Genomic DNA, 57,671 nt, shown 5'->3' with positions numbered 1-57,671 from the left:
CGCATGTGTGTGGCGATTCCCGCGATCCCTTACCGCCGGCTGATCGCACGCCAACCGAACCAGCCCCTTGCGGCTGCGGCCTGATCGTGATGTTTGAACGGTGGGGGTTACTTGATGCGGATCAACTTAATGGGTAGGGGTTAGTATGAACTGTGTCGGCGTTGCTGCAGACGGAAGGGTTCAGGCTACAGCATAATCACGGTCTTTTCGTTTCCCTCGCGTCTTGTCCTTGATCTTCTGTCTTGATCTCTTGTCCGGTCTGTTTCACCTCCCCTAAACCTGATTACTTTTCCTAAGCCCGTCTAAATTATCTCAAACCTATCCGCTTCTCTACCAAATATTCCCTTTTCCCGAGCTTGCCTGTTTCTCTGCTACCTGATCAAACGGGATAATCGTGCAAAGCGCCCGGACAGTAAGTGTTGATCTGCCTCCCACCCCAAGAAAAGAATACTTTAATTCGTTAGGCAGTTGAGTTAGGTCGGGCTGATGGTCTATAACAATGAAACACCACCTCTGTCTGATCGTAGAAGCTCGTCACTCTCGCTTTACCAAACGAAGCAGGATAGCTAGTTCAGAAACGTGATAAAACAAGAAAATTTTGACGGTATTTTATGATTAGCCCATTCTATTCAAGAAGGCATTGGATTACGTAGTATAGAAAATAAGGAGTACAAAGCAGTGAATGAATTTTATAAGGAGTTAACATATGTAAATAAAATTTTTTATGAACCAAATCACTTAACTATAAGTGCTATTCGAGAAGAAGCTCAAAATTCAGATTATGGGGCTGGTATGTTTCAACTAAATTCAAAATCGGTTAGATTTAGAGTCGCAAAAATAACACCTAACAAGATAGGGCAGTTTGTTGCTTTTTGGGAAAAAGATGGAGATCATAAAAACCAAGCCTTTTCATATGAAAAGGCTACTGATTTATTGGTTATCAATACTTTTACTAGTAATAATAAATTTGGACAATTCGTTTTTCCAAAAGAAGTTCTTGTAAAACAAAATATCCTTAAAACAGCCACTACAAAAGGAAAAATGGCTATTAGAGTATACCCTAGATGGGAAAATCCCACTAGCAAACAAGCTATCGAAACACAAAAATGGCAGTTAGCATATTTTGTTGAGGTGAACAAAACAAATAGTTTTCCAGTACAAGAACTATTAAAGCTATATTCTAACTAAAATTGGAAAGTCCAACGTTTAAATTTAACAGAGCCTTCTACTATAATCGATCGTTACCTGTTTATCGGCGTCTAAGGGTGATAGGATATATAGTTGAGACAGAAAACGAGAAAAAGGAGTGGCAAAAGTATGGCAGACGTCAAAACGAACGCCTTGCGATTGCTCGATAAATCCAAAACGCCATACAAAGTTTACGCGTACGACCCGGAAGACGGACAGATTCACGGGACCGCAGTCGCGGACAAAATCGGCAAGCCGCCGGAGAAGGTCTATAAAACGCTGGTCGCCCATCAAGGGACGGCGATTTTTGTGTTCATCGTCCCGGTCGCCGCGGAGCTCGATTTAAAAAAGGCGGCCAAAGCCGCCGGGGTCAAAAAAGTGGAGATGCTGCCGCTAAAGGACCTGCAGCAGCGGACCGGTTACGTGCGCGGAGGCTGCTCGCCGGTAGGGATGAAGAAGCTGTATCCCACCTTCCTGGACAGCTCGGCCGAAAGCCTGGATACCATGCTGGTCAGCGCCGGCAAAATCGGGCTGCAGATGGAACTGGATCCGCATTCGCTGGCCGAGCAGGTGAACGGTAGGTTTGTTCCGCTGGTCCGGGAGGAGGAAGAGGTTAGCTGACATTTTCCTGCGCTTGTCCTTGTTAAAATGTCTTGACGCCGAAAGAAGCGGCCGATAGAGATAGACGTTCTTATCATTTTCTTGCGGTGGGGGAAAAATAACGGCATAAATTACTTCTATTTCTCTCAAATGAACGGGCATTGCCGAATTAACGCCATTTTTTGCTCTTATTTTTTTCGGTCCAAGTCCACCGCGTTGAAAAGCTGAATGGGTTAGAATGAGGATGCTACCTTATTTCCATATGGGATGCAAGAGCATTCGACCATTTTTGGGCCGCCGCACAATGCAGGAGAGGAGTTCGTGTGGTAAGTTTATTGCAAGTAATAGAATGGGTCCAACCCGCGAATGGAGGTTACGGAGATGAACGCAGGCGAAAATATTAGCCGCCGGGACCAAACCGGCTTGATCCGGGAGACAGCCATCGGACACGTTAGGCTGGCCGACGGTACGGAAGTGGCCGCCCTCGGCCAGGGCACATGGCGCATCGGCGACAATCCCCGGCGCAGGCAGGAGGAAATCGCCGCGCTGCAAGCAGGCGTAGAGCTGGGCATGAATCTCATCGACACGGCGGAGATGTACGGGGAAGGCCGCGCCGAATCGCTCGTCGGCGAAGCGCTTAAGGGGAAACGCGACAGTGTGTTTCTCGTGTCCAAGGTATATCCGCACAATGCGGGCCGGACCAGGATTTTTCGCAGCTGCGAGGAAAGCTTGAAACGGCTCGGCACCGACAGGCTCGACCTGTACCTGCTGCATTGGCGGGGCCGCGTGCCGCTGGAGGAAACCGTGGAATGCATGGAGCGACTGGTCGAGCAGGGGAAAATCATCCGCTGGGGCGTTTCCAATTTCGATACGGCGGATATGCGGGAGCTGGCGGCCCTTGCGGACGGCAGCCGCTGCGCCGTCAATCAGGTGCTGTACCACCTCGGCTCGCGCGGCATCGAATACGATCTGCTGCCTTGGCAGCGGGATTGCGGCATGCCGATCATGGCCTATTCGCCGCTGGCCCAGGCGGGCGAGCTGCGCACGGGGCTGACGGAGCATCCCGCCGTGGTGCGGGCGGCCGAAGCGCACGGAGCGTCGCCGCTGCAGATTCTGCTCGCCTGGAGCATCCGCGGCGGAAACGTCATCGCCATCCCCAAAGCTTCTACCGTGCGCCATGTGACGGAGAACGCGCAGGCCGCCCGGATCACCTTAAGCAACGAGGAAATCGCCGCGCTCGATGAAGCTTTTCCGCCGCCGGACCGGAAGGTCCCGCTGGATATTATTTAATGAAAACCGTCGGACGGACCAAAACCGCTCTGGCGGTTTTTTTTGAGATATAAAATTCAGATGCGGGTGAAGAGGGGGAAATCCCAAGAAGTGCAAATGTGCATGCGAATTTCGTCGAGGTTCCTCGAAATAGGCGGCTCAACCGCAAAAATGCATTTCATTTCCGGTCAAAAGTTTCTTTTTTCAGAACGTGGGAGGATAAACGTTAAGCGGGCGCGGATTGCAAATTGCAGATATCGAATTATTGTGCGGAAGTCCAAATTTTTGTTGGTCAAAACCGCAAAACTTTGGGTTGGGCGCCAATGTGAAAAAGAGTACAAAGGAGTATAGTGAAGTCATGCGGAAGAGTAAGGAGGCTGTTCAGATGAATGATTTACGCAATGATGCTCCTTTGTATATTAAGGTTCATGAAAAAGATAATGTGGCGATCATTGTGAATGCGGGAGGTTTGCCCGAGGGCACCGTATTTCCTTGCGGCCTTAGGTTAACGGAGTATATCCCCCAAGGGCATAAGGTTGCCTTGGCGGATGTGGCCCAGGGAGAAGCCGTCGTTCGTTACGGTGAAATTATCGGCTGCGCGGTGCGCCCTATCCCGCGAGGCAGTTGGGTGAGCGAGTCGTTCATCGAACTTCCGACGCCGCCGTTGCTCCGCGAGCTGCCGCTCGCCACCAAAGTGCCGCCGCTCCAGCCGCCGCTTGAAGGCTTTACGTTCGAGGGATACCTCAATCCGGACGGTAGCGTCGGCACTAAAAATATCCTCGGGATCACGACGAGCGTACAGTGCGTGTCGGGGGTGCTCGATTATGCGGTAAAGCGGATTAAGGAAGAACTGCTGCCCCAATATCCGCAGGTAGACGATGTGGTGGCGATCCATCATACGTATGGCTGCGGCGTGGCGATCCAGGCCTCTGATGCGGAAATTCCGATCCGCACCCTTCGGAACATCGCGGCTCATCCGAATTTCGGCGGCGAGCTGTTGGTTGTCGGCTTAGGCTGTGAGAAGCTGCAGCCGGATCGTCTCATACCGGATAAAGACAGCGCTTCCAAAATAGTTTCGCTCCAGGATTATCAAGGTTTTATTCCTATGGTTCAAGCGATTATGGAGATGGCGGAAGCACGGTTGGAGAGATTGAACCGCCGCAAGCGCGTCACTTGTCCTGCTTCCGGTTTGACGGTCGGCCTGCAATGCGGCGGAAGCGACGCCTTCTCCGGCATCACGGCGAATCCGGCCGTCGGTTATGCCGCCGATCTGCTGGTGCGCGCCGGGGCGACGGTGTTGTTCTCCGAAGTCACCGAGGTTCGCGACGCCGTTCATCTGCTTACGCCGCGGGCCGTAAACGAGGAGGTCGGGCGGGCGCTGATCCGTGAGATGGAGTGGTACGACGCCTACTTGCAGCGCGGTCAGGCCGACCGGAGCGCCAATCCGACGCCTGGAAACAAAAAAGGGGGCCTGGCGAACATTGTGGAAAAATCGCTGGGTTCGATCGTCAAATCCGGCGGCAGCCCGATCACGGCGGTTCTGGCGCCCGGTGAAAAGGCGGCGCAAAAAGGGCTGATTTTTGCCGCGACGCCGGCCAGCGATTTTGTGTGCGGGACGCTTCAACTAGCTTCCGGCATCAATGTGCAAGTGTTTACGACCGGCCGGGGTACTCCTTACGGGTTGGCGATGGCGCCTGTAATTAAAGTGGCGAGCCGCGACTCATTGGCCGAGCAATGGCCTGACCTGATCGATATCAATGCGGGGCGGATCGCCGGCGGCGAGGCCACGATCGAAGACGTCGGCTGGGAGATTTTCAGATTCATTTTGGACGTGGCCAGCGGGCGCAAGCAAACTTGGGCCGAGCACTGGGGGCTGCATAACGCAATCAGCCTGTTCAATCCTGCGCCCGTTACATGAACAGCCGTCTTTATTCACCTGAACAGGGCCGACTATCCGGGATAGGCGGCCTATTTTTTGCCGGCGAGGCATTGTGCCAAAGCCCAATTTTACCGGGAAAAAGCGAAAAAACTTTGTGAGTGCGGACCAATGTGAAAAACAGTACAAGAGTGTATAGTGAAGTCATGCGGATAAAACAAGGCGGTCCGGGCAGCGCCGGGATTCCCGGCAAAGTACGGCAAGTGCGGACCGAGCCAAGTTGCCAATCCGAAGCTACATAGCGTTTGTCCCGTGTGTTCGCGGCAAAAATGAAAGCGCCATCAGCTTAGGCTTTTTATTTTTGCCGCGGGGATTTTGGTTGCAGGCAAAGAGAGACGGTAGGAGTGATGGAATGAAAATTTTGATTGCGCCCGACTCGTATAAAGGCAGTCTCAGCTCTAAGGCGGTGGCGGACTGTATGGAACAGGGCGTACTGGAAGTGCTGCCCGAAGCGGTAATCCGTAAAATTCCGATTGCCGACGGCGGCGAAGGCACGGTGGAAGCGATCCTCAGCGCCGTCGGCGGCGAATGCCGAAAACTGGAGGTGGTCGGCCCGCAGGGCGAGCCCGTGATCGCCGAGTACGGCATCTTCGACGAGGGGCATGCCGCCGTCATTGAAATGGCGTCCGCATCGGGGCTGACGCTGGTTCCGGCGGAGCGGAGAAATCCGCTGACGGCCACGACCTACGGCACCGGACAGCTCATCAAGGCCGCGCTGGACGCCGGCTGCCGGCAGCTGATCATCGGCATCGGGGGCAGCGCCACCAATGACGGCGGCGTCGGCATGGCCCAGGCGCTGGGCGTGCGCTTTCTGGACGCGGCGGGCGCGGAAATCGGCTTCGGCGGCGGCGAACTGCAGCGGATCGCTTCGATCGATACGACGGGGCTTCATCCCGGCGTTGCCGGCTGCGAAATTACGATCGCCAGCGATGTGACCAATCCGCTTTGCGGGGAGCAGGGAGCCGCGCGCGTCTTTGGCCCGCAAAAAGGCGCCACGCCGGAGATGGTCGCCAGGCTTGACGCCGGCCTGCGGCATCTGGCCGGGATCATCCGCGAGCAGCTTGGCGTCGATATCGCCGGCGTCGCCGGCGCCGGGGCGGCGGGCGGTCTCGGAGCGGGACTGATCGCCTTCCTGGACGCGGGCATGGCCCGGGGAATCGACATTGTAATGGAAGCCGCGCGATTTGCGGAGGAGGTCCGCGATGCCGATCTCGTCCTGACGGGCGAAGGGCATACCGACGTTCAGACGGCGTTCGGCAAAACGCCCGCCGGCGTGGCCAAATTGGCCAAGCTGCACAACAAGCCGGTGATTTGCGTCTCGGGCGGAATTGACGCGGAAGCCCGCGGCATGTACGACAGCGGCATTGACGTGGTAGTAGGAGCCACCCAGGCTCCGATGACGCTTGCCCAGGCCATCGCTCAGGCGCCGGCCAATATCCGCCACGCCGTTTCCTCCGTTTTGCGCGCCATGCTTATTCCGCAGCGGTACGGCTCCGGAAACCGGGGAGAGGCAGCGCGCGCTTCGGGGGAGCTCTGATCACTTGAAAGGAGAATCGAGATGTTGAATCAAACAGCCAAACAAGAGAATCCGGTACTGCAGGGTACGCCCGTCATTACCGGAATGCGGGTGGTTCCGGTCGCCGGCCGGGACAGCATGCTGCTGAATTTAAGCGGCGCGCACGGCCCCTATTTTACCCGCAACATCGTCATCCTGGAAGACAGCTCCGGCCATACCGGGGCCGGCGAGGTGCCGGGCGGGGAGAGCATCCGCCGGACGTTGGAGGATGCGCGCGCGCTGGTGATCGGGCAGTCTATCGGCACGTATAACCAGATACTGGCCCGGATGCGGACGGCGTTTGCGGACCGGGACGCCGCCGGGCGCGGGCAGCAAACCTTTGACCTGCGCGTCGCCATTCACGCCGTTACCGCCGTGGAAGCCGCCCTGCTCGATCTGCTTGGCCAGTACCTGGGCGTTCCGGTCGCCGCGTTGCTCGGCGAAGGCCAGCAGCGCAAGCGGGTGAATGTGCTTGGGTATCTGTTTTATGTGGGAGACCGCATCAAAACGGATCTGCCCTACGCCTCCGAGCCGGACAGCGAGGTGGCCTGGTACCGTCTGCGCCATGAAGAAGCGATGACGCCGCAAGCGATCGTGGCGCTGGCCGAAGCCGCTTACACCAAATACGGCTTTGCAGACTTTAAGCTCAAGGGCGGCGTGCTGCGCGGCGAGGAGGAAATCGAGGCCGTCACCGCGCTGGCGGAGCGGTTCCCGGATGCGCGCATTACGCTTGATCCGAACGGCGGCTGGCTGCTGAAGGACGCCGTGCGCCTATGCCGCGATCTGCACGATGTGCTCGCCTACGCCGAGGACCCGTGCGGCGCGGAAGGGGAATATTCCGGCCGCGAAATTATGGCTGAATTCCGCAGACAGACCGGCCTGCCGACGGCCACGAACATGATCGCCACGGATTGGCGGCAGATGGCCCACACGATCTCGCTGCAGTCGGTGGACATCCCGCTGGCCGATCCGCATTTCTGGACGATGCAGGGCTCGGTGCGGGTGGCGCAAATGTGCCGCGAATGGGGGCTCACCTGGGGCTCGCACTCCAATAACCATTTCGACATCTCACTGGCGATGTTCACGCATGTGGCCGCGGCGGCTCCGGGCGAAATTACGGCGATCGACACGCATTGGATTTGGCAGGAGGGCGCCGAGCGTCTTACCAAGGAACCGTTCCAAATCGCCGGCGGCATGATCGAACTGCCGGAGAAGCCGGGGCTTGGCGTGGAGATCGATATGGAGCGGATCGAGCAGGCCCACAACCTGTACAACAGCATGGGCTTGAACGCGCGGGACGATTCCGCGGCGATGCAGTACCTTGTACCGGGCTGGAAATTCGACAACAAGCGTCCTTGTCTGGTGCGATGATTGTAAAAATAGCTGACTGATAGGAAAGTTGATTGATAGGAAGGCTGACTATGAAGCTTGACTATAAAACGGGAGGAGAAACAAAGATGAAGACAATCGGATTTATCGGACTGGGCATCATGGGTAAGCCGATGAGCCTCAACCTGATCAAGGCGGGCTACAGCCTGGTGGTGATGGACCGCAACCCGGAGGCGGTGAAGGAACTGCAAGCGGCCGGAGCGAAGGCGGCCGCTTCTCCCAAAGAAGCGGCCGGGCAGGTGGATGCCGTTATCACCATGCTGCCGAATTCTCCGCACGTTAAAGAAGTCGTGCTTGGCGAAAACGGCGTCATCGAAGGGATTAAAGCGGGGGCCGTGGTCATCGACATGAGTTCCATCGCGCCGCTGGTCAGCCGCGAAGTGGGGGCGGTGCTGGCTGAGCGGGGCATTCCGTTCCTGGACGCCCCGGTCAGCGGCGGCCAGCCGAAGGCGATCGACGGCACCTTGTCCGTCATGGTCGGCGGCGACAAAAAAGTATTCGAGCAAAGCTATGACTTGCTCAAGGCGATGGCCGGTTCGGTCGTGCATACCGGCGACGTCGGCTCCGGCAACATCACCAAGCTGTCCAACCAGGTGATCGTCGCCCTCAACATCGCCGCTATGTCCGAAGCGTTTGTGCTGGCAAGCAAGGCCGGCGTGGAGCCCGAGCAGGTATTTCAGGCGATCCGCGGCGGCCTGGCGGGAAGCACGGTGATGGAGGCGAAAGCGCCGCTGGTGATGGACCGCAAGTTTGACCCGGGCTTCCGCATTGACCTGCATATCAAGGATTTGACCAACGCGCTGGACACTTCCCATGAAATCGGGGTGCCGCTGCCGCTGACGGCCTCCGTGCTGGAAATGATGCATGCGCTCAAAGCCGACGGCCTCGGGACCGCCGATCACGGGGCGCTGATCCGCCATTATGAGAAAATGGCCCATACCGAAGTCAAACGATAATTAGTGAGGTGAGCGAATAAATGGATACGAGCTTTATCCGCGGGGTGATTCCCCCGATTGTCACGCCGGTCGACGGCGAAGAGCGGCTTGATGAGCAGGGGCTGCGCCGTATTGTGGATCATGTGATCGAAGGAGGCGTACACGGCATTTTGGCGCTGGGCAGCAACGGCGAGTTTTTCGGGCTGGACCCGGGGGATCAACAGCGAGTAGTGGCGGTTACTGCCGAGCAAAGCGCGGGGCGCGTTCCCGTCTATGCGGGAATCGCGGCGATCTCTACGCGGGAGGGCATGAAGCAGGCCCGCAAATACGGAGAGCTTGGCGCGCGGGCGATCTCGATCCTGCCGCCGATGTTTATTACGCCGACACAGGATGAACTGTTTGACCATTTTAAGAAAATCGCGGAATCAACCTCATTGCCTGTACTGTTGTACAACAATCCGGACAAAGTCGGCAACAACATTACACCCGCTCTGCTGGAGCGGCTGGCCGAAATTCCGAATATCGTGGGGATCAAGGACAGCAGCGGCGATCAGACGCTAACCGCCGAATTCATCCGCCGCACCAGAGCCAAGGGATTTAAGGTGCTGGCGGGAAGGGACATCATGATTTTAAGCACGCTCGTCTACGGGGGCGCCGGCTGCGTGGCGTCAACCGCCAACGTGGTGCCGCGGCTGGTCGTGGAAATTTACGACAAGTTCATGGCGGGCGACATCCAGGGGGCCCTGGAGGCGCAGTACAGGCTGGCTCCGCTGCGGATGGCCTGGAACCTCGGAAGCTTCCCGGTGGCGACGAAGGATGCGGTCAATTTGATCGGACTCCAGGCGGGCAAGCCGATTTTGCCCAATACCTCTTGCTCGGAGGAGAATCAAGGCAAGCTCAGGGCGATTCTGGAAGGGCTTGGGGTTATTCGGTCAAGTCAAGACCAATGAAAAATCGAACATTTAGGTATGGAACCTGTAAATGATGATGAATCATGCAGGGAGCCGGGCCAGCTATTGTAACAACAATAGTTGGCCTGTCCTATTTTTGCGCCTGGAGGGGATTCGAATGAAAATAACGACCGAGCTGGCCTTGCCTATCGTCGTCCAATTGATGTCCGTCATGGAGTTCAATATCAACATTATGGACGACCAAGGGGTTATCGTCGCCAGCGGAGAAACGGAGCGGATCGGCAGTCTGCATGAAGGCGCGCTGCAGGTGCTCGGCTCCAGAAAACAGGTGCTGATCGGCGAAGCGGAATGCCTGAGTCTGCCGGGCTCCAAGCCCGGAGTCAACCTGCCGATTGAGTTTCAGGAGAACATTGTCGGCGTTGTCGGGATCACCGGTAATCCCGACGAGGTGTACCGATTCGGAAAGATCATCAAGATGAACGTGGAGGCGCTCCTGCAGCAGATCCATATGAACAAGCAGCTGCACTTCCGTAAAATGGTGCTGGAAAGCTTTATTATGGAGCTGATCAGCCCGTATGAATTCTCCGAAAAGAAGCTGCGGATGACGGCCCGTACGCTGCAACTCGACGTCAACGCCGAACGCAGCGTGATGGTCGTGGAGATCGAAGAGATGAAATGGCCGGAAGAGACGATAAACGGGGAGATGCTGCAGAAAACAGGTGAGCGCAAGGAGCAGTTCTTGAACGATTTGAAGGCGATGGTCAGTGTGCAGGCGCTGTACGCCTATGTGGAGGACGGTGCTTTTTTTATCGCCATTCCCGTAAGCGATTTCCTCCAGCCCCTGGTCGGCAAAATTGAAGCTTGTCTGCGCCGGCGGGGCTACCGCTACTGTATCGGTGTCGGACGCCCGCGCAGCGGTCTTGCGGGGTACAAGCAATCGTACGGCGAAGCTCGCCGCTGCATACGCTTAAGCCGAAAATTCGGACGGCAGCCGCAGAGCGCCAGCTTTATCGATGATTGGGGAATCGTTCCTTATCTTGAGATGGTGCCGCCGGAAGCGCGAACGGAATTTTTGCAAAAATACGGGTTGTTCCCCCAAACGCTTAACGAGGAGTACAAGCTGACGCTGCGCACGTTTCTGGACTGCGACCTGAATGTGAAGCAAACCGCGGGCTTGCTGCATGTGCATAGAAACACCCTGTTTTACCGTCTGGATAAAATATCCCAGCTGCTGCAGCTGGATTACCGCAAATTCAACGATCTCGTCAAAATGAAGCTGCTGCTTACTTTCGAACGGCTGCAGGAGTAACGAAAGAGCCTCAGGCCCGCTCGCGGCTGTTTCGGCCTGAGCGGCGACGCAAGCCCTTGTTCCGCAGCACAATTTTCCCGCTGAAATGCGCCGCCGATTTTGGATGGGCAAACAATGTGAACCAAGGAACATGCTGCTATATTTTAACTATACCGGAGAGCGGGATGACCTTGTTGGAGCGGCCCTGATAAGACTTATTTCGTAAAGAGGTTTGCGCAACACAGCAATTTTTCGAGAAAAGTAACAACCAGAGGAAGCTATCAATTGCGCATTGTTCAGGCGTCTTGTTGAAAGCGCTTACTGAAATGTTTCGATGATGGCATAAGGAGGAGATACGTTTGTGTTCAGAAACCGGAAAGTGTTTACATGCTTAACCCGGATTAACTCACTTAACCACAAAATGGACGATTGGAGGAATAGACGATGCCGTTGTTAATCGTTGCGCTAGGGGTGGCGCTATTGCTTGTGCTGATGGTGGGCTTTAAGCTCGAAGGCTTCATTTCGCTCGTGCTTGTCGCGATTGTGGTGGGGTTGCTGAACGGCCTGACGTTGTCGGACGTGGTGAATTCGGTGGAAGAGGGGATCGGCGGGCAGCTTGGCCATCTGGCGCTGATTATCGGCTTTGGCGCGATGCTCGGCAAGCTGATGGCCGACTGCGGCGCCGCGCAGCGGATCGCCATGACGCTGACCGCCAAATTCGGCGAAAAAAGATTGCAATGGGCGATTCTGATTACCGCTTTTGTGCTTGGCGTTACCCTGTTTTTTGAAATCGGCTTCATCCTGCTGATTCCGATTGTCTTTACGATTGTTTCGCGGATGAAGGTAAATCTGTTATATATCGGCCTGCCGATGGCGGTGGCTTTGTCCACAACGCACAGCTTTCTGCCGCCCCACCCCGGGCCGGCGGCCGTGGCCAGCGTGTTTGGCGCCAGCATGGGCAAGACGCTGCTGCTTGGGCTGGTCATCGCCATTCCTTCGGCGATCATTGCGGGGATATTTTTCTCGAAAACGAAATTGATCCGCGGCATGAATCCCGCGATTCCGGAGGGACTGTACAACACCAAGGAGTTTACGGAGGAGGAAATGCCGAGCTTTGGCGTCAGCCTGTTCACCGCGCTCGTGCCGATCGCGCTCATGGCGGTGCTGGCCGTTGCCGAAATGGCGATGCCGCAGGATTCCGGCGCCTTTAAAATCATCGCTTTCTTTGGGGAATCGGGGATTGCGCTGTTGATCTCGGTGCTGATCGCCATCTATACGTTCGGCATTGCCCGCGGCCGCAAAATGAAGGAGATTATGGGCAGCGTCGGCGCCTCGCTGAAATCGATCGCCACCATTATGTTTGTCATCGGCGGCGGGGGCGCCTTCAAGCAGGTGCTGGTGGACAGCGGAGTTGCCGATTATATCAAGGATATGATGACCGGCCTTAACATTTCGCCCCTGATTCTTGCCTGGATTATCGCCGCCGTGCTGCGGCTGGCCCTGGGGTCGGCCACGGTTACCGTGATGACGGCTTCCGGCATCGTGCTGCCGCTGCTGGGCATGAGCGGGGCAAGTCCGGAGCTGATGGTGCTGGCTACGACCTCGGGCAGCGTGATTTTTTCCCATGTCAACGATCCGGGCTTCTGGATGTACAAGGAATACTTTAACCTGTCGCTGCTGGATGCGATCAAATCAAGGTCCGTTTATACGACCATACTGGCGGTTTGCGGATTGCTGGGGGTATTGGCCCTGAACGCGGTGATGCCATAAGCGCCGGCCGCGGGGCGATCGGCTTTTTCGGTCTGATGACTCTGCGGATCGCCCCTAAGTTCCCTTTTGTTCCCCGGCTTCCGTCAGTTCGATCAGCCGGTCCACATAGTGGATGCCGCGCATGCGCATGCGGTTAACCCCATTCGGGTACTGCAGCGAATTTCTGGTCATCCGCCGCCTGTTCCAGATTGTTGTGATCGAGCTCCCGGATCACTTCCTTGATGAAGTCCAGCGACCACACCGCTGTGCGCAGCGTCCCGATGATAAGAATCCGGCGGATCTGCGCCGGGCTGAATGACCGGTATCCATTGTCCGGGTTGCGCGACACTTCAATGAATACGGCCAACCGCCTGTCTTCAAAATAGCGGCACTTTATGTGCTTATGATCCGGAGACCGGGCATGTTAGCTATATTAGCGGCATTTTATGTACTTATTTTCCTTTGAATGGTCCGTAACGGGGCATTTCCTTGTGGTGTGAGGAAAATAACGGCATAAATGGTCTCTATTTCTCTCAAATGAGCAGATATCGCCGGAATAGCGCACTTTTTTGCCTTTATTTTTTTTTGGGGGGGGAGGTTCTGTGGGCAGGTTCCCTCGGCACTTTACCAATGAGCTCCGCCGGCTGATCGGCGGGCTCTTGCTTTAACGATCCGCGGCGCATTCTTGCCTAAGGGCCTTCGTTCGGTCCAAGTGATATCGGCTTGCAGGCTGAACGGGTTAGGATGAAGATGTAAAGCTGCCTGTTGGGCCATCTTCATTTCGGCAATTCTTCCGCGCTAATGATGATTCCTGCCCGGTCCAGCACTTTCAGCCGGTATTTGCGTCCGATTTCCAGGTTTACCTCTTTACTGGCGAAATCGAATATTTCACCGTCCGTCGTTTTCGCTTGATCGCTGCCCCGCCGCGGGTCCCATTTGTCCGCGATGACCGCTTCCTTGATCACGGGACCTTGAATAAAGTCCGCGGTGAGGCTGCCCAGCATGAGCAACGGATAGAGCGACATCAGGGCGATAAACGCCGGGAATAAATATTCGATCTTATGAAAGCCTTCTTTCTTCGGCCTCATTCTGCGCAAAATATATGTAAAGAGGAAACTCAAAAAGAGGAGCACGGCGCAGAAGCCGGTCAAGTTGATCCATAAAATATCCCGCACATCCCCCCTGTACCTGGCAAGAATTCCCCACGTTCCGATAAGCCAAAACGCCGCAATGGCGATGCGTATCATGTTTCTTTTTTTCATGGATAACCTCCTTTGTTTGCTTGAATATCCACCGATACTCTAGCGAACTCCTTGTAGCAATCAAAAATAGGCCAATACCCATACTATACAACACTGAACCAAAAAGTGCTTGCAGCAGCAGGAAAACACCGGTTAAAAATAGTAACGCTCCGCTCCGCTTACGCCAAGCATAGGCTTGTGCGCCTTTGTGAAGACCGTACTGCCGAAAGTGTCCGCAGAAAAGCTGTGGAAAAAGTCAGCCGACTGCTCCAAAACCGGGCGGCGGCGTAGTTGAACGAATGATTCAAAAATGTTTCAATTTTTAAGGAAATGGTTCCCATTGGCACCTCCTTTTTTTATACTTTTTATTGATAGTCATTATTAATAGATACTAGTTATCTAAAAGGAGAGAAGTGATGAATATTGGTATAAAACATAGAGCAGCGCTGTTCCTGCTTGCCGTGCTGCTAATGATCCCCGCAAGTCCGCTGTCCGTTTCCGGGCACGCGCTTGCCGCTTCGGCTCTTCCCGCGGATCTGCAGGGCCATTGGGCCGAAGAAGTCTTGTCCCGCTGGCTTGAGCAGGGGCTCATCTCCGGCTTTGCGGACGGGAAGATCAGACCCGATCAGCCGGTCACGCGGGCGGAGTGGATGGCGATGGTGAACGGGCGGTTCGGTTTGGCCGCCGAAGCGGGAACGCTGGCTTTTGCCGACGTGAAGCCGGCGGCATGGTACGCCGCCGCTGCCGCCGCCGCGGTCCGGCAAGGTTACATCACCGGCTACGCTGATGGAACTCTCCGGCCGAATGCGGCGGTTACGAGAGCCGAAGCGGCCGTGATGCTCGGCCGGCTGGGCCAGCTGGAGCCGGCGGTTGAGGCGGCTTCGTTTACGGACTCGCTTCCGGCATGGAGCAAAGATGCCGTCGGCGCTGTCGTGGGTGCCGGGTGGATGAACGGCTATTCCGATGGCACGTTCCGCGGAGCAACAGCGCTCACCCGCGCTGAGGCGGCCGTAACGCTCGACCGCACATTCGCGGCGATCCAAAAGGCCGAGAAAAGCGAAAGCTTATCCGGCGACATGGATCGGCCCGGCGTATATGGCCCTACTGAGGGAACGGCGGAAATCTCCGGCGACGCGGCAATCCGGACCGATGGGGTTACGCTGCAAAATACCGTCGTTAAGGGCAATTTGACGATAGCGGAGGACATTGGCTCGGGGGAGGTCCATTTGTGGGGCGTCACCGTCGAGGGACAACTTCGCGTTATCGGCGGTGGAATCAACAGCGTGTATCTGTGGAATACGGCGGCAAATCAACTGGTCGTAGACAAAGAGGACGGCAAAGTCCGGATCGTGGCCTCCGGCGATACGACCTTGGACACGACGGATCTGTTTTCGGGAGCGATTCTCGAAGAACACGAAATGAGCGGCGGCGGGCAAGGTTTTGTGCTTATTAATGTCGCGTCGCAAGCGGCAAAGTCATCGCTGGTGCAGCTCCGCGGCGAAGCTGAAACCGTCCGGGTAGCCGCATCCGGAATTCGCTTGGAGCTGTTGTCCGGACAAATCGGCCGGCTTGAAGTTCTGAGCGGAGCCATAAACAACGTGGTTTATTTGGCGCAAGGCACAAAAATCATCGTTGCGGTATTGAGCAGCCCGGTTACTTTCGAGGGGCCGGGTCAGGTTCTGCAGAAGATTTTGGGCTACGAAGTGCAGGGGGGAAGCGGCAGACGGTCGCATAGCGGAGGCGGTTCAACGACACCGACGAACCCGCCCGATCCGCCCGATCCTGAACCGACGGTGACCAAACTCGTGTATAGTCCCGAGAAACTGGAATTTGACGGTGTAGGCCATGAGATCAGCGTTGCGTTGACGGCGGTGCTGAGCAACGGAGCGGAGGTCAAGGCAACCGAAACGGCTGACTGGTACAGCGAGGATGAAGCGGTAGCGACCGTCGCTCAAGGGACGGCAACTTCGCAAGGCGAAGGCGAAACCTGGATCGGCGCAAAATACGGAGGGCTAACGGTCCGGATTCCGGTCAAGGTTTCGGTTCCGCAAACTCCCGTGCCGACGGTGACCAAACTCGTGTACAGTCCCGAGAAACTGGAATTTGACGGCTTAGGCGAGCAGGCCCGTTTGACGCTGAAGGCGCTCCTAAGTGACGGCTCGGAGGCCGATGTAACCGAAGCGGTCCTATATAGCTGGGACCCAACGATCATAACCTTTGAAAACGGGGTCTTCACATCATTTGGCGAAGGCGAGTCCTCGATTTTTGCGCTTTACCAGGGTTTGTCGGTTCGGATTCCGGTCAAGGTTTCGGTTCCGCCGGCAGCCGCGCCGGCATACCGGGCGGCGCTGAGCGCCACACCTGGCGATTCGGTTGCCGGCGCGGAAATCAATCTCACCCTGCGGGTCGAAAAATCCGACGGCAGCTTGGATACCGGCTTCTCCGGCACGAAAAAAATTACGATCAGCGGGGTCGAACAAGCGCTGGACAGCAGTTACGGCACGCTGGCCGGTACGATCTTAACAGGTTCTTCGGGAGAAGCGGACCTTCTGTTTACGGACGGCGAAGCGACCTTCACCTTTGCCTTGAATAAGGCAGATTTACAGCGGTTGGCGTTTGCCGTAGAAGGCGTTGTTATCCCGACGGATGAATTCGCGATAACGATTGCCCCAGCGGCCGCGGCGCAGCTTCAAATCGCCACGCAGCCAAGCGGTTCCGTGGCCAGCGGGGAGACCTTCGCGGTTCAGCCCGTCGTTGAAGTGATGGATGCCTACGGCAATCCGGTCAAAGACAGCTTGAGCGTCGGAGTTAGCGTAAGCGGAGAGACTGCCGCGTTGACGGGGACGACATCCGTTCAAACGACAGACGGCAGGGCCTCTTTTACCGATCTTGGATTGGTGGGCGGCGACTCTACGGTGACGCTGCAATTCACGGCGGGTTCGCTGCCTTCGGCCGCAAGTTCCCCCATTACGGTCCGAGCTTTTTCCGCGGGCGATGGAACGGCAGATACACCGTATGTCATTACCACGGCGGCCCAACTGGATAGTATCAGATATCATTTAAACGGTCATTTCGTTTTGGGCGGCGATATCGATCTTAGCGGCTACAGCGGCGGCTTGGGATGGACGCCGATCGGTATCAGTAACGCCGGTTTTACGGGGACCCTGGACGGCCAAGGATTTACGATTCGCCGCTTAACCTCTCTTCGTCCTGGTGGTGCTTCGATAGGATTGTTTGGTTATATCGACGGGGCAACCATCACGAATCTGAATCTGAGCGACGTGAACGTTTTAGGTTATATGTACGTTGGCGGGTTGGTCGGATATATGAACACCGGAACTGTAAGCGGAGTTCATGCGGAAAATGTAACCATTAATGGAACATCCGAAAATTTGTGGTTCGCCGGTGGTCTCATAGGAAACATGGCAGCAGGGACTATTAACAGGTCTTCGGCCACCGCCGTGAATCTTAACGCAACTTACTATTTGGGTGGACTTGTTGGCGCAACCGGAGCCGCCTCCTCCATTACGGAATCGTATTCCAGCGGGGAACTGTTCATCAACGGCGCCAATTTAGGCGGGCTGGTCGGTACTAATTCCGGTACGATCACCGATTCTTATTCGCTTGCCAACATAACGGGAGCAAGTTCCACTGCAGGCGGTCTCCTTGGCATAAACAGAGGAGCAGTCCTCAATTCCTATGCTGCCGGAAGTTTCTATAGCAACGCCGTTCAGCTTGGCGGTCTTATCGGCGCAACCGACGGCGGCACGGTCACCGGCTCTTATTACGACTCGGACGCCACTGGTCAAACCGACACCGGCAAAGGCATGCCGAAAACAACGGCGGAAATGCAGCAGCAATCCACGTTTGCGTCCTCAGGCTGGAATTTCACATCGACCTGGGCAATCGACGCGGGCGGCTATCCGTATTTGAAATGGCAGCGGCCATGATCGATGTCATGCATTCATATCGGAGCTATGTTCCGGGGATACAATTGTCTCCGGAGCGTAGCTCTTTTTTTTTGGAAGCATGCCGGATTTGATTATTCGTTAACATTCTCTGTCTATACTAAGAATTATATATCTAAAGAGAAGGATGGCTGATAAGATGGGCATTCATACTTACTTTCGGTCGCTGAACGAATTGGAGCGAATTTATCGCTGTCCGGGAAAATTCAAGTTCGAGGAACACAGCGTGGCCGAGCACTCCTGGAAAGTCGTGCAGTACGCCAAAACGCTGGCCGATATCGAAGAACGCCATGGCGCGCAAATCGATTGGAAGAAGCTTTACGAGATCACGAGCAGCCACGATTACGGAGAGATTTTTATCGGCGATATTAAAACGCCGGTCAAGCATTCCTCGGAGGAGCTGCGCAATCTGATCCTGCAAGTCGAGGAGGGCATGGTCCACCATTTTATTGAAGAACATATCCCCGAGGAATTTAAGGATATTTTCCGCAACCAATTGCGCGAAGGCAAGGACGATTCCGTAGAGGGGCTGATTCTGGAGGTCGCCGACAAGCTGGATCAAGTCTACGAGGCGTTTGCCGAAATGCAAAGAGGGAATACGGAAAAAGAGTTCGTCAAAATGTACCGCGAAGCTTTGATGAAAATCAAAAACATCAAGCTGAAATGCGTCGATTATTTCTTAAGCGAAATTTTAACCGACATGGTGAACGAGGGGGGCATGTCGCCGATCGACATCAAGCGGATCACGCAGGAAGCGTTGGAGAGCTGAAGCATGCTTGAGAAATCGCGCTTGCTAACGGTTGTCATAGCGCTTAATCGGCCGAAAAAACGAAGGTTTCTTTTCTAAAGGTTGTAGGCGCGCTTATTTAGGCGAAACAGCCCCTTTACCTGCGAAAAAAAGGAAATAGGCTCGCTGGCAACCGTTACATCTTGTAACCCCTCGTTTTTAGCCGAATAGCGCCGCTCACAACCGTTAGATTTTTCGCGCTTCTTTACGCACCCGCGCATTTCTTTATTTCGTTGAACCCATTGAGGATTTATAACTCAACTTTTGTAGAACCAAAGCCTATTTATTTCGCCTGGTCGGATGGCGGGCAAAAGTGTGCTTGATCGGCTCTACCCTGACCATTAATTGCAAATCATACAATTAACTTTGGTATCCATTCACCCAATCCTTCGTTTAATTTCATTTCATACAACTACTTCCTCGTCTCTTTGCCTCTTTTTCGAAATATAGCGGAGTAATTGCCGGTTTTACACTTAATCAAGCGCTGCGGCAGCATTTCCGTATAAGTAACTGCACATTCTGCAGCTATTCCATTCAACAATGGACCAAGAAACCCTGGAGTAAGAAGCAGGTAAGCTCAGTAAGCTCAGTAAGCCCCCATATCAACTCAGGATCCGGATAGCCGCTTCGCCCAGTTACGTCAACGCTGATTTGCCAATTTCCTGGTGCGAAAGTTGAGTTATAACAAATACTGCGCAATCAATTGCCGGAATACGTCAGCGGGCGGCCGGTCTCTTTTGCGCTTGTCGTCGGTCAGCACCACGACCGTTTCCAGACTCGGGATGACGTAAATAAAATTTCCGCCGTAGCCGCGAGCGTAAAAATAATCGAAAGCGGGGGAGGAGGAAACGGTGAAGCGTCCGCCATCCCGCGCGGGATCTGAAGCGGAAGTGATGTTGTCCTCCCCCAGGCTTGCGGCCGGCAGCCAGGTATCCGTCCACCAATGCCAGGCATAACAGCCGCGGCGGGGGGCCTCGACGCCGATCGCCGGCTTGACGGACTGCGAGACCAGCTCCGGCGAGATCAACGGCTTGCCTTCCCAGACTCCCCTTTGCAAATAAAGCTGCCCGAACTTCAGCATGTCGCCGGGGCGGAGCCACAGTCCGAAACCGCCCGTATGCACGCCTTGCGGATCCTGCTCCCATTCGTATTCTTCGATGCCAAGCGGACCGAACAGGTGCAGCTCGGCAAAGCGGGCGGCCGCCAGCCCCGCGGCTTGGACCAAAATGGCCGCCAGCAGCTGCGACGCGCCGGAATTGTATTCCATCCGGTCGCCGGGGCGGTCGGACATCGGCTGCTCAAGCACGAACCGCACCCAATCCGGGGACCGGGTCATGCGCGGGAACGAATTAAACCCGCCAAACTCCGTCCAGTTGAACCCCGCCGACATCGTCAGGAGATGCCGCAGGGTGATTTGCCGTTTGCGGGGATCGGCATCGCCGTCCAGCAATTTTGGAAAAAATTCATTTATCGGCGTATCCGCCGAAGGCAGCAGCCCCCGGTCAAAGGCGATGCAGATTAGCGCGGACAGGAAGCTTTTGGTGCAGGAGTTGATTTTGGCGATTTGCCCGGCCGTCTGCCGATCCCGGTAATGTTCGAACACCAGCCGGCCCTGCCGGCTGATTAAGCAGCTCCTTAAATTTACCGGCGCAATGGCCGAAGCGATGGATGATAAATTCATGAGGCAACCTTCCTTATGCTGATGCGGTATGTAATCTAAATTTAGGGTGCGGCAAAAACCGCTTTTCATGCATAACGCGGCCAGCGAGGGGATTTGCTATCAGGCATTACGGTATCACGCTATTTATAGAATCATGGCATTACACATCACGGAACCATGCCGTCAATGGCGTGGCGCCCACAACATCACCGACACGCCGACGAGGCAGATCACGGCTCCGACCCAATCGTAGAGATCGGGCGTTTTTTTGTCTACCCACCAGCCCCAAAGCACGGCCAATGCGATAAACACGCCTCCATAAGCCGCATACACCCGCCCGAAGGAGGGAAAGTTCTGCAGCGTAGGAATGATGCCGTACGCCACCAAAATAAGCCCGCCGACAATGCCGTACCATAGGGGCCTAGATTCACGCAGCCATAACCAGACCAAATACCCTCCGCCGATTTCCGCCAAACCCGCGGCCACAAACAATAAAATCGTGATGATCATCGGATGAGCATCTCCATTCCTTTTTGACTCATTGTAACACGGTTCGCGGATACCCGGCTCTCAAAAACTAGGTGATTCCGGCCGAATCGTATATAATAGAGACAACACATATATAAAATTTTAATCATTATAGCCTTAAAAGGAGAGGATCCGCATGGAGAGAGTACAATCCGCCGAACAATTCGAACAACTGACTCAAAGAGACCAATTTACCGTTATTAAATTCGATACGACATGGTGCCCGGATTGTAAAAACCTGGACCGCTTTATCGGCGATATTATCGCGGAGCATCCGGACAAAGAGTTTTATGCCATGGACGCGGAAGAGTTCCAGCCGATTGCCGAGGCGAATCAAGTTCGGGGCATCCCGAGCCTGCTCGTCTACAAAAACGGGGAAAAGCTCGCCCATCTGCACAGCAAATTCGCCAAAACTCCGGGGCAAATCAGAGAGTATCTGGAAAGCTTATAAAGCCTGGCGGGCCAAGCATAGGTTGAAGTTGCACCGGGGAAAGGAGTTGGGAGCATGATTTTCGAGCGCGTAGTCTTTGAAGTCAGTCCGTCAAAACTCCGGGAGACGCAAGCGTTTTATGGCGACCGGTTCGGTTTCGAGCTTGCGGAACAGGAGGAAGACAGCTTTACGATCCGGGCCGGGGCGACTTTGGTCACCTTCAAAGTTGCGGCTGGAGGAGACCAGCCGTTTTATCATTTCGCATTAAATGTACCGGAGAATAAATTTACCGAAGTAAAAGCCTGGGCGGCTTCCCAAGTGCTTTTGATTGAGGAGGAGGGCGATGACGAGGTGTTTTTCACCTCCTGGAACGCCCATTCCGGTTATTTTGAAGACCCGGCCGGCAACATCGTGGAGCTTATCGCCAGGCATAATTTGCCGAGCGGGATTGATCATGCGTTTACGGCTCGCGACGTGATGAGCGTTAGCGAGATCGGCATCGTGGCCGTGGAAACCCTGCTGTTGGTAAGCGAGCTGAATGCGGCCGGACTGCCCAACTGGCGGGAGGCTTCCGAAGAATTCACTCCGGTAGGGGACGAACAGGGGCTTTTGATCGTCGTCCGGGATCAGCGGGAATGGTTTTTTTCTAACGGTAAAAAGGCGCGGTTTTATCCTGTGGAGGTCACGGTGGCCGGGGTGGGCCGGTTCAGTTTTGCAAACATCAACCGGTTTGAACCAGGAAAATCTTTTTGAAGCAGATCGGCGTTTTTTTAAGTTAACTTCGTTAACGGGCCATGCCATTTGATCCAAGTCAGCGACAAAGCTCGATAACTATACTATGGAATCAACTGCAAAAGTGCATTCTATTTCCAGTAAATCACCATTTTGGGGCGATTGAAATGCAAAATTACATCTCATTTAGGGCTATCCGATATAAAAGTAGCTTTTGACCCGAAATAAAACTGCACTTTTACCCTTGGACCACCCGTTTCGAGGAATTTCGACGAAAACCGCCTGCACTTTTGCATTTCGTGGGATTTTCCAGGTTCCCGCCCCTTCTTTCTTCCTTAGATTCTAGTCATTTTCACCTCATAACGGGCGGGTTGCAAAGCCGTTGATTCCAAACGAATAGAGATACTGACCTGCAGGGTCATATGAAAAAAACAGGAACGTCCATTGCTGTTAGGGACGCTCCTGTTTTTTTTTGCGTTCGTATCATCAGTGAAATCGAATAGTTCTTTTTGCCTATTTTATGATAGTTTTTACATATTCTATTAATATCATTATACCGTGCGACGATAAAACACTTGTATATTTATCCAAATCCCAAAATATGGGGTGTAACCAAATATTTTGGAGATGCGAGAGGAGGCCGCAAAAAAAGACGAGTAGCGTAGATCTGATTGGTTCCATCAACATCAGCACCATAGACCAATATTGAAGGAGAGAGGATATGGGGAGATTTTTCCTGAGCAAGCGGAAGACTCGCAAGACTCGCAGGGTCTGGGTGCATTTCGCGTTGACCGTCATGCTGCTGATCAGCAGCGTTCCGATGTTTTCCGTGCCGGCGGCTTATGCCGCAGAGGGAGATTATTTACTTTCTTTAAACCGACCGGTCTATAGTTCATCGTCGCTGGGCGGCAATACGCCGGATATGGCGGTTGACGGCAACGAAAATACCCGTTGGGAGAGCGTATGGCAAAAGGACCCGCAATGGATTTACGTCGATTTAGGCAAGCGTGCTTCCATCTCGAAGATTATCGTAAGATGGGAAAATGCTTATGCCACGTCGTTTGAACTTCAGGTATCGGATGACGAAATCCACTGGAAACCGGTCTATTCCACAACCGCAGGCGAAGGCGGGCTGACCGAGGTGGATAAACTGGCGGAGCAGGGCCGCTATGTCCGCGTCTACAGCACTGACCGTGCCCAAAAGGCTTACGGCGTATCGATTTGGGAATTCAGCGTATTCGGCACCGGAGGCGTCAATCCGCCGCCAAAACCGGAGGCCGTCAACCTGGCGCTGGGCAAGCCGGTTACGGCGTCTTCGCTGGAGATCGACGAGCCTAGCAGATCGCCCGAAGACAAAGCCAAGATGGAAGAGCGGAACTATTTGGCCAAGAATGCCACCGATGGCAACGGCGATACCCGCTGGTCGTCCAAATACGCCAACAACGAATGGATTTACGTCGACCTGGGCCAATCCAGCGAAATCGGCAGCGTGTCGTTCAAGTGGGAAGCCGCCTACGGCAGAGCTTACGACATCCAGGTGTCGGATGACGCCCAAAGCTGGACCACCGTGTACCGGCAGCTGACCGGATCGGGAGGAACGGAGACGATTCCGGTCTATGCGAAGGCCCGTTACGTCAAAATGGCGGGACTCGGACGCGGTTCCACGAACGGATACTCGCTGTACGAGTTCGGCGTATTCGCTTACCGCGAAGGCGATCCGAAATCGACCTACGACATTCCGGACATCCCGGCGGTCTCTTCGGTGGAGGTTGGAGCGGGCAGCTACGAAATCAACGACGTGACGATGCTGGCGCCGAAAAATCCGAAATACCGCACCGCGGACGTCGAGGCGCCGATTCCCTCCAACGACTGGTGGCAATCGATCCTGGTCGAAAACCTGGGCGGCGGCAACAGCCTGATCACGCTCCCGCTGAAAAACCGGTATACCAAGCAGGGACTGAACATTTTAAACCCTGGGGCCGGTTATGCTTCAGCGGACGGCGGCTCGATCGACGCCGACGGCGATCCGGATTTGATTCTGTCTCCGGCCAACATCAATCCGGCCGCCGTGGTCACGAAAATTTCCGGCTATGGAGATTTTTCCGCGAGCGTCGTGATGAGCGATGACGAGACGGCCAAAATGACCACGACGTTTGTGAAGGGGGCGCCGTTCCTCTTCAATACCTACGAGAACCCGGATGCCGTGATCCTCCAATCGCCGGTCATCACCCGGTTATACGATGACAACAATCAGCCGATCCTGCTGAATGACGGGGATATGCTGACGGCCGACCATATCGGCATCGAAGTGACCAATAAGGACAGAGCGCCTGTGCCGCAAACCTTCGTGCGCAACTACGGGGTGTTTGCTCCTGAGGGAACGGTCTTTATGAAGCTTGGAAACACGATCAAAATCAAGCTGGGACAAGGCGAAAACTATCTGTCTTTGGCGGCGCTGCCGTCTGCGGAGGAACTGGGCGATTATTACCGGCATGCGTACGCCTTCGTTACGGATACGCGGGTTGAATACGAATATGATGAGGCAAAATCGCTCGTAACCACCCGCTTCGAATCGATCACCGAGCTGAAACGGCCGGGCTTTTCTGCGGAGACGCTGATGGCGCTGCTGCCGCATCAATGGAAGATCGCTGCCACGCCGCTGACCGATTTGACGTATCCTTCGATCCGCGGTGTGCTGAAAGTCAGCGAAGGCAATACGTTTTCGACGCAGGACCGGTTTTACGGCATCATTCCGCAGTTTGTGGAGCCTAATGACCCGTCGTATTCCCGCGCGCAATTAACCGCCTATCTCGATCAACTGGACGCGGATGTGGCGAACGGAGCGATGGTCGATGAACCTTATTGGCAGGGGAAAAAACTGCACCCGCTCGCCCTGGCGGTCTTGATCAGCGACCAGCTCGGCGATACTGAACGCAAAGATCATTATCTGGCCTTGCTGCGGACGATTTTGACCGACTGGTACACGTATTCGCCGGACGAGAAGGCGCATTCGACCTATTTCCACTATGACGACACATGGGGGACCGTGTTCCCGTACGGCAGCGGATTCGGCGTAAATACCGGATTAACCGACCATCATTTTACGTACGGGTATTATATTTTTGCCTCCGCTGTTCTCGCCGCGTATGACCAGGAATTTTTGCGGGATTACGGGGACATGGTGGAGCTTTTGATCCGCGATTACGCCAACCCGTCGAGAACGGACAAGTTATTCCCTTGGTTTCGCAACTTCGATCCTTATGAAGGTCACTCCTGGGCCGGCGGCTACGCCGACAACCGCAGCGGCAACAACCAGGAAGCGGCCGGGGAAGCGCTGTTCAGCTGGGTCGGCGAATATATGTGGGGCTTGGTAACCGGCAACGACGCTTACCGCGATGCGGGCATCTGGGGCTTTACGACCGAGGAAAAAGCCGCCGAGCAGTACTGGTTCAACTATGACCGCGACAATTGGGCGGAAGGCTATAAGCATGCGACGGTAGGGCATGTCTACGGCAGCGCCTATTTGTACGGTACTTATTTTTCCGGGGATCCGGAGCATATTTACGGCATCCACTGGCTTCCGCCGGCGGAATGGATGACCTATTACGGCCGCGATCCGCAGAAAACGGCGGATTTGTACGCCGGTCTGATCGCGGACCTCGGCGGCACGCCGGAACGCACCTGGGAGCATATCATCTGGCCGTTCCAATCGATCAGCGATCCGGAAGGCGCGCTGGCCAAGTGGGATACCAGCAATATGCAGCAAAACGAAGTCTTTAACGCCTACTGGTTCATTCACAGCATGGTAACGACGGGCACAAGAACGATGGATATTTGGGCGGACGATCCGGCGGCAACGGTCTATGAAAAAGACGGCGTCTACACCGCGCAGATCTGGAATCCGGGGGACACGCCCAAAACCGTCCGTTTCTTCAATGAAGACGGTGCATTGGGCTCCGCTATGGTATACCCCAAAGCGCTCGTCGCCGTCAACCCGCTGGAGGACACGGTTGTGGAAGGTCCGGACCCCGCGAAGGGCGTTCAATACCTGGACCGCGCAGGCTGGGTGATTACGGCATCCTCCAGTTCCGAACCGGCTGACCGCATGATCGACGGCGACCTGTCGACACGCTGGTCTTCGGGACAAACCCAAGCGGCCGGCGACTGGCTGCAAATCGATTTGGGCGTAGAGCAGGTCTTTGATACACTGTTTATGAATTCCGGCATGAATTGGGGCGACTACGCGCACGGGTACGAGGTGTACGTATCGGCCGACGGCGAGGATTGGAACGAGGCGGCCGCCAGCGGCACGGGCAATTCGCAAAGTCTGGCGGTCTCGCTTAAAGAACAGAAGGCCAGATACGTGAAAATCGTCCTGACGGCGCCGGCGGGCAGCTGGTGGTCGATCTCCGAGTTAAAGCTGGCCCTCTTCGGTTCGCCGGCGCCTAAGCCGCCTCTGCCGAATCTGGGCGCGCTGGAGGACCGCTCGGGCTGGACCGTCACGACGTCAACATATGGAGACGCCATGGCGATGTTGGACGGCGACAAGAACAGCCGCTGGACTTCCTCCGCGGGGCAAACGGCGGGCCAATGGATTCGGCTCGATTTGGGAAGCGTGCAAGACTTCAGCCAAATCAGCATGGATTCCGGCGGCAGCGAAAATGACTACGCCCGCGGCTTTCGGCTGCTCGTATCCAAAGACGGGGAGACCTGGGACCTGATTCTGGAAAAAGAATCGCGTTCGCCGCAGATTTTGGAGAGCTTTCCGGTACAATCGGCCCGGTTTGTGACCATCGAACTGACGCAAGATACGCCGGAGTGGTGGTGGTCCATCGCCGAGCTTAACCTGTACCGTTAAATACCATGCAAGACACTCCCGCCTCCGTGCACCGCTCATGGAGCGGGAGTTTTATTACGAAGCGGCAATTCAAGGAGGAGCCATGAATCTGAAAAACGTCTTTCCCTATATCCATTACTGCAACAGCCGGTCCCCAAACGATCCGCGGAAACTGCGGAGCCTGATCACCCGGACGCTCCAGCACCACGAACTGATTCTGGTGACCGGAGGAAAAGGCCGTTTTATCGTGGACAACAGAAGTCACACGGTGCAGGAAGGCACGCTGTGCTACATCCGTCCCGATGTTTTACATACGATCGAGGTTGACGCCCGTGAACCGATAAGCTGCCTGACCGTGCATTTCAGCTATGCGAACATCCGCTATGATGACGGCGCCTGGTCGGTCGGGAACGAAGTCCATTCGCTGTCGCTGCAGGATGCGCAGATGCTCAAAAACGGCTATCAAATCGCGGATACCTTCAAAAAGCTGGTGGATAGCTGGGATTCGAAGCGGCCGGGGTATGAGCTGATCTCGAAAGCCTATCTTCTCCAGCTGCTGTTCGAAATTTCCCAATATCGGCAGAAGCAAAACGAAAATCACGCGGTCAGCTTGAAAATTGAAAAAGTGATCGAATACATGCATCTGCATATCGGACAGCGGGTGACTTTGGGGGAATTGGCCGAACTGGTTCATCTGTCCACGTATTACCTTTCGCGGGCGTTCAAGAACACGACGGGATATTCGGTGATCGAGTATTTCAACAAAATCAAGGTGGATAAAGCCAAGGAGCTGCTTGCCGAGGAGGACAAAAAAGTGAAGGAAGTCGCCCGCGAGCTCGGGTTTGCGGATGAATTCTACTTCAGCCGGATTTTTAAGCGGATGGAGGGGATCAGCCCTTCGGAATATCACGGCAAAATAGTCCATGGATTATAAGATTGTGCATGGAAAAATGCGAATTCTTTGGTTAGAATAATCCTGCAATATTGTTCATTTCACGTATACGGGATCACGTGTGCGGGTCATCAGGTTATCGAGCGGAAAGAAGGCTTGCTTTATGCCGATTTGGAAAAGAAATTTGCTTGTGTGCTGGTTCGGCATGTTCGTGACGGGGATTGGCTTGAGCCAGCTCGCGCCGGTTTTGCCGCTGTACATCAAGCAGCTTGGCGTCGGAGATGCCGGGGAAATCGCCCGATTCTCCGGGCTTGCTTTTGGGATTACGTTTATCGTGTCGGCGATTTTTTCGCCGATCTGGGGGCTGGCCGCCGACAAATACGGACGCAAGCCGATGCTGCTGCGGGCCAGCCTGGGCATGGCGATCGTGATTGGCTGCATGGGATTTGCGCCGAATGTGTACGTGCTGATCGGGCTTCGCCTGCTGCAGGGGGTGATCACGGGTTACAGCACCGCCTGTACGACGCTGATCGCCACCCAGACGGATAAGGAGCACGCCGGGTTTGCCTTGGGAACGCTGTCTACGGCCAATATCGCGGGTTCGCTGTTGGGGCCGACGATCGGCGGATTTATCGGTGAAAACTTCGGGATGCAAAACGACTTTTTTCTCATCGGCGCGCTGATGTTGATCGCCTTTTTGACGACGTTATTTTTTGTCAAGGAGGATTTTGTCCGGACGGAGAGCAAGGTTCCGGGAATGAAAGAAATTTGGAGCGGGATTCCCGAAAAAAGCTTGACCCTAACCTTGTTCGTCACTTTTTTCATCTTAAGCGTGGCTTTGTATTCGGTCGAGCCGATCATCACGGTGTACATTGAGCAGATTTCCCAAACATCCAGCCATGTGGCGCTGATGGCCGGGATCGCTTTTTCGGCTTCGGGTCTGGCCAATGTTTTGACTGCGCCGCGTCTCGGCAAGCTATCCGACCGGGTGGGGGCACACAAAGTGATCCTGGCGGCACTGCTTGCGGCCGGCATCCTGTTCATCCCGCAAGCTTTCGTCACGAACCCCTGGCAGCTGACGGGGCTGCGGTTTTTGCTGGGGGTCGCGGCGGCGGGGCTGAGCCCATCGGTTAATACGCTGATCAAAAAAATCACGCCGGATGCCCTAACGGGCCGGGTGTTCGGGTTCAGTATGGCGGCCGGATACCTGGGCGTGTTCGCTGGCTCGGTGTTGGGCGGACAGATCGCGGCCTGGCTGGGCGCCGAATACGTATTCATCGCAACGAGCGCTTTGTTGTTGATCAACGCGGTTTGGGTATATTTTAAAGTGTACCGGGCCATGGACCGGCCCAAAATGACGGGCGTCCCGAAGTAAGCAAAAGACAGGAGAGTGTGGAAATTAGTATGGCAGATGCAAAAGTGACGGAAGTTCATGTTGAGAAAACGGCGCTGGTGGTGATCGATCTGCAGGAGGGCATTGCCCACGCCGGGCGTCAGAGCGCCCCTTACACGAGCGGGCAGGTGATTCAAAACGCCGGCAAGCTGGCGCAGGCGTTTGCGGAGAAGGGCGGCTTTGTCGTGCTGGTCAGGCTGTCGTTCACGGACGGCAAAGATGCGTTGAAGCCGCAGACGGATATGGGTTTTAACTCCGTGCAATATCCCGAGGGCTGGGAACGGATCGTGCCCGAACTGGCCGGCGTGAAAAACGCACACCTTGTGACCAAACGGCAGTGGGGCGCGTTCTACGGCACGGACCTGGATCTGCAGCTGCGCCGCCGGGGCATCGACACGATCGTGCTGTGCGGGATCTCCACCTCGATCGGCGTGGACACCACGGCCAGAGAGGCGTTCCAGCACGGCTATCAGCAGATTTTTGCCGAAGACGCCATGACGGCATCGACGCAGGAGGAGCACGAATACGTGTGCAAGTACATTTTCCCGCGGCTCGGCAAGGTGCGGACGAGTGAAGAGATCGTTGCGGCGATGAAATAACGCTAATATAAACTGCTTAAAAGCAAACTGCAGGTCGTATGGCGCGGTTTGCTTTTCGTTTTTTTCGATGCAATCCGCTGGCAGATCCCCCTGCTATAAAAATAGCGGCATTTTTGGTCCTTATTTTCCCATAAATGATTCAGAACTTTGGCATTTCTTTGTGATTCGAGTAAATAACAGCATTTTGCCACTATTTCACTCAAAATGGGGGGGATGGCCGAAATAGCGACATTTTTTGTCCTTATGTTAAGCTTGAGCCGCTGGATGAGCAACCATTTCTCAAGCTAATACGGGAGAGAAATCAGGATCAGGAACATCTTGCGAAATATTTAGAACGTAAACAAGCCGGCCATTTACCATGACCGGCTGTTTAAACCCCATCGTTACACAAGCACTGCTGTTCCGCTAACGGAAACCATAAGCATTCCTTCGCGGACGACTTCATAATCGATGTCTATCCCAATAATGCCCGTTGCTCCCAGACGCGAAGCCTGTTGTCTCATTTCTTCGAGTGCGGTCTCTCTCGCTTCCTGCAGCTTGCCTTCGTAAGCGCCCGAGCGACCTCCGACAACGTCCGTAATCGAGGCGAGAAAATCTCTGAACACGTTGGCGCCCATAATTACTTCGCCGGTTACGATACCTAGATACTGTCTTACAGGATAACCTTCAATCGTTGATGTTGTGGTCATAATCATACCGTTTATCCTCCTTAAAGAACTTTTACCAGTTTGTTACGCAGGCTGGCCGGTTCGGTTTCAAAGTAAACCCTAACAGATATTTAGGATAAACCCTCATCAATTGTATAATGCAGATTAAGCATATTCAAATCTGTATAGAAGCATACTCCTATCTCACCGACGTCAAAAAATTGAAAATTACGCTCCCCGAAATGAGAAGTATGGTAAAATAAAGGAAATAGTAAATCATAGGAGTTCAAAATATGCTAAAAAGGTTCAATAAGAAATATTGGATTCTTCTTCCTCCTTTTTTTGTAGCTGGACTACTCCTTATAATTTATTTACCTCAACAATTTAGGCCCCTGGCATTACTCGCTCCTCTCTTATTTTGGGCTGCATATTATACTTGGACCTATATAGAGAAGAATAACGAAGTAAAGAAAAGTCAGTAAGCAAAAATTGAAAACCTTATTGGTAACAGGGTAGTCTCATAAGAGTCATAGAAAATGGCTCGGGGATCGCCCTTTTTCTATGAAATTAGCTACTTTTGAGACAGCGGCCGTAATGTATTTGGGCAGGCTCAATTTTACCGGTACAAGTGGACAAAGCTCTGCTATATAATCTAAAAAATGATTAACCCGAAAAAATTCTTCTGAATCCTGCTACAAAATTAAAAAAGGGTTCGTCTTTCTAATAGCTGCAGCTGAAAGGAGGCAAACACAAAATGAGTATTCCGGAATCCTCGGCATTCCGTAACATATTTTTTGCGCATTATCCAACCGTACACCGAAAACTGACCGCCCTCGTACGTGATGAAGCCGCCGCCGACGATTTGGCGCAGGAGGTATTCCTCAGGCTGTACAGGAACCCGCCGGACAACCCGGAAGCCTTGGGGGCATGGCTGCACCGCGTACTGACAAGAATCGGATACGATTACCTGGAGAAGAAAGCAAGAGAGAGAAAGCTGCAAAACAAGCAGGAAATGATGTACGAGGGGGAGGCTGCTCCGGAATCCGGAGAAGAGGCGCTTATGCGCCAAATGGATCAGGAAGAAGTAAGAGCCTGGCTGGACAGCCTTCCCGAGCGGGACCGCCAGGCGCTGCTTCTCCGCTATTCGGGCTACAGCTACGCGGAGATCGCGCAGGAGCTTAATGTCAGGCCGCCGCTGATCGGCAGTCTGCTGCAACGAGCGACACGCAAGCTGCAGGCCACGGCCACCAAGGCCATGGCCCGGCAGGATTAACCATCGGAAAGGATTGAAAAAATATGACGACCCACCCGCATAATTCTGGAGAGGATAAAAGAACACACGAAGCCTGGGAACGGCTGCAAACGAAACTGGCAACGGAGCCGGTAAACGACAAATGGGAGACATGGGGCACGCAGGGTAAGCAGAACGGTCTGCAGTTAGCCGGTGCTCTTCCGGGGCCGGCGGTTTCAGCCGCAGCTTCCAATGAGGCATCTCAGCCGACAACTGAAGCTCCGGCTCCGGCAAAAAACTCCCGCCGCCGGGCAAGCCGCAATCGCAATTGGATAGCGGCGGCAGCGGCAGCCGTCATCTTCGGCGCCGTTCTGGCCACCCCTATGGGCAATAACGCGCTAGCGGCGATTTTGAACCAATTCCGCGTGCAGGAGATCGCAACGGTTGACGGCGATACGCTTGAAAGTCTGTTTTATCAGCTGGCTCCGGGCGAAACGCTCAGCAAGGACAATACATTCGGCCAGTTTACAACCAAGGGAGGAACCGTTCAAGGGGAATTTACCCGTGAGCAGGCGGCTTCCCGGCTGGGGTATCAGCTTTTGCCCTCTGATCTGACAGGCGGCGAAGAGAAAGTCTACATCAGCCCTTCAAACGAAATCACAATGAAGATGAATGTTGAAGAAGTGAATCAGGCCATGCAGCGTGTGGGCGCAACGAAGCTGCTGCCGGAATCGATTGACGGAAAAGCGATCACCTTAACCCTTCATGAAAGTGTAACTTACGATTTGAATACGGATCAGGAGCACTGGGCGTCCCTGGCACAGATGCAGGCGCCGGAAATTACGGTGGACCCGTCCGTTGATGTGGAAGAAGCTCTAGAGGCGGTTCTGCAGCTTCCGATTTTGCCAGCCGATCTGAAAAACCAGCTGCAGCAGAGCAGCATCCTTTCCGGATCGATTCCAATGCCGTATATCGTTGATAAAAGCGCCAAAACCGATGAACACACGATTGGCGGCACCAAGGTGCTTGTTGAAGAACGCGAGTACAGCAGTACGGCAGACCGTACGGCCATCTGGATTAAAGACGGACAGCTGTTCCATTTTGACGGTGGCTCTGCCTACGCAACGGAAACTGATTTCATGAACAAATTGAAGGAGCTGGTGGAGGCATGACCGAGGCGGCCATCGACGCTAACGGGTTGACCAAGGAATACAGCAATGGGCGCGGCTGCCGGAATGTCACCATCACTGTAGGAAAAGGGGAAGCCTTCGGCTTCCTCGGTCCTAACGGTGCCGGGAAAAGCACGTTCGTGAAAATGCTGGTCGGACTGATCCATCCGACGGCCGGCGAGGCGAGCATCATGGGCGCGCCCATTGGTACGCTTGAGGCGAAGCGGCAAATCGGATATTTGCCCGAGCTGTACCGGTATCAGGAATGGCTGACCGGCGAAGAGGTCGTCCGGCTGCACGCGCGGCTATGCGGCTTGGACAATCAGGAGGCGAACCGGAGAATCCCCGAGCCGCTGCACAGGGTGGGGGTGGGCAAACGGGGGAAGGACCGGGTTAAGCATTATTCCAAAGGCATGCAGCAGCGGCTTGGACTGGCTTGCGCTCTCGTGAACGATCCGGCGGTAGTTTTCCTGGACGAGCCGTCGTCGGCCATGGATCCCGTCGGCAGAATGCATGTCCGCGCGATCCTCGAAGAGCTGAAGCAGCAGGGAAAAACGATTTTCTTGAACTCCCATCTGCTGGAGGATGTGGAAGTGCTGTGCGACCGCATGGCGCTCTTGAATAACGGGCAGGTGCTCCGTCATGGACGGGTAGCCGAAGTACTTCAGAAGCGAGTCTGCTGGCGTTTTAAAGTCGGCGGATTTTCGCCTTTTTTGCTGTCTTGGCTTCATGAAACGACAGGTTTCAGCTTTCGGGCAGCTGCCGATGAACAAGGCGAAGCCGGCCTGACCGGCGCCGGAAGTGCGGGTGATACCGTATGGCTTGAAGCGGAGCTGGAGAACGAGGAGCAGGCAGGCTGGATTAATACGCTGCTGATCGGTCAAGGAATGACGCTGTATGAAGTCGCCAGAGTCCGTGAACGGCTGGAGGAGTGGTTCATGGAAGCTGTCGCCGGGCTCAATCACAGGGGGGAACAGGAATGAGAATAATTTGGGCGATGACCTGGAAGGAGCTGCTGCGCAAACGTGTCCTGCTGCTGACATTTTTGATGACAGCCGTGTTTCTGATCGGATTTTGGTTTATTGCCGGAGCTATCGGAGGTGACGTAAGCGCAGTTGCGAATAATAACGAAGAACTAATCCAGCAATTTACGACCGGGATGTTCATTCTGTTGCTCGGTTTTTTCTTCGCCGGCTTTGTGCTCGCCTTTTTGGCTATTTTCAGTTCATTTTCCGCGATTGCCGGCGAGGCCGAGCAGGGGGTGATGCAGGCGATGCTGCCGCGGCCGATTCCTAGGTGGAAATGGTATACAGGCCGCTGGCTCGGTTACGTTTCTCTGGGCGTGCTTTATGCCTTGATTTTATATAGCCAGATTTTGTGGATCACCGATATCCATGCCGCAATTCCACGTGACCCGGTCGTACTGGTTCAGGCTTTCCTGCTTTTTGCCTCGGTTGTTCCTTTGCTCGTAACCGTGTCCATGTTCGGTTCCGGCTACTTGTCCTCCGTTGCGAACGGTGTGGTGATGACGATGCTCTACGGGGCGGGCTGGCTTGGCGGCATGATCGGTAAAATCGCCGGATCCATCGGTCTGAAGCCTGAACCATTGCAAACCTTGAATAATGTGGCGGGAGTTCTGCAGTTGATCATGCCGGCCGACGCGCTGCAGCGGAAAATGCAGGCGGTGCTGTTCAGCTTTGAGGATATCAGCGGACTTATACCGGTGGGCGATACTGGACCGTTCGGTATCGGCGAGGTTCCTTCGACAGCCTTTTTAATATACACGATATTTTATACAGCCGTGCTCTTTTGGATTGGGTTGCGCCGTTTTGTCCGCAAGGATTTATAACTCAACTTTCGGTGCGGCCAGCGGCTTTATGAATCAGCTCCGGGAGTTGTGCTGAACGCCGTACGAGCTTTGGCAGATGTTCGTTTTTTATGGGAAGACAATGGGAAGAAGGACGGCTTGATGGATTCAACTGCAAAAGTGCATTCTATTTTCCCTAAGTTACCATTTTAGAGCGGTTGAAGTGCAAAAGTACATCTCATTTAGGGCTATACGATAAAAAAGTAACTTTTGACCGGAAATGAACTGTACTTTTGCATTTCACGGGCTTTCCCTCTCTTCCTTATACGTAACGTGACGGGAGCGGCATATAGTTCCTTCCACGCGAAGGTTTCAGCGAGTTCAAGTTCCCGAATAACGGCTGCAAACTCCGCAAAAGAAAATCGAATATGGTTTGAATAAGGATTCGCAAATTTTCCGCATTGCATCTTGTTTCTTCCAGCAGTCTATCCCGTATAGCCATTTGGAACTTTTCCGTCATCCAATATTTAAGAAAGTCATATTTATCCTGAAAAAGCCCGCACGAATCAATTGACTACCAAATGTGAAGGTGATATATTTTTGTTATCGAACAACCATTAATTGGAGGATAAATAAACTATTGCCAATTTATATTAAAGGAGTTGGATTCAGTGAACCATAGCATAAAAAAAGAAGATATATTGGCAGCCTTCGAATTTAGACATGCCACCAAAGAGTTTGATCCGACAAAGAAAATTTCCGCTGAAGATTTTAATTTCATTCTGGAAACGGCCCGGCTCTCTCCAAGCTCGGTTGGACTTGAGCCCTGGAAGTTTGTCGTTGTCCAGAATCCGGATTTGCGCGAGAAACTGCGTGCCGTGAGCTGGGGGGCACAAGGTCAACTGCTTACCGCCAGCCATTTTGTGTTGATTTTAGCACGCAAGGATGCAAGATACGATTCCGATTACTTCTGGCGGCAAATGACCGGGGTCAAACAAATTCCGGCGGACAATGTCAAAAACATGATGGGCCGTTACCGGTCGTTCCAGGAAGAGGATTTCAAGCTGATGGAGTCGGAACGCGCGCTGTTTGATTGGGCTTCAAAGCAAACCTATATTGCTCTCGCCAACATGATGACCAGCGCCGCTCTCATCGGCATTGACTCTTGTCCGATCGAAGGCTTCGATATAAACAGCGTGAACGCCATTTTACGCGAAGCAGGGATGTTGGAAAACGATCAGTACGGAATCAGCGTGATGGCTGCGTTCGGGTACCGTGTCAAAGCTCCGCGTCCTAAGACAAGAAGAGAAGCAGATGACGTGATCCGCTGGGTTGAATAACTCTGTACAGTGCGTACCGATTTTCTTTTGGTGCGCACTGTTTGTTTTACCGTTGTTCCTCTTATACGTCATTATGTAGGGACATGAATGATACCTTTACCAAGTTTATAGTCACAGAGATGGTTTGATATGATAGATTATCTACAAGCTGCTGAATCACGAAATTTTGTCTGCCTCCATGCTGGCTGAAGAGTTTTAAGTTTCCCAAAGAACCATTTATCGGGGTATCGATGTGATTTGTGCCGCGGGCTTCCCGCGGTCGTATCGTATCAGGGAACGAATGGCGGATATGGCATAATGGACGGATATAATGATCACGAGTTTTCGCAAACTCATATCTACCTTTTGCACCGTAGCCGTTTCGAGCAGTGTCAGAAATCGACGCCAGGTGAGGGGCTGTCTAAAGGGATCGTGTCTTTGGTGTTCCTGCCTACTGCTTGCCTTTGCACGATTATCCCTCTCTTTCAGGGAGCAGGGGGTGGGGGCTAGAGCAAGGGTTTCAAAAAAGAGAGAAGAAAAAGAGAGGGGGAAAAAATGAGGCAGTGCAGGTGAGATTTTCGGTTTGATAAGGGAACGCGTGTTTGGTATAATAAAATAAACAGAACCTATGTTCGTGTGTTCTTGATTCGGGGGCGAGCGGATATGGAAGTCAATACGGGACGGGAACGGAACTTCAGCCATTCAGCAGCCGTTACCAAAGCGAGCAGGACTGCATGGAGGCGCTGATCGCGATGAAGTGGCCAAACGGCTTCGTCTGCCCCTGCTGCGCTTACACCCGGTGCAGCCGTCTGACTCCCGGCATAACCCCTTGTTCGAGTGCGGAAAGTGCAAGCATCAAACATAGCCTTTGGTCGGCACGATTTTTGAAGGAACGCATCTCCCCCTGGTGAAGTGGTTGCAGGCGCTGGATTTGTTCCTGCTGAATCTCCTGTCTTGCTCTCTGCTACCTGATCAAACGGGATAATCGTGCAAAGTCTCCGGACAACGAGTGTTGATCTGCCTCCTCTCCCCCCACTTCCCGATCCTCAAGCAGTGATAATATGAGGGTGTAACTTTGGATACAAATTGGCGCTAGCTGGCTGCTCCCAAGAATCCCCTGCCTTTAGGGAAGAGGGAGTTGGCAAGGAGGATTATCATTGAAATACTTTACCAAAGAAATGTATGAGCAAATGCAGGTACGCGGTTATCTCGTTTATCCGGAAACGGAACAGGATTTGCCGCGCCGGATTTGGCCGGTTTGATCGATGAGTGGAAACAAAGTTGGGATGAAGAATGGGAAAGGCGCTGCAAGGACTATAAAGCCTATTATGAGGCGATAAAGCCAAGTCTCCCTATGCCGGTTAGAGGATTGAAAGAAAAAATCAGATTTCATAATGCGAAGCTGATAAGGATGACTTCATCTGCGGATCGCCGCGTCGAGATCGTAATCCAGGAATGCTTTAAGGAAAAGGAGACGCGTCTCACTTTTTTGGAGGTGAAATCGCTCTGTTGCGATGCTGACCCGGTCCGTAGTTTGTGTCTGTACGAAGAAGTTTATCTGCTGGAAACCGGCTTGTTTGAACTCTGTTTACTGTTGGAGTCCCCGGAAACAGGTTTAAACGAGTTCTCCATCGTAGCCAGCGGCTTGGACATACATACGTAAGAGAAATTCTAAATGATTCTTAGGAACGGCCGGAGACTATAACCGCCGGCGTAAGCCCAGACTTGGAATAGAGCCTGGGCTTGTTTTTTTGCAGTTTACAGGATCGTTACAAGTCGGATATTTTTCGGAGATATTCTCTATCTATACTTAAGTCAACAGGGCGAGCCGAAGCGGACCGATTCAATTCAACCGGTCTTTAGGCAAAGCGCCTGTGGCAGGAGCGCGGGAGGTACCCTGTGATAAACCACAACATCGGGACGTATGGCATCAAGCTTTTGGCGGCAATAGCGACCTGATCCCCGATATTTCCTGGTCTTCGGATTCCGCGAAGCTAGCCTTTGACGTCTATACCGAGGAGATGACGGGCATGGACGGGGGAAATCTCCGGTAAATGTTAGATAGCCGAAATGATAGTTCCAAGGCGACTCAGTTCTGAGAGGCTCTATTTTATTTTTTACGCGACCAAAAAAGTTCAGTTCGACAGGTTTCCAGATTATAGTATAATGGCTAATGTGACAGAAGAACTCTGATTATGAGGTGTTTGGTTCGTGTTGGACAAATTAATAGATTATTTACAGCATTCTCCCGTTTGGGCGTTGGCTTTGGTTGTGGCATTTATGGCCCTTGTGTGGCTTTATAAAGAATTTAAGGGGATGATGGAAGAGAGCAATCGGGCTAAGTTGTCGCTGATTCAAAGGCGGATGGACTTGTACGCCGGGGTTGAAGCCGCGATCGCCCAGGCGATCAACAAACCGGAAGATTCGCAGGCCAAGCAGCATTTATACATAAAGTTAGGGGAAGCGAGCTCGTGTTTTACAGGGGAGGCCCGCCAAATTCTAAGGGATTATTATACGGAGGAAGATGCTTTTGTCCTTACCACTCTGCTATCCATTGTCCAAAAGGAGATCGATCGTCTTGATAGAGTCAAGGAAAAACTGTCTCCATTAACGATGCCTACGGATGTAGTCGAGACGGTCTCCAAACTGTTCATCCCGCTGAAGCCGATTATTTTCATGTTTGCCGTGGGCGTGGTTGCATTTTTTTACTTGGCTGCGTTCCTGGTGCAGGACACCGCGTTAAGCCGAATGGCCGTGACCGCCGCCTATGTTTCACTTCTATTTAGTATGATGCTGGTGGCCGCCATCATTTCTTTATTGATGGAAGGCCATTCAAGACTGGTTCCGTTTAATTACGTTCGGAGCGTGGAAGCCGTTGTGATGCTTTTGGCGCCGATCGTATCGCTTTTTTTCCTCTGGTTGGCGATTCCTATGTTACTTTTGCAGATTTTATCGTTCGTTTTGTTTGCGGTCAGCCAGCGTAAGAAAAAATACAACATGAATTAAGACAAAAGGATGCTGAACCATGAAAAAGTTTATTGTCATCGGCGCGGGAATTTTAGGCGCTTCAACGGCCTATCAATTGGCTAAAAGGGGAGCGGAAGTGATCATTGTCGACCGGAAAGACCCGGGACAAGCGACCGCTGCCGCTGCCGGAATCATTTGCCCCTGGATATCGCAGCGGCGCAACCAAGCCTGGTATCGGCTAGCCAAGGAGGGCGCGCGGTTTTACCCCTCTTTGATCGCAGAGCTGGAACAGGGCGGGGAGACCGAAACCGGTTATGCCCGGGTGGGGGCGCTTCGTTTACATAAGGAGATTGAAAAGCTTGTCCAACTGGAAAAGCTGGCTGTCAAACGCCGGCAGGATGCCCCGGAAATCGGCGAAATCACGCTGCTGAATCCCGGTGAAGTGAAGCGGTTGTTTCCTCCGCTGGCGGACGACTATGCCGCTCTGCATATTAGCGGGGCCGCCCGGGTCGACGGACGCGCTCTGCGGGATGCGCTGCTGCGCGCCGCGATCGGATTTGGCGCCACGCTGCTGAACGGAGACGCCGCGATCCGATTCGCCGGTTCAACCGCTACCGGGGTCCAAGTTGAGGATCAAACGATCGAATCCGACGCGGTTCTGGTCTGTGCAGGAGCATGGGCCAATCCGCTGCTGAAACCGTTAGGCGTAGATTTTAAAGCGACCTATCAGAAAGCGCAGATCGTTCATTTGGCATTGCCGGATGCGGACACGGGGCATTGGCCCGTCGTTATGCCGCCCGGCGATCAGTATATATTGGCCTTCGGCGGCCAACGGATTGTGATCGGGGCCACCCATGAGAACGATCCGCAAGGCTTCGACACGCGCGTCACGGCGGGCGGTCTGCAGGAGGTCTTGAATAAAGGGCTACAGCATGCTCCCGGGCTCGCGGAAGGCGGCTTTGTGGAGGCGAGGGTCGGTTTTCGTCCGTTCACTCCAGGCTTTCTCCCCGTGATCGGCGCTTTGCCCGGTTGGACAGGCATTTACGTGGCCAATGGCTTGGGAGCATCGGGACTAACGATGGGTCCGTATATCGGGTTTCAACTGGCCAAGCTGGTTCTTGGATTGGATATCGATATCGACTTGGCGAATTACATGGTAGAAGATGCCTTAGGCCGATAAGTAATCGAGCTGACGGAGGAATTTTTAAAATATCACATTCCAATAAATGGTTATTTTGTGAAAATTAATAAAACAGATATTTCCACATGCACACAACCGCCAAATTACGTGATAAACTAACGCTATGACTCGCTACAGCGTCGCGGCAGTGCTCGGCTATATTTTTCACATTGGTATCCGGAGGAGAAAATGAAAACAATAGTGCTTAAGTGGAATCAAATGAGTCTCGTAAAACGAATATTTCTGGGAATTATCGTTGGGATTGTATTGGCCCTGTCCGTTCCCAAGGCAGCGGGGATTGCTATTTTCGGCACGTTATTCGTATCCGCCTTAAAGGCAGTGGCTCCCGTATTGGTTTTGCTCTTGGTCATGGCCGCCATTGCGAACCATAAGAAGGGCAGCCAAACGAACATGAAATCGATCCTCGTCCTTTATGGAATAAGCACTTTTTTGGCAGGATTGATTGCGGTTGTGGTAAGTTTCATTTTTCCGGTAAGCTTGTCGCTTGCTACGGGCAGCGGGGACCTGACTCCGCCCGGCAGCATTGTCGAAGTGCTAAAGGACTTACTGTTCAAAGTGGTGGACAACCCGGTCAACGCCCTGATCAACGCTAACTATATTGGCATCCTGGCATGGGCGGTCCTGCTTGGCGTGGCGCTAAAAGGCGCCGGCGATCCTACGAAAAACCTGCTCACCCAATTTTCGGACGCCGTATCGCAAATCGTCAGATGGGTCATTCAATTGGCGCCGTTCGGGATCATGGGACTTGTGTTTGACACTATCACCGCAAACGGTATTTCGTCCTTGCTCGATTACGGGAAGCTGCTTCTCGTACTGATTGGATGCATGTTGTTTATGGCGCTTGTGGTGAATCCGCTGATCGTGTATCTGAACATCCGCAGAAATCCGTACCCCCTCGTGATTAGCTGCTTGAAGGAAAGCGGGATAACGGCATTCTTCACGAGAAGTTCCGCGGCCAACATTCCGGTCAATATGCGCTTATGCGAAAAACTAGGGCTGGATAAAAACACGTATTCGGTATCCATTCCATTGGGAGCGACGATTAATATGGCGGGGGCGGCGGTGACGATCTCCGTCTTAACGCTCGCGGCTGTTCACACGTTGGGCATTCAAGTGGATTTTGGCACGGCGCTTATTCTCAGCGTACTGTCGGCAATGTCTGCCGCAGGCGCCTCCGGCGTGGCCGGCGGTTCGCTGCTCCTCGTACCTTTGGCCTGCAGCTTGTTTGGTATTTCGAACGATATTGCGATGCAGGTCGTTGGTGTAGGCTTCATCATCGGCGTATTGCAGGACTCTTTCGAAACGGCGCTGAATTCATCTTCCGATGTGCTGTTCACCGCGACGGCGGAATATGCCAAAAAACGCAAAGAGGGCATGAAAACGATGGAAACATATCTGGACAAAAAAGCAGGAGCCTAGGGGCGCCTGCTTTTTTGTTGACATGAGCCGGGGACTACGCGAACAGATCCTGCATCGATACGCGCAAGCCCTCGTAAAGCTGCGAGAGCGCGTACGGGTCGCCGGATTTCGAATAATAGGCTACATCCGCGATTTCGCCGTCAGTCAGAGTGAACACCGTCACTTGCTCCTTCATCGGATCGACGATCCAGTATTCCTTCACGCCGCATTTCCGGTATAAGTCGAGCTTCCGGATCAAGTCTTTGCTTCGCGTGGAAGGAGACAGCACCTCGACGGCCAGTTCCGGCGTGCCCATATATTTGCCGCGTTGGTTGATTTGATCTTTGCCGCAAATGACGACCAGATCCGGCTGTACGACGCAAATATTCGTTTTTGACTTTTTCAGCGTAATGTCAAAAGGGGATGTCAGCGGTGTACAAGGTTTTCCTTTAAACCAAAGATAAAACGTACCATGCAGTTCATTCACCGCGTGTTGGTGCTTGTACGAAGGAGAGGCAAGGTTGTACACGGCGCCGTCGATGAGCTCAAAGAGCTGTTCCGATGTCTCGGTCAGCTCGAGGAACTCCTCATAGGTCACCCAATCGCCGCTTTCGTATCTGGCCGCTTCCTCCTTAAGGAAGGGGTCGTCATCCTCCCCGGTAAACGCCGTCAATTTGGCCACATCCTTGCCGTTCTTCGTCACGATGATTTCCTCACCCGCCTCCGCAAACTTTAAATACTTCCCGAAATTGTTCTGCATATCGGTGGAAGAAACGCGCATAAAGCTCACCTCGGATTAGCTAATTTATGCATTTATTTTAGCTAACTTTATGGCAATTATCAATGGAAAATAGCTAAATTCAAAAAGGACCTTTCGCGAGAAATTGCTCTTCGAGGATATCCCAGCTGGGGGTGGAGACGTTGGACCGGTTTTTCCACTCGCGGAAGACGCTGCTTAAAGCGGCGATTTCGTAGGCCGAACCATCGACCAGCCGGCTGGCCGGCAGCAGGTGGTATATTTTTAAAAGCAGGCGCATCAGCGTGGGGTGTTTACGGATAAATGAAGCTTGCCCGGCCGGTACCAGGGGATAACCCTGGGCTTCCAGCACGCGAAAGCCTTCGTCCATGGCCGCGATGATCTGCCGCAGCAGCTTGCCGTCCCCGGCGATCTTCTTCATCCGGCGCTCATGGAAGATTACGGGGTAATTGAGCGCCAGAATGGGGACGATATGGTTTTTTAGCCAAGCATCGATGTTATCGTGATAGATGAGTTTGTATTTCACATTCGCAAACGCCAGGTCAAGGTCGGCTTTAAAGGGGATAGGACCATCCAATCCGCCAAGCACCATCTGTCCGCCGCCGCCGCGGATACAGACGGTTTGCCCGTTTTCTCTGCTTCCGGCGCTAAGTTGAAATCCAAAGGCGATATTTTTGGGCGTATTGCTGTGCTCTTTCAGGTAATTTTGCATGTCGCGGGCGTCCGTGTTATTGCCGACGATGATGATGTTGCTGCTCCGGTTAGCGGCCAAAATCGGCAGGACCGAGGGAAAATCCGAATATTTCATGACGACAAAAATGAGGTCGTAAATATCGGCCGCTTCCAGCGCACGAATGGCGCGCACCTGATCCACCGTCGTTTTCCGCTGAAAGTAATGGCGGATGACGAGGCCATCGCGCTCCAGTTCCTCCGCCCGTTTCCCTCTAGCCAATACGGTAACCTGATTGCCCCCGCGCACAAGCACATGGGCCAAATAGCTTCCTAAAACGCCAGCTCCGTAAACCAGTACTCTCATGTTTCGCTCCTCACCTTCAAAATGAATGAACACTTGTTGAAAAAATAACGTTTGTTGATTACAATTACCTTAACATCCGTTGAAATACCGCAGCAATCGGCAATATTTTTGATTCTGTTGAGTATTCAACAAATGCTATCGGAAATGTCTAATAAGAGGAGCAAAGAGAGCAATGGACAGACGAATCGCAAAAACGAGGCAGGCCATTATGGAAGCTTTTGTCATGCTGATGGGGGAAAAAAGCTTTGAAAAGATCACGATTCAGGAAATCGCGGACAGGGCCAACGTGAACCGGGGGACGGTCTATTTGCATTTTACGGACAAATACGCCCTGCTGGATCAATGCATCGAAACGTATTTGCAGCTATTGTATGAAACCTGCCTGCCCGATGGGGAGCCGAGCGAGGTGTCCGCAAAAGCTTTGCTGCTGCGTACGTTTGAATTTTTGCAGCGCAACGCCTCCATCTATGCCACGCTCATGACGAGCAAAGGGGTTCCCGCATTCCGAAACCGGATGAAAGCGATGATGGAGGAGGGGATCGGGGAGATCATCAAAAATTGCGGCATCGGCCCGGGGATCAGCCCGGAGATTCTCGTCCAGTTTCTGGCGGTGGCGGTTGCCGGTCTGATGGAATGGTGGATGGTCCGGTCAATGCCTTACACTCCGGAGGAAATGGTGGAGCAATTGCTGCTGATCCTGGAGCGGAATTTGATTTTGCCGGAACAATTGGCCGAGCCCAAGCCGAAAGCGTAATTTTTGTGCCAGTTTGGGAACTTCCACCGCCCTAGAGGAGTCTGTATGGGTAAAGGGGAGGAGAACAGCTTGAGGGAGATGCAGCTAGAGCATCTTGCGGAGATGAGCGTATCGGGCCTTCGGATGCTGATGGAATCGTACGGGGAAGACGTTTGGAACTACGCTTACGTCATCACCAGGAATACGCATACGGCGGACGATGTCGCGCAGGATGTGTTTATTAAAGCGTATCAACATTATGCCTCTTTTCGCGGGGAGGCTTCCGTCAAAACTTGGTTGCTGAAAATCGCGCGCAATACCGCTTTATCCTATCAAAGACGGGCATTTTTACGCAAAGCGGTGCTGCTTGGGGAACGTTCGCCGGACGAAGGGCTGGGCGGGACAGCGTCCGCTCCGTCTTCGCCATCCGCCGAATCGCAATATTTGGAGCGGGAAGCGGCGGACGAATTGTGGCGGCAAGTTTTGAAACTGCCCGGCAAGTTTCGCGACCCGCTGGTGCTAAGCGTGCACCACCAGTTGTCCATGGATGAAATATCCGCAATTACGGGCCTTTCGCCGGGTACGGTAAAGTCGAGGATTCACCGGGCCAAAAAGAAGCTTGCCGCCGCATGGAAAGGAGTGAACGATCATGCATGAATGGAAGCCGGAATGGGATCAAAGGTTGGCCAGACCGCCTTTTAAACAGCGGCGTTTTGGGCCCGACATGATGGAGCGGGTCGAGCGGCGGCTGCCATCGGCGTTACAGAAACGCTCTCGGAAAGCATGGATTCAAGCGGTCGTGGTGATCGTTCCGGCGCTGCTCCTGGTGCTGGGCGGCGGCATCTGGTTCGGCAGCAGGGCGGAGCCTACGGCCGTCTCGTCCGACAATGGCCCGGGTCCAGTTACCCAGGGAGGAGGGACGTTCCGCTCCGGTTTTGAGCCTGGGCAAGGTGGGGATTTCGACTGGTGGAATTCCGCGGAAAACGCGGTCAAGCAGGGCAGCGACCGCACGCTCGTGACGCTGGCCAAAGCGCTTTTGCAGCGGCAGCTTGGCGTTTGGGGCGGCCCGACGCCGGACATTTGGGAAAATCCGGAGGTCAAACAAGCGCTGGAACGCTATGACGTGTCCAGTCCTTGGGTGTATGAAGTGTACATCGATTCGATCAGTGCCGCGGATGCGCATACCGTGTACTCGCTCCGTTTGGGGTTAAGAGATTCAATTCCCACGGTATTTCAGGAGACGATTGACGTATACATTCGCGCCGATACGCAAAAAATCTCGCGCATTGAACTGGTAAGCACGGACGAAACCGGGACGCGGGATGATGAAGGCGCCGCAACAGGTCCCGGCGAGGGGAAAAACGTTGTGTTGAAGGAGGATGCGGAGCTCGGTCTGAAGATAACGGGAATTTTGCACAGGGATAAGGGGATGATCCAGCCGATTCATGTCAGGTATGGGGCTGCGGAAAAAACGTTCGACGATTGGAGTAATGTCAGCAATGAATCCTATTATCCGCAAGCGGCGATGCTGCCGGCAGGGGACGGAGAACAGGTGCTGGCCGTGATCTTGACGACCGGATACGGCACCGGGGTTCACGAATCGGAGCTAAAGCTGCTGAGAAGCAATTTAACGGATGTATCCGCGGCGGATCCGGTGTTAGTGGCCGAAACCGAGCTAACTGCGGACATGACGGCGGAAGAGGGGAAGCGAACGTACCGGTTTACGCTGGCCGGCGAAACGCGCACGTTCGAATACCAGGAAGAGGACGCCGGATTTTGGCTGGATCAGCCCGCACTCGGCAACATCGTCCGCTATTCTGTGGAAAGAAACACCCTGTACGCGTCGGTACCGATCCAGGTGTCGCCGGCCGAATTCCCGGTGTCGATCCGGCTGCGTTACAAATTTGACGGGGCCGTGTTTACCGTGGCGGAGGCGTCGTTCGAGGATAACTTTTGAGAGGACACCTTATATTGTATAATGAAGCGAGGCCCACAGCTTTTTCCATTATTTCAGTCGTTCATTGATCATTTTAGTAGCGGTAGAAAATCAAGCATAAAGGGTGATTGAAACGTGAAGAAGATCATTAACAAGCCGGAAACGCTGGTTCGGGAAATGGGGCGGGGGCTCGCGCTTGTCCATCCCGAACTGGAATTCGACAGCAAGTACAAAATCGTGAAGAAAAAACAACGAAACCAGGACAAAGTCACTTTGATCAGCGGCGGGGGCAGCGGCCATGAACCGGCCCATGCCGGATTCGTCGGGCGGGGGATGCTCGATGTGGCGGTTTGCGGCGATGTGTTCGCTTCCCCGTCGCAGATTCAGGTTTATCAGGCAATTAAAGCTTCCGCAGGGAGCAAGGGCGTGCTGCTGATCATCAAAAATTACAGCGGCGATATGATGAATTTCAAAAATGCGGCTCATCTCGCGGCTGAAGACGGCATCCAGGTCGATTATGTGAAGGTGGACGACGATATCGCGGTGGAGGACAGCCTGTATACGGTCGGCCGCCGCGGCGTGGCCGGGACGGTGCTGGTGCACAAAATCGCCGGCGCCGCCGCTGAAGCGGGGCTGGAGCTGGCCGAAGTGAAGGCGGCCGCGCAGAAGGCGATCGAACGCACGCGCACCATCGGCTTCGCCTTGACCTCATGCACGGTGCCGGCCAAGGGTACACCGACTTTTGAGCTCGGGGAGGAAGAGATCGAATACGGCGTCGGCATTCACGGCGAGCCGGGCATTCGCCGCGAGAAAATCGCTTCGGCGGACGAATTGGCGCGCAAGATGGTTGACGATTTGTACCGCGACATGAACCTGGACGGCGGTTCCGGCAAGGAGGAGCTGGCGGTGCTCGTGAACGGATTCGGCGCTTCGCCGCTGCAGGAGCTTTATGTGCTGGCGAACGCGGTTGTGCGCGAGATCCGCGGCCGGGGCCAGTCGATTTTTAAATTGTTTGCGGGCAACTATATGACCAGCATCGATATGGCCGGCGCTTCGGTCACGCTTATGAGGCTGGACGAGGAGTTGAAGCGGTATCTGGAGGCGGAATGCGATACGCCGGCGCTGCAGGTGCGCGGTCCGTTCGCGCCGCTGCCGCTCGAAGCGGAGGCGGACGGGGCGGAACAGCGCGAGCCGTCTTTCCGCTGCGAGACCGATCCGGCGGATGCAGAGGTGGGGAACGACGCGTTTACGCTGCGCAATATCATTTATCTGACGGATAAAATGAGCGAGATTATTATTGAAAATGAAGTCGCGTTCTGCGAGCTTGATGCGCATGCCGGCGACGGTGATTTCGGCATGAGCGTGGCCAAAGGCTTCAAGCAATTGAAGCGGGAGTGGCCGGAGATTATCGAGCATCACGCGGGCACGATCGGCGGCTTCCTGGAGGCCTGCTCGCTGGTCATTATGGAGCATTGCGGCGGCGCATCCGGCCCGATCTGGGGCTCGGCGTTCCGTGCGGCCGGCAGATACGCCGGCGACCGCAAGGCGCTCTCGGCCGCGGAGTTCGCGGCGATGATGCAGGCGGCCGTGGAGGGCATCCAGGCCACGGGCGAGCGCTCCTTCGGCCGTGGTGCGGTCGTCGGCGACAAGACGCTGATCGACGCGCTGGTTCCGTTCGCGGACTCGTGGGCGCGGAGCGCGGCGGCCGGCGACGATCTGAAGAGCGCGGCGGCCAAGGCGGCAGAAGCGGCCGTAGAGGGGGCGAAGCGCACCGAGACGATCGTCGCCCGCATGGGGCGGGCCGGCGCAGTTGGGGCGCGCAGCCTCGGGTACCCGGATGCCGGCGCCTACGCGCTTGGCGTCATCTTCACGGAGCTGGCGCGCGCAATGCGGTAAGCGGCGGTTGCGCGGGAGTAAGCGGGCGGTTGCGCAGGGCGCTCCGGCGTACTCACGTGTACTCCCGCGCAACTCCCGGGTGCTCCGCGCGCTCCCGGGTGCTCCGCGCACTCCCACGCGCTCCGGCGTACTCCCGAAACTCGGCGGGGCTAGGGGCGCTTGGCGTACGAACGAACATCCACCGCTTTAACATCAAAGGCGAAGCTAAGGCGAAAGCTTTACCTGAAGGAGAGTGTAATTGATGCGCGAAACCTGTGTTCCATCCGGCGTGGCGCTAAAAGACACCGGCTTTGGATACACGTTGTCCGTAATCGGCGGTAAATATAAAATGATCATCTTGTACTGGCTGGCCGAAAACAAGGTGATGCGGCATAATGAACTGAAGCGCGGGATTGGGACGATTTCTTTTAAAACGCTGAGTGTTATGTTAAAAGAGATGGAGGCCGACGGCCTGATCCAGCGCGAGGAATTTCCCCAAGTGCCGCCAAAAGTTGAATATTCTTTAACGGAACGCGGCCGTTCTCTACTCCCGCTGTTAAATCTGATGTGCGAGTGGGGAGAGAACAACAGCTTGAAGGACTTGCCGGCTACTGGAGCACTATCGGCGATCGAGCATCGGGCTTCAAAATAGCACATTATGTACTTATTTTCCTGAGCTAGGCCTGTTCACCCCCATTAACGGCATTTTTGGTCTTTATTTTCCTGTGAAAGGTCCGGAACGCGGACATTTCCTGGCGACAGGGGAAAATAAGGACATAAATTACCTCTATTGCACTCCATATGGGTAGTATCGCCGAAATAGCGACATTTTTTGCCCTTATTTTCCACTGAATTCGCATTGGGGGCAAAAATTTACACAGCCAAAGACCGCCGGTGCGAACTTCCCCGGCGGTCTTTGCTCATAGGCTGTCGATAAAATTCAGGTAGTCGCGCGCGCTATTTTCCAACTCGTCTACCAGTGTCGCGTGTTCTGCACCGGGCTCATTTCCGCCGGGTGCATTTTCTTGGCCATAAAATGCAAAAAACGAACGGTAGTCCGCGTCGCAGTATAGGAAGGTCGTTTCAAAAGGAGCTAGTAATTGTTCAAGGGTGTAACGATATCTCCCGTCTTTACTGTAATCTTCTTTTCTGATTCCGGCGGACACGGCTAAGGCAATTTTGCGATTCTTTAATTTGTCGCCTCCTTTTGAACCGTAAGCCCATCCATAGGCAAAAACATCGTCAAGCCATTGTTTAAGGAGAGGCGGGCAATTAAACCAATAAATGGGGAACTGCAGCACAAGGTTACTATGCGATTCGATGAGTTGTTGTTCTTTTTTCGGATCGATGTTTCCGTTAGGGTAAACCTTATACAATTCGTGTACGGTATATTTTTCCGGATATTTGCGAAGTTCTTCCACCCATCGCTTATTGATGACGGATGATTCTATGTTGGGGTGGGTGACGACAACAAGAGTTTTCAAGGTTTTGGCCTCCTTAAAATTGATTTATTTCCTGAGTATAATGCGCCGGCTGCAAATATGTAAGTATGCACTTTTAGTACAGGTACTTACCAAAAGGTGAGTGTTACGCGGCCTTCTCCACCCAACTGTATACCGCCGATTTTCTGGATTGAGTCATATTTTATTTCAAGGGAATTTTGTATAATAAGGAGCAGGCTTTATATTACATATTTATTCGAAATTTCAGGAGATTAAGGGTATGAAAAAAGTAAAAGTTCCTGCATTTTTTCTCACAGCAGCTATGTTGTTTCTTACTTTCGCGGCGTCAGCATCTGCCATTACGGAAGCGGATGATCAGGTTGCAAATGGTCCGTCGGATGTAATTCTGATCAATGGTGTTCATATATCGGGCGGCAGCGGGTATACCGGCACGTTTACAACCGTACCGGAAAACGGTAAAAACATGGAGGTTGGGGTGAAAAACAACTCCACTTCATCCGTTTACTTGGAAATCAGCCGCAATGGAGTTGAGTTGCTAACCGATTATGAATTAGGGCCGGGTAAACAACAAACGGTAAGTTATCAAGAGCTCGCTGCAGACGGCTTAAGCGGAGATTGGAAGATTTACACTTATAATAGAACTGGGGCCAAATACGACCTAAACGTTAATGCAAGACAGTTTTAATTGAGTTTCATTTTATCCTTTTCAGCCCTAGCATGATAAAATAAGAGCAATCGTATTTCTATTAAGTAAATCCTAGAACAAGGAGGATTTGCAATGCAATGGCAAGAAGTACGCGAGCTGTTTCCAGATCAATTTGTTTTGTTGTCTATTCTCGATTTTCGGAAGGAAAATGGGAAGAAAATCATAACGGATATGGCTCCGGTTCGGGTTATACCGGAAAGGGAGGCTAACAGGGAATTCTTTAACGTAGGGCCGCAGCAGCTTGTTTATCATACTTCTAATGAGGAGTGCGTCATTCATCTGCGTACGGATCCTTTGGTCAGGATGCGGCGTAACCTATGAAGATTCATGATCATCGAAATCTTCTGACGATTAACCTTTCTGTAACTTATCGCGGAAATACGATACAGATAGCAGATGTTATCTTGGATACCGGCTCATCCCACACCATATTCAGTCCCGATGCCATGGAACAGATCGGAGTTACTTATGAAAATGGAGACCCTGTTTACGAAGCTTATGGAATAGGTGGGACCGTACCGTTTTATACCAAGATCATGGATGAGATGGGCTTGCTTGGTTTGGATATTTTGAAGACGAACGGGTTTATTGTGGATTTGGACAAGTTGGAATAAGATTGCCCGAGAGGGCGGATTGATTGTTTCTAAAGCGGAGAGCCGGTGCGCGACTTGGTTGCACACCGGCTTTTCGCAGTTCGCTCAGCATGGTCCCCATCTCTAGGGTGAAAAATCCCGAACGGGGGCTGGCGAGTGCCTATCATTGACCCGAAGTATACAAATGTCAAGTAAAACCAGGAGGAGGTGACGGGTTTTACCATATAGTCAAACGAACAGGGGATTATTTGGATTAAAATCTTTTTTATTGGAATGGTTAATAACGATGACAGATTCACTGCAGTTGCGCAAGCTGGGCAACTCCGATTAAATGTTGTCTCCGCTTGGGCTTGGCTGCTGGCAGTTCAGCAACGGAAAGGGAGTGGTCGGCAAATTTTGGCCGGCGCTAAGCAAGGAGGAGATGCGGCAAATCATACCGATCAGCCTTTTGTGATAGAACTTCTGTTCAAGGTGACGGGCAAAGCGGGAGGCCGAGGCAAAACCGTGGATCTGAGCCACGGCAGAAGGCCGGAGCCAGGCGGAAGACACGTCAAAAAGGCGTATTGCTTCAGCCCGGAAGAGACCAGGGAAATTTTACGGCAATGCAAAAGTGAAAAAATGACATTAAGCGAATTTATCTGCTGCCGATTAACCGACGGCTTGCTGCAGCATGCGCCCGGGAAACGGCTTGTCCAATCTGGGAGTTATCAAGGAACCGATGATGGAGGAATGGTGGATTCCAGGTATTTTTCGATTAAAAATCAGTCTCTGCTGCTCACCATGGCTACGCTTTCGGGGCGTTTAATGGCGGAAGTCAGCGTCCTCGAAAATCTTTACGATACGGAAGAAGTTTTTGGCCTTTTTGATCAAATCTTGGCGGTGGAAAATTTGTTGCCTGCCAAGCGGCCGGAGCTGGCTGCTCAAGAGCCGGCGACAGTTTCCTTGTCCCCTTCATAAGGAAATCAACTTAAAGTAAGCCGGAGCGCGTGGCGCCCCGGCTTTTCAGCTTATTTACGGCACAACATAAATATTCGGTTTTGTGACCGGGCCCATGCCGTTGCCGAGAAAATACCCTGTATGCGGCGGCTGGTTATAGGCGACGTTCTGCCAGGCGATGCTGAGCCGGTACACCGGATCGTGCATCAGGGTGTAAATTTTATAATTGGTGATGTCCGTGGTGGTATAGATCCGCAGCGCGGTGTTGTCGGATTTGCGCCAGATCACTTCCTCGCGCCAGTCGCCAAACAGATCGGCCTGCAGGGTTGGCGTGGCTTTGGTGCCATTGTTGGAAGCAACGCCGGATCCGGTTAGCAGATTATACATGGAGTTATTGGAGTAGTTCCATTTGTCGATTTTAACTCCGTCGAGCAGTTCCCGGGACAGATCGCCGTCCCACCAGATGCCGAAGTTAATCGAAGGCGTGGAGCTGCTGATTTTCTTGCCGGTAATCGAGTACAAGCCAACTCCGCCGCTGGCCCATACTTCTTCCCCCGGATAATTCGGATCGATGTCGGCGGACATGCCCCGCCCGGTATCCTTGCCGGTATAAACGCCCCACAGAACTTGCCCGGTCGCGGCGTCCCATACGGCAGCACCGTAAGGCGCGCTGGTGCTTTCCATCACCTTAAAAACCTCCAGGCCGGGCCGGTTCGGATTCAAATCCCCCACATGCAGCGCGTCTCCATGCCCCAATCCTGTGTTATACAGCTTGGCTCCGTTATCGTCGATGGTTAAAGCGCCGTAAATGATTTCATCTCTGCCGTCGCCGTCCACGTCGGCCACGCTTAAGCTGTGGTTGCCCTGGCCGGCCGTTCCCGGGTTGGTGGAACTGTTGCTGTCAAACGTCCACTTCCGGGTTAAGGTGCTGCCGTTCCAGTTATAGGCGACCACGACCGTGCGCGTGTAATAACCGCGCGCCATAATGATGCTCGGATGGACGCCGTCCAGATAGGCCACGCCAGCGAGAAAACGGTCGACGCGGTTGCCGTAGTTGTCGCCCCAACTGGATACGTTGCCTCTTGGCGGAACATAGTCGATGGTGCTTAAAGCTTTGCCCGTCTGTCCGTTAAATACGGTCAGATATTCGGGTCCCGACAAAATGTATCCGCTCGAGTTGCGGTAATCCGCACCGGCGTTCCCAATCGTCACGCCTGTCCCGTCAACGGTGCCGTCCGCGGTTTTGCAAACGACTTCGGCTTTGCCGTCCCCATTGAAATCATATACGAGAAACTGCGTGTAGTGAGCGCCGGCGCGGATGTTTTTGCCCAGGTCGATCCGCCATAGGCGCGTGCCGTTTAGCTTGTACGCATCGAGGTAGACGTTGCCCGTGTATCCGCTTTGCGAGTTGTCTTTGGAGTTGGACGGGTCCCATTTCAGCACGATTTCGTATTCCCCGTCCCCGTCCAGGTCCCCGGCGCTGGCGTCATTGGCGCTATACGTGTAGCTGACGCCGTCCGGGGTCGTGCCGCCGGCCGGAATCTGGATCGGCACGTCAAGATAATTGTTGGCCCATACACGGGCCGCAGGGGAGGCCGATTGCTCCGTTCCGTTGACGATCGCCCGGACCGTATACGAGGAGGAAGCCGTGCCCGCCGCGTCAAGATAGTTCGTGCTGTTCGTTATCGGGCTGGAATTCACCTTGGTTCCGTTACGGTACAGATTAAATGACACAGATAGCTCCTCGGTCCCAAGCAGCCGCCAACTTACAAACACCCCGCCGCCGACTTTCACCGCCACCAGTCCCCGGCCAAGCTTTTCCGCTTGCCTGGGGGCTGCGGCCGACGCGGTGGAAAGGGGCAGACACGCGGACCAAACCAGGGAGAGGCCGACAAGAAATCCGAGAGCAAGATTCCAAAAAGGGCGTAACCGCTTACTCAATACGAAAACCTCCTGTTCGTTTTTTTGAACTAGCCATGAGGTTGCAACAAAGGTGTCAACGTTAACTATTTCATAAACCGCGTTCCGATAGAATAGTTGCCTGATCCCCCAAGCGAAAATTTGGCGAGGGCCTGTTTGCGAACGACATAGCGGGCGGGGGAGATGAACTGGCGGAGGCGTTACTACCCCTGCAATATCGTACTATACCGGCACGAAGCGGAGAGTGTAACATGCATGTATTAAATGCATGGAGGTATCTTGATGAGCTTGATTTCTTTTCTGACGTATTGCGTGATTGCCACTTTTACGCCGGGGCCGACGAATATTGCTATCTTATCGATAGCCCATCATAATAGGCTTAAAGAGTCTTTTCGATACATGTGGGGGGCGACTGTCGCCTTTTTCATGCTGCTGTCCGCCTCCGCCGCTCTAAACGGCTTAATTGCAACCATCGTGCCGAAAATTTTGCTGGTGATGCAGATAATAGGGGGCGTATATATGCTCTACCTTGCTTATCAAGTGTACAAAATGAATCTGTCGGAGAATACGGCGGCACAAGCGGCTACGTTTAGATCCGGATATGTCATGCAATTTGTAAATCCTAAAATATGGTTATTCACGATGTCAGTGATCCCCGGCTATGTTATGCCCTATTACAAGTCTTCGCTGAGTATATTTGCCTTTGTGCTGGCGATCACGGTGATTGCTTTTTTGGCATTTGTCACATGGGCGTTGTTTGGCAGAATGCTGCATCGTTTTTTGCAAAAATATCAAAAGGTTGCCAACATTGCTCTAGCGGTATTATTGGTTTATTCTGCCATAGAGGTATTGGGGATATGGAGATAAAACGGGGTGATTTGGGATGGACACATTCGTATATAAGAAAGCGGCGGGAATCACCGCGCTGTCCGCAAGTATGTCCGAGTTCGAATACGTGAAGCACAGCCATGAAGAATACGCTTTTGGCGTCACTTTGCGCGGCGTCCAGCAGTACAATTTGGACGGAAGTTTCCAGTCGTCCTATCGGGACGGAGTGATGCTTTTTCATTCGGAACAGGTGCATGATGGAAGGTCCCAGGATAGGACAGGCATCGATTATGTCATGGTGTACATCCATCCGAAATTATTTATGGAGCTGGCCGGGTTGAAGGAGATCGTCAAGTTTTCGTCCCCGATCGTATATAATCGCAGGCTGAAGCAAAGCATATTGAACCTGGTTCGGGCGATTTTCGGCAATCAGGACGAAGCGCTATGTTATGAGCTGCTTGCAGCGCTTGCGGATCATTTTTCCGAAATTGAAATGAGTACGATGTTTGGTAAAGGGGACAGCCTCATAATCCGGGCCAAGGAAATGATTTACGCCAATTTGGACCAAGTGCTGAAACTTGATGAGTTATGCGGGGAGCTGGGAATGACCAAATTCCAGTTTATCCGGGCGTTTAAAGCGAACACGGGCATCTCTCCGTACCGGTTCTTTTTGAACAGCAAATTGGAGCACGCCAAGCGGATGATCGAAAAAAACAAGGATATCTACGCCGCGGTCGCCGCATGCGGGTTTGTGGATTTATCGCATTTGAACAAGCATTTTAAACGCGTATACGGCATAACGGCCAGGGAATATATTTCGAATATCAGGTAGATCGTGGATAAACTTCGTTTTTCTCAAACAGCTTCCATAACGGGTAATATTGGTTTTTGTTTCCTTGCCTCCATATTCCTTTTTTCGGCGGAAATTTATTAAGCGTTTCCAAATAATATTGAAACGTTTCCAATTTGGTGTTATGATGAGTATCATAAAAGAGCTTAAATGGGGGGTTAGATGTCAAGTATTAAAGATGTAGCCAACTTAGCCGGCGTAGCCGTGGGAACCGTTTCCCGCGTCATTAACAATTCGGGCGCCGTAAAACCCGCGACACGCAGAAAAGTGGAGGCGGCAATACAAGAGTTGAATTATATCCCGAACGAGATTGCCCGAAATTTCAAGATGCGCAAATCCAAGATGGTAGCCCTGCTGCTCCCGAGCATCTGGCATCCCTTTTTTTCCGAACTGGCTTATTACATTGAAGATGAGTTGGATCGGGAAGGTTATAAGCTCATGTTGTGCAACAGCGGCGGCAAACCCGAAAAGGAATTGTATTATCTGGATATGCTGCAGCAAAACAAAGTGGCGGGCATAGTCGGCATTACGTACAACGATATTGAAAATGATGTTAGCAAAGACATTCCGATTGTCAGCATCGACAGACACTTTAACAAGAAGATCACATGCGTCACCTCGGATAATTTTGAAGGGGGGTGTCTGGCGCTAAAGGAGCTGGTTAAAGCGGGGGTCCGAAAACCGGCTTTTCTGGGCAGCGTCACTTCCGTTTTCAGCGAAACGATGAATCGGAGAGAGGGTTTCGTTCATGAGGCGAAAACAATGGGCGTTGACTATGTTGTCTATGAGAAGCCGGACCCCGTTGTAGACGACGATGCCTATTTTGAACAATTTCTGGATGAGTTTCGCGATGTGGACGGCATTTTTGCCATTACAGATATGTTTGCCGCCAAATATATAGAAAGAGCGGGCAGGCGGGGCATTCGCGTTCCGGAGGATGTAAAAGTTATCGGGTATGACGGCATTCAGGATCATCCTTATTTTCACCCGATATTGTCAACGATCAGGCAGCCGGTAGAGGAGATGGCGCGTACGGCGATCAGGCTGCTTTTCAAAAGGATCGAAGGCGAAACGTTGGATCGGGAAGTTTATCGTTTACCGGTTATATTTAGGCAAGGCGAAACGACTTGATTTTTTACGGTTCTAGATCATGAGAAAAACATCATTGCACGGCAGATTCACTTTGCGGGTTAGCCGGTTGACGTTTTTCTTCTGATAAATTGGAAACGTTTCAATTAAATTGGAAACGTTTCAATATTGCTATATTTTGTGTAGAAAGGGTGCATAAAGGTGAATTCAAGCGATTCCGGGGTAGATCAACCCCTAGTCCAGGCGAAACGCAAGACTTGGGTTCAGGTTAAACGCAACTACGAATTGTATCTGTTTCTGCTGCCCATCCTTCTGGTCTATCTCGTGTTCAAGTACTATCCGATGTACGGCGTGCAAATCGCCTTTAAGGATTTTTCGCCGAGCCAGGGGATTTGGGGCAGCGAATGGGTAGGGTTCAAACACTTTATTGATTTTTTCGATTCCTATAACTTCTGGACGATCATCAGCAACACGCTGACGCTTAGTTTTCTGTCGCTGGTGTTCGGCTTTCCGGCGCCGGTGATCATTGCGATCCTGCTGAACCAAATGCTGGGCAAGCGGTACAAGAAATTTATCCAAACCGTCATTTATGCGCCGCACTTTATCTCTACCGTCGTGCTTGTCGGCATGCTTAATGTTTTCTTATCGCCAAACAGCGGGATCGTGAACCACCTCATCACCTTGTTCGGAGGCGAGCCCATTTTGTTTATGGCCAACGAAGGCTGGTTCCGTCCGCTGTACATTTTGTCGGGAATATGGCAAGAGACCGGCTTCTCCACGATTATTTACCTGGCCGCGCTCGCGGGGGTCAACCCTGAGCTTCATGAAGCTGCGATCATGGATGGGGCAAGCAAATGGAAGCGGGTATGGTACGTGGATATCCCCGGCATTTTGCCGACGATCGTGATCTTGCTGATTCTTGCTCTTGGGAACATCATGAGCATCGGTTTCGAAAAAGCCTTTTTGATGCAAAGCGATCTGAACTATGCCACTTCCAATATTATTCCGACCTATGTATACGAATTGGGGATTCAGAAGGCGCAATACAGCTTTTCAACAGCGGTTGGACTGTTTAATTCCGTGATCAATATCATCCTGATTGTCACCGTCAACCGGGTCGCCAGAAAATTGACGGAAACCAGCTTGTGGTAGGGGGGGAATTCACTTGAACCGATTATTGAAGAGAAAAAGCAGAGGGGACGTCTGGTTTGACGCCATCAATTATTTTGTGTTGACCTTAGTGATGCTGCTTGTATTATTTCCGCTGTATTTTGTGCTGATTGCTTCATTTAGCGATCCTAATCTGATTTATTCGGGGGAAGT

The 57,671-nt window shown here is 53.2% G+C and carries 51 protein-coding genes and 2 pseudogenes (2 of these 53 running past the window's edge); 44 read left to right on the top strand and 9 right to left on the bottom strand.

All coding sequences use genetic code 11. From position 1 onward, the window contains the following. From DYE26_RS08700 to DYE26_RS08650, 11 genes are all read left to right on the top strand, one after another. A protein-coding gene (locus DYE26_RS08700) for a transposase (protein ID WP_115311196.1) crosses the window boundary here: on the top strand, positions 1–84 show its 3' end. 831 nt of this gene lie to the left of the window's left edge; 84 of the gene's 915 nt are visible here — the last part of the coding sequence; its start codon lies beyond the left edge, outside the window; it ends in the stop codon at positions 82–84. A gap of 594 nt (positions 85–678) precedes the next feature. After that, positions 679–1,188, top strand: coding sequence for a MepB family protein (locus tag DYE26_RS08695; RefSeq protein WP_036623676.1), 510 nt, complete (start codon positions 679–681; stop codon positions 1,186–1,188). 129 nt (positions 1,189–1,317) lie between these two features. Next, positions 1,318–1,809, top strand: a complete 492-nt coding sequence (gene ybaK, locus DYE26_RS08690) for a Cys-tRNA(Pro) deacylase (RefSeq protein WP_036623674.1) — start codon at positions 1,318–1,320, stop codon at positions 1,807–1,809. Between the two features lie 360 nt (positions 1,810–2,169). After that, the gene (locus DYE26_RS08685) at positions 2,170–3,078 is read left to right on the top strand and encodes an aldo/keto reductase (protein WP_082207815.1); all 909 of its coding nucleotides are present in this window, start codon (positions 2,170–2,172) and stop codon (positions 3,076–3,078) included. A 364-nt stretch (positions 3,079–3,442) separates the two neighbouring features. After that, the gene (gene garD / locus DYE26_RS08680; RefSeq protein WP_036623672.1) at positions 3,443–4,975 is read left to right on the top strand and encodes a galactarate dehydratase; all 1,533 of its coding nucleotides are present in this window, start codon (positions 3,443–3,445) and stop codon (positions 4,973–4,975) included. Between the two features lie 370 nt (positions 4,976–5,345). Further along, positions 5,346–6,530: a glycerate kinase gene (locus DYE26_RS08675; RefSeq protein ID WP_036623670.1), complete on the top strand. Its 1,185-nt coding sequence runs from the start codon at positions 5,346–5,348 to the stop codon at positions 6,528–6,530. Positions 6,531–6,551: 21 nt separating this feature from the next. Then, a complete protein-coding gene (gudD, locus tag DYE26_RS08670; RefSeq protein ID WP_036623668.1) occupies positions 6,552–7,919 on the top strand; it encodes a glucarate dehydratase in 1,368 nt (455 codons plus the stop codon). A 50-nt stretch (positions 7,920–7,969) separates the two neighbouring features. Beyond that, the gene (gene garR / locus DYE26_RS08665) at positions 7,970–8,893 is read left to right on the top strand and encodes a 2-hydroxy-3-oxopropionate reductase (protein WP_082207814.1); all 924 of its coding nucleotides are present in this window, start codon (positions 7,970–7,972) and stop codon (positions 8,891–8,893) included. 20 nt (positions 8,894–8,913) lie between these two features. After that, positions 8,914–9,822: a 4-hydroxy-tetrahydrodipicolinate synthase gene (dapA, locus tag DYE26_RS08660; protein WP_036623666.1), complete on the top strand. Its 909-nt coding sequence runs from the start codon at positions 8,914–8,916 to the stop codon at positions 9,820–9,822. 118 nt (positions 9,823–9,940) lie between these two features. Then, positions 9,941–11,092 (top strand): CdaR family transcriptional regulator, encoded by a 1,152-nt coding sequence (locus tag DYE26_RS08655; RefSeq protein WP_036623664.1) that lies wholly within the window; start codon positions 9,941–9,943, stop codon positions 11,090–11,092. A 423-nt stretch (positions 11,093–11,515) separates the two neighbouring features. Further along, on the top strand, positions 11,516–12,841 hold the full coding sequence (locus DYE26_RS08650; protein WP_036623663.1) for a gluconate:H+ symporter: 1,326 nt from the start codon (positions 11,516–11,518) through the stop codon (positions 12,839–12,841). Between the two features lie 133 nt (positions 12,842–12,974). Here the strand turns inward: DYE26_RS08650 and DYE26_RS08645 are convergent, their stop codons facing one another. Both DYE26_RS08645 and DYE26_RS08640 read right to left on the bottom strand, forming a co-directional pair. After that, positions 12,975–13,187 carry a MerR family transcriptional regulator gene (locus tag DYE26_RS08645; RefSeq protein ID WP_036623661.1) on the bottom strand — a complete coding sequence of 71 codons (213 nt, stop codon included), beginning with the start codon at positions 13,185–13,187 and terminating at the stop codon, positions 12,975–12,977. A gap of 409 nt (positions 13,188–13,596) precedes the next feature. Further along, a complete protein-coding gene (locus DYE26_RS08640; RefSeq protein ID WP_036623659.1) occupies positions 13,597–14,082 on the bottom strand; it encodes a hypothetical protein in 486 nt (161 codons plus the stop codon). Positions 14,083–14,477: 395 nt separating this feature from the next. Here DYE26_RS08640 and DYE26_RS08635 point away from each other — a divergent pair, with 395 nt between their 5' ends. Both DYE26_RS08635 and DYE26_RS08630 read left to right on the top strand, forming a co-directional pair. Next, entirely contained in the window at positions 14,478–18,011 is a 3,534-nt protein-coding gene (locus DYE26_RS08635) for an S-layer homology domain-containing protein (protein ID WP_051985494.1), read from the top strand. Between the two features lie 157 nt (positions 18,012–18,168). After that, the gene (locus DYE26_RS08630; protein ID WP_036623657.1) at positions 18,169–18,798 is read left to right on the top strand and encodes a YfbR-like 5'-deoxynucleotidase; all 630 of its coding nucleotides are present in this window, start codon (positions 18,169–18,171) and stop codon (positions 18,796–18,798) included. 697 nt (positions 18,799–19,495) lie between these two features. Here DYE26_RS08630 and DYE26_RS08625 read toward each other — a convergent pair. Both DYE26_RS08625 and DYE26_RS08620 read right to left on the bottom strand, forming a co-directional pair. Then, positions 19,496–20,497 (bottom strand): serine hydrolase domain-containing protein, encoded by a 1,002-nt coding sequence (locus tag DYE26_RS08625; protein ID WP_051985493.1) that lies wholly within the window; start codon positions 20,495–20,497, stop codon positions 19,496–19,498. 162 nt (positions 20,498–20,659) lie between these two features. After that, complete coding sequence (locus DYE26_RS08620) at positions 20,660–20,986, bottom strand: YnfA family protein (RefSeq protein WP_036623656.1); 327 nt, start codon at positions 20,984–20,986, stop codon at positions 20,660–20,662. Positions 20,987–21,140: 154 nt separating this feature from the next. Between DYE26_RS08620 and DYE26_RS08615 the strand changes: the two genes are divergently transcribed. From DYE26_RS08615 to DYE26_RS08590, 6 genes are all read left to right on the top strand, one after another. Further along, positions 21,141–21,455, top strand: a complete 315-nt coding sequence (locus DYE26_RS08615) for a thioredoxin family protein (RefSeq protein WP_036623653.1) — start codon at positions 21,141–21,143, stop codon at positions 21,453–21,455. 54 nt (positions 21,456–21,509) lie between these two features. Further along, positions 21,510–22,187, top strand: a complete 678-nt coding sequence (locus tag DYE26_RS08610; RefSeq protein WP_036623651.1) for a VOC family protein — start codon at positions 21,510–21,512, stop codon at positions 22,185–22,187. Positions 22,188–22,887: 700 nt separating this feature from the next. Continuing rightward, positions 22,888–27,024, top strand: coding sequence for a discoidin domain-containing protein (locus DYE26_RS08605; RefSeq protein WP_063836312.1), 4,137 nt, complete (start codon positions 22,888–22,890; stop codon positions 27,022–27,024). Positions 27,025–27,106: 82 nt separating this feature from the next. Continuing rightward, the gene (locus DYE26_RS08600; protein WP_036623649.1) at positions 27,107–27,937 is read left to right on the top strand and encodes an AraC family transcriptional regulator; all 831 of its coding nucleotides are present in this window, start codon (positions 27,107–27,109) and stop codon (positions 27,935–27,937) included. Between the two features lie 121 nt (positions 27,938–28,058). Continuing rightward, positions 28,059–29,270 (top strand): multidrug efflux MFS transporter, encoded by a 1,212-nt coding sequence (locus tag DYE26_RS08595; RefSeq protein WP_036623647.1) that lies wholly within the window; start codon positions 28,059–28,061, stop codon positions 29,268–29,270. A gap of 29 nt (positions 29,271–29,299) precedes the next feature. Further along, complete coding sequence (locus DYE26_RS08590; protein ID WP_036623645.1) at positions 29,300–29,887, top strand: hydrolase; 588 nt, start codon at positions 29,300–29,302, stop codon at positions 29,885–29,887. 383 nt (positions 29,888–30,270) lie between these two features. Here the strand turns inward: DYE26_RS08590 and DYE26_RS08585 are convergent, their stop codons facing one another. Then, positions 30,271–30,582 (bottom strand): YbjQ family protein, encoded by a 312-nt coding sequence (locus DYE26_RS08585; protein WP_036623643.1) that lies wholly within the window; start codon positions 30,580–30,582, stop codon positions 30,271–30,273. 706 nt (positions 30,583–31,288) lie between these two features. On the opposite strand from DYE26_RS08585, the gene DYE26_RS08575 reads away from it, so the two are divergent. The 11 genes and pseudogenes from DYE26_RS08575 to sstT all read left to right on the top strand — a co-directional run bounded on the left by DYE26_RS08575 (position 31,289) and on the right by sstT (position 41,647). Beyond that, on the top strand, positions 31,289–31,807 hold the full coding sequence (locus DYE26_RS08575) for a sigma-70 family RNA polymerase sigma factor (RefSeq protein ID WP_036623638.1): 519 nt from the start codon (positions 31,289–31,291) through the stop codon (positions 31,805–31,807). 23 nt (positions 31,808–31,830) lie between these two features. After that, positions 31,831–32,937, top strand: a complete 1,107-nt coding sequence (locus tag DYE26_RS08570; RefSeq protein ID WP_051985492.1) for a hypothetical protein — start codon at positions 31,831–31,833, stop codon at positions 32,935–32,937. Then, positions 32,934–33,917, top strand: coding sequence for an ABC transporter ATP-binding protein (locus tag DYE26_RS08565; protein WP_036623635.1), 984 nt, complete (start codon positions 32,934–32,936; stop codon positions 33,915–33,917). Before DYE26_RS08570 ends, DYE26_RS08565 begins: the two co-directional genes overlap by 4 nt. Next, positions 33,914–34,783, top strand: coding sequence for an ABC transporter permease subunit (locus DYE26_RS08560; protein ID WP_036623632.1), 870 nt, complete (start codon positions 33,914–33,916; stop codon positions 34,781–34,783). Before DYE26_RS08565 ends, DYE26_RS08560 begins: the two co-directional genes overlap by 4 nt. A 629-nt stretch (positions 34,784–35,412) precedes the next feature. Beyond that, positions 35,413–36,081 carry an NAD(P)H-dependent oxidoreductase gene (locus tag DYE26_RS08550; protein WP_036623626.1) on the top strand — a complete coding sequence of 223 codons (669 nt, stop codon included), beginning with the start codon at positions 35,413–35,415 and terminating at the stop codon, positions 36,079–36,081. Between the two features lie 136 nt (positions 36,082–36,217). Beyond that, a pseudogene (locus DYE26_RS34115) lies at positions 36,218–36,390 on the top strand (helix-turn-helix transcriptional regulator); the annotation flags it as partial. Positions 36,391–36,752: 362 nt separating this feature from the next. Then, a pseudogene (locus tag DYE26_RS34110) lies at positions 36,753–37,003 on the top strand (transposase); the annotation flags it as partial. Between the two features lie 315 nt (positions 37,004–37,318). Continuing rightward, the gene (locus DYE26_RS08535) at positions 37,319–37,723 is read left to right on the top strand and encodes a DUF4085 family protein (protein ID WP_036623623.1); all 405 of its coding nucleotides are present in this window, start codon (positions 37,319–37,321) and stop codon (positions 37,721–37,723) included. Positions 37,724–38,271: 548 nt separating this feature from the next. Next, a complete protein-coding gene (locus DYE26_RS08530; protein WP_036623621.1) occupies positions 38,272–39,066 on the top strand; it encodes a hypothetical protein in 795 nt (264 codons plus the stop codon). A gap of 19 nt (positions 39,067–39,085) precedes the next feature. Beyond that, a complete protein-coding gene (locus tag DYE26_RS08525; RefSeq protein WP_036623619.1) occupies positions 39,086–40,207 on the top strand; it encodes an NAD(P)/FAD-dependent oxidoreductase in 1,122 nt (373 codons plus the stop codon). A gap of 189 nt (positions 40,208–40,396) precedes the next feature. Further along, a complete protein-coding gene (gene sstT, locus DYE26_RS08520; RefSeq protein WP_036623617.1) occupies positions 40,397–41,647 on the top strand; it encodes a serine/threonine transporter SstT in 1,251 nt (416 codons plus the stop codon). 34 nt (positions 41,648–41,681) lie between these two features. On the opposite strand, the gene DYE26_RS08515 is transcribed toward sstT, so the two are convergent. Continuing rightward, entirely contained in the window at positions 41,682–42,407 is a 726-nt protein-coding gene (locus DYE26_RS08515) for a type II toxin-antitoxin system prevent-host-death family antitoxin (RefSeq protein ID WP_036623615.1), read from the bottom strand. Between the two features lie 79 nt (positions 42,408–42,486). Beyond that, on the bottom strand, positions 42,487–43,419 hold the full coding sequence (locus DYE26_RS08510; protein WP_036623613.1) for a ketopantoate reductase family protein: 933 nt from the start codon (positions 43,417–43,419) through the stop codon (positions 42,487–42,489). Positions 43,420–43,591: 172 nt separating this feature from the next. Here DYE26_RS08510 and DYE26_RS08505 point away from each other — a divergent pair, with 172 nt between their 5' ends. The 5 genes from DYE26_RS08505 (at position 43,592) to DYE26_RS08485 (ending at position 48,615) form a co-directional block, all read left to right on the top strand. Continuing rightward, complete coding sequence (locus DYE26_RS08505) at positions 43,592–44,173, top strand: TetR/AcrR family transcriptional regulator (protein WP_036623611.1); 582 nt, start codon at positions 43,592–43,594, stop codon at positions 44,171–44,173. A gap of 78 nt (positions 44,174–44,251) precedes the next feature. Continuing rightward, positions 44,252–44,809: an RNA polymerase sigma factor gene (locus DYE26_RS08500; RefSeq protein ID WP_036628284.1), complete on the top strand. Its 558-nt coding sequence runs from the start codon at positions 44,252–44,254 to the stop codon at positions 44,807–44,809. Beyond that, entirely contained in the window at positions 44,802–46,109 is a 1,308-nt protein-coding gene (locus DYE26_RS08495) for a hypothetical protein (protein WP_036623608.1), read from the top strand. Before DYE26_RS08500 ends, DYE26_RS08495 begins: the two co-directional genes overlap by 8 nt. A gap of 114 nt (positions 46,110–46,223) precedes the next feature. Beyond that, complete coding sequence (dhaK, locus tag DYE26_RS08490; protein ID WP_036623607.1) at positions 46,224–47,984, top strand: dihydroxyacetone kinase subunit DhaK; 1,761 nt, start codon at positions 46,224–46,226, stop codon at positions 47,982–47,984. 241 nt (positions 47,985–48,225) lie between these two features. After that, positions 48,226–48,615 (top strand): winged helix-turn-helix transcriptional regulator, encoded by a 390-nt coding sequence (locus tag DYE26_RS08485; protein WP_036623604.1) that lies wholly within the window; start codon positions 48,226–48,228, stop codon positions 48,613–48,615. Positions 48,616–48,883: 268 nt separating this feature from the next. On the opposite strand, the gene DYE26_RS08480 is transcribed toward DYE26_RS08485, so the two are convergent. Then, positions 48,884–49,447 carry an NAD(P)H-dependent oxidoreductase gene (locus DYE26_RS08480; protein WP_036623602.1) on the bottom strand — a complete coding sequence of 188 codons (564 nt, stop codon included), beginning with the start codon at positions 49,445–49,447 and terminating at the stop codon, positions 48,884–48,886. A gap of 238 nt (positions 49,448–49,685) precedes the next feature. On the opposite strand from DYE26_RS08480, the gene DYE26_RS08475 reads away from it, so the two are divergent. The 4 genes from DYE26_RS08475 to DYE26_RS08455 all read left to right on the top strand — a co-directional run bounded on the left by DYE26_RS08475 (position 49,686) and on the right by DYE26_RS08455 (position 51,682). Beyond that, positions 49,686–50,111 (top strand): hypothetical protein, encoded by a 426-nt coding sequence (locus tag DYE26_RS08475; RefSeq protein ID WP_051985491.1) that lies wholly within the window; start codon positions 49,686–49,688, stop codon positions 50,109–50,111. 93 nt (positions 50,112–50,204) lie between these two features. Next, positions 50,205–50,453, top strand: a complete 249-nt coding sequence (locus DYE26_RS08470) for a hypothetical protein (RefSeq protein WP_036623600.1) — start codon at positions 50,205–50,207, stop codon at positions 50,451–50,453. Further along, on the top strand, positions 50,450–50,746 hold the full coding sequence (locus tag DYE26_RS08465; protein ID WP_036623598.1) for an aspartyl protease family protein: 297 nt from the start codon (positions 50,450–50,452) through the stop codon (positions 50,744–50,746). Before DYE26_RS08470 ends, DYE26_RS08465 begins: the two co-directional genes overlap by 4 nt. Before the next feature lie 375 nt (positions 50,747–51,121). Beyond that, on the top strand, positions 51,122–51,682 hold the full coding sequence (locus tag DYE26_RS08455) for a hypothetical protein (protein WP_036623596.1): 561 nt from the start codon (positions 51,122–51,124) through the stop codon (positions 51,680–51,682). Positions 51,683–51,736: 54 nt separating this feature from the next. On the opposite strand, the gene DYE26_RS08450 is transcribed toward DYE26_RS08455, so the two are convergent. After that, complete coding sequence (locus tag DYE26_RS08450; protein WP_051985876.1) at positions 51,737–53,542, bottom strand: rhamnogalacturonan lyase; 1,806 nt, start codon at positions 53,540–53,542, stop codon at positions 51,737–51,739. A gap of 321 nt (positions 53,543–53,863) precedes the next feature. Here DYE26_RS08450 and DYE26_RS08445 point away from each other — a divergent pair, with 321 nt between their 5' ends. From DYE26_RS08445 to DYE26_RS08425, 5 genes are all read left to right on the top strand, one after another. Continuing rightward, on the top strand, positions 53,864–54,448 hold the full coding sequence (locus DYE26_RS08445) for a LysE family translocator (RefSeq protein ID WP_036623594.1): 585 nt from the start codon (positions 53,864–53,866) through the stop codon (positions 54,446–54,448). A 16-nt stretch (positions 54,449–54,464) separates the two neighbouring features. Next, the gene (locus tag DYE26_RS08440; protein ID WP_036623592.1) at positions 54,465–55,241 is read left to right on the top strand and encodes an AraC family transcriptional regulator; all 777 of its coding nucleotides are present in this window, start codon (positions 54,465–54,467) and stop codon (positions 55,239–55,241) included. Positions 55,242–55,421: 180 nt separating this feature from the next. Then, positions 55,422–56,390, top strand: coding sequence for a LacI family DNA-binding transcriptional regulator (locus DYE26_RS08435; protein WP_036623590.1), 969 nt, complete (start codon positions 55,422–55,424; stop codon positions 56,388–56,390). A 159-nt stretch (positions 56,391–56,549) separates the two neighbouring features. After that, positions 56,550–57,500 carry an ABC transporter permease gene (locus tag DYE26_RS08430; protein ID WP_051985490.1) on the top strand — a complete coding sequence of 317 codons (951 nt, stop codon included), beginning with the start codon at positions 56,550–56,552 and terminating at the stop codon, positions 57,498–57,500. Between the two features lie 13 nt (positions 57,501–57,513). Further along, positions 57,514–57,671: the start of a carbohydrate ABC transporter permease gene (locus DYE26_RS08425; protein ID WP_036623586.1), read on the top strand. 739 nt of this gene lie beyond the right edge of the window; only the first 158 of its 897 coding nucleotides appear in the window; it begins with the start codon at positions 57,514–57,516; the stop codon falls past the right edge of the window.

Origin of the sequence: Paenibacillus macerans, assembly GCF_900454495.1 — a bacterium.
GTDB classification, from domain to species: Bacteria; Bacillota; Bacilli; order Paenibacillales; family Paenibacillaceae; genus Fontibacillus; species Fontibacillus macerans.
Note: the sequence above shows the minus strand (reverse complement) of the source record. Positions and strands in the feature narration are given on the sequence as shown.

Excerpts from the sequence above, each read along its gene's own strand:
- ybaK (WP_036623674.1), top strand. The coding sequence starts at position 1,318 with ATGGCAGACGTCAAAACGAACGCCTTGCGATTGCTCGATAAATCCAAA.
- DYE26_RS08685 (WP_082207815.1), top strand. The coding sequence starts at position 2,170 with ATGAACGCAGGCGAAAATATTAGCCGCCGGGACCAAACCGGCTTGATC.
- garD (WP_036623672.1), top strand. The coding sequence starts at position 3,443 with ATGAATGATTTACGCAATGATGCTCCTTTGTATATTAAGGTTCATGAA.
- DYE26_RS08675 (WP_036623670.1), top strand. The coding sequence starts at position 5,346 with ATGAAAATTTTGATTGCGCCCGACTCGTATAAAGGCAGTCTCAGCTCT.
- gudD (WP_036623668.1), top strand. The coding sequence starts at position 6,552 with ATGTTGAATCAAACAGCCAAACAAGAGAATCCGGTACTGCAGGGTACG.
- garR (WP_082207814.1), top strand. The coding sequence starts at position 7,970 with ATGAAGCTTGACTATAAAACGGGAGGAGAAACAAAGATGAAGACAATC.
- dapA (WP_036623666.1), top strand. The coding sequence starts at position 8,914 with ATGGATACGAGCTTTATCCGCGGGGTGATTCCCCCGATTGTCACGCCG.
- DYE26_RS08655 (WP_036623664.1), top strand. The coding sequence starts at position 9,941 with ATGAAAATAACGACCGAGCTGGCCTTGCCTATCGTCGTCCAATTGATG.
- DYE26_RS08650 (WP_036623663.1), top strand. The coding sequence starts at position 11,516 with ATGCCGTTGTTAATCGTTGCGCTAGGGGTGGCGCTATTGCTTGTGCTG.
- DYE26_RS08640 (WP_036623659.1), bottom strand. The coding sequence starts at position 14,082 with ATGAAAAAAAGAAACATGATACGCATCGCCATTGCGGCGTTTTGGCTT.
- DYE26_RS08635 (WP_051985494.1), top strand. The coding sequence starts at position 14,478 with ATGAATATTGGTATAAAACATAGAGCAGCGCTGTTCCTGCTTGCCGTG.
- DYE26_RS08630 (WP_036623657.1), top strand. The coding sequence starts at position 18,169 with ATGGGCATTCATACTTACTTTCGGTCGCTGAACGAATTGGAGCGAATT.
- DYE26_RS08625 (WP_051985493.1), bottom strand. The coding sequence starts at position 20,497 with ATGAATTTATCATCCATCGCTTCGGCCATTGCGCCGGTAAATTTAAGG.
- DYE26_RS08620 (WP_036623656.1), bottom strand. The coding sequence starts at position 20,986 with ATGATCATCACGATTTTATTGTTTGTGGCCGCGGGTTTGGCGGAAATC.
- DYE26_RS08615 (WP_036623653.1), top strand. The coding sequence starts at position 21,141 with ATGGAGAGAGTACAATCCGCCGAACAATTCGAACAACTGACTCAAAGA.
- DYE26_RS08610 (WP_036623651.1), top strand. The coding sequence starts at position 21,510 with ATGATTTTCGAGCGCGTAGTCTTTGAAGTCAGTCCGTCAAAACTCCGG.
- DYE26_RS08605 (WP_063836312.1), top strand. The coding sequence starts at position 22,888 with ATGGGGAGATTTTTCCTGAGCAAGCGGAAGACTCGCAAGACTCGCAGG.
- DYE26_RS08600 (WP_036623649.1), top strand. The coding sequence starts at position 27,107 with ATGAATCTGAAAAACGTCTTTCCCTATATCCATTACTGCAACAGCCGG.
- DYE26_RS08595 (WP_036623647.1), top strand. The coding sequence starts at position 28,059 with ATGCCGATTTGGAAAAGAAATTTGCTTGTGTGCTGGTTCGGCATGTTC.
- DYE26_RS08590 (WP_036623645.1), top strand. The coding sequence starts at position 29,300 with ATGGCAGATGCAAAAGTGACGGAAGTTCATGTTGAGAAAACGGCGCTG.
- DYE26_RS08585 (WP_036623643.1), bottom strand. The coding sequence starts at position 30,582 with ATGATTATGACCACAACATCAACGATTGAAGGTTATCCTGTAAGACAG.
- DYE26_RS08575 (WP_036623638.1), top strand. The coding sequence starts at position 31,289 with ATGAGTATTCCGGAATCCTCGGCATTCCGTAACATATTTTTTGCGCAT.
- DYE26_RS08570 (WP_051985492.1), top strand. The coding sequence starts at position 31,831 with ATGACGACCCACCCGCATAATTCTGGAGAGGATAAAAGAACACACGAA.
- DYE26_RS08565 (WP_036623635.1), top strand. The coding sequence starts at position 32,934 with ATGACCGAGGCGGCCATCGACGCTAACGGGTTGACCAAGGAATACAGC.
- DYE26_RS08560 (WP_036623632.1), top strand. The coding sequence starts at position 33,914 with ATGAGAATAATTTGGGCGATGACCTGGAAGGAGCTGCTGCGCAAACGT.
- DYE26_RS08525 (WP_036623619.1), top strand. The coding sequence starts at position 39,086 with ATGAAAAAGTTTATTGTCATCGGCGCGGGAATTTTAGGCGCTTCAACG.
- sstT (WP_036623617.1), top strand. The coding sequence starts at position 40,397 with ATGAAAACAATAGTGCTTAAGTGGAATCAAATGAGTCTCGTAAAACGA.
- DYE26_RS08515 (WP_036623615.1), bottom strand. The coding sequence starts at position 42,407 with ATGCGCGTTTCTTCCACCGATATGCAGAACAATTTCGGGAAGTATTTA.
- DYE26_RS08510 (WP_036623613.1), bottom strand. The coding sequence starts at position 43,419 with ATGAGAGTACTGGTTTACGGAGCTGGCGTTTTAGGAAGCTATTTGGCC.
- DYE26_RS08505 (WP_036623611.1), top strand. The coding sequence starts at position 43,592 with ATGGACAGACGAATCGCAAAAACGAGGCAGGCCATTATGGAAGCTTTT.
- DYE26_RS08500 (WP_036628284.1), top strand. The coding sequence starts at position 44,252 with ATGCAGCTAGAGCATCTTGCGGAGATGAGCGTATCGGGCCTTCGGATG.
- DYE26_RS08495 (WP_036623608.1), top strand. The coding sequence starts at position 44,802 with ATGCATGAATGGAAGCCGGAATGGGATCAAAGGTTGGCCAGACCGCCT.
- DYE26_RS08485 (WP_036623604.1), top strand. The coding sequence starts at position 48,226 with ATGCGCGAAACCTGTGTTCCATCCGGCGTGGCGCTAAAAGACACCGGC.
- DYE26_RS08475 (WP_051985491.1), top strand. The coding sequence starts at position 49,686 with ATGAAAAAAGTAAAAGTTCCTGCATTTTTTCTCACAGCAGCTATGTTG.
- DYE26_RS08470 (WP_036623600.1), top strand. The coding sequence starts at position 50,205 with ATGCAATGGCAAGAAGTACGCGAGCTGTTTCCAGATCAATTTGTTTTG.
- DYE26_RS08465 (WP_036623598.1), top strand. The coding sequence starts at position 50,450 with ATGAAGATTCATGATCATCGAAATCTTCTGACGATTAACCTTTCTGTA.
- DYE26_RS08445 (WP_036623594.1), top strand. The coding sequence starts at position 53,864 with ATGAGCTTGATTTCTTTTCTGACGTATTGCGTGATTGCCACTTTTACG.
- DYE26_RS08440 (WP_036623592.1), top strand. The coding sequence starts at position 54,465 with ATGGACACATTCGTATATAAGAAAGCGGCGGGAATCACCGCGCTGTCC.
- DYE26_RS08435 (WP_036623590.1), top strand. The coding sequence starts at position 55,422 with ATGTCAAGTATTAAAGATGTAGCCAACTTAGCCGGCGTAGCCGTGGGA.